49 protein-coding genes (2 of these 49 running past the window's edge) are annotated in these 57195 nt (G+C 73.2%); 30 read left to right on the top strand and 19 right to left on the bottom strand.

Translation table 11 applies throughout. The annotated features are described in order from the left end of the window. Positions 1 to 597, top strand: partial view of a DUF3159 domain-containing protein gene (locus ADK52_RS21460; protein ID WP_030154362.1) — the 3' portion only. Its footprint begins 129 nt before the window's first position; the window shows 597 of its 726 coding nt (coding positions 130-726); its start codon lies off the left edge, out of view; the stop codon is at positions 595 to 597. 73 nt (positions 598 to 670) lie between these two features. Here the strand turns inward: ADK52_RS21460 and ADK52_RS21455 are convergent, their stop codons facing one another. After that, complete coding sequence (locus tag ADK52_RS21455) at positions 671 to 1333, bottom strand: potassium channel family protein (protein ID WP_053691455.1); 663 nt, start codon at positions 1331 to 1333, stop codon at positions 671 to 673. Further along, complete coding sequence (locus ADK52_RS21450; protein WP_030154367.1) at positions 1330 to 1998, bottom strand: potassium channel family protein; 669 nt, start codon at positions 1996 to 1998, stop codon at positions 1330 to 1332. The genes ADK52_RS21455 and ADK52_RS21450 overlap by 4 nt, the downstream gene beginning before the upstream one ends. Positions 1999 to 2207: 209 nt before the next feature. Between ADK52_RS21450 and ADK52_RS21445 the strand changes: the two genes are divergently transcribed. Beyond that, positions 2208 to 4256, top strand: coding sequence for an APC family permease (locus tag ADK52_RS21445; protein WP_053691454.1), 2049 nt, complete (start codon positions 2208 to 2210; stop codon positions 4254 to 4256). Between the two features lie 100 nt (positions 4257 to 4356). Then, a complete protein-coding gene (locus ADK52_RS21440; RefSeq protein WP_053691453.1) occupies positions 4357 to 5688 on the top strand; it encodes a class I SAM-dependent RNA methyltransferase in 1332 nt (443 codons plus the stop codon). A 28-nt stretch (positions 5689 to 5716) separates the two neighbouring features. Here ADK52_RS21440 and ADK52_RS21435 read toward each other — a convergent pair whose 3' ends face one another. The 4 genes from ADK52_RS21435 to ADK52_RS21420 form a co-directional block, all read right to left on the bottom strand. Next, on the bottom strand, positions 5717 to 7930 hold the full coding sequence (locus tag ADK52_RS21435) for a protein kinase domain-containing protein (RefSeq protein ID WP_053691452.1): 2214 nt from the start codon (positions 7928 to 7930) through the stop codon (positions 5717 to 5719). Between the two features lie 5 nt (positions 7931 to 7935). Beyond that, positions 7936 to 8886 carry a serine/threonine protein kinase gene (locus ADK52_RS21430; protein WP_053691451.1) on the bottom strand — a complete coding sequence of 317 codons (951 nt, stop codon included), beginning with the start codon at positions 8884 to 8886 and terminating at the stop codon, positions 7936 to 7938. Between the two features lie 139 nt (positions 8887 to 9025). After that, positions 9026 to 11131: a protein kinase domain-containing protein gene (locus ADK52_RS21425; protein ID WP_053691450.1), complete on the bottom strand. Its 2106-nt coding sequence runs from the start codon at positions 11129 to 11131 to the stop codon at positions 9026 to 9028. A 96-nt stretch (positions 11132 to 11227) separates the two neighbouring features. Beyond that, positions 11228 to 11677 (bottom strand): Lrp/AsnC family transcriptional regulator, encoded by a 450-nt coding sequence (locus ADK52_RS21420; protein WP_030154387.1) that lies wholly within the window; start codon positions 11675 to 11677, stop codon positions 11228 to 11230. Positions 11678 to 11808: 131 nt separating this feature from the next. Here ADK52_RS21420 and ADK52_RS21415 point away from each other — a divergent pair, with 131 nt between their 5' ends. Beyond that, positions 11809 to 12810 carry an asparaginase gene (locus ADK52_RS21415; protein ID WP_053691449.1) on the top strand — a complete coding sequence of 334 codons (1002 nt, stop codon included), beginning with the start codon at positions 11809 to 11811 and terminating at the stop codon, positions 12808 to 12810. A gap of 72 nt (positions 12811 to 12882) precedes the next feature. Here ADK52_RS21415 and meaB read toward each other — a convergent pair whose 3' ends face one another. Genes meaB through ADK52_RS21400 form a run of 3 tightly spaced genes read right to left on the bottom strand, consistent with a single transcriptional unit; the run spans position 12883 to position 17955 of the window. Further along, positions 12883 to 13866, bottom strand: a complete 984-nt coding sequence (gene meaB, locus ADK52_RS21410) for a methylmalonyl Co-A mutase-associated GTPase MeaB (protein WP_053691448.1) — start codon at positions 13864 to 13866, stop codon at positions 12883 to 12885. Positions 13867 to 13876: 10 nt separating this feature from the next. Next, positions 13877 to 16063 (bottom strand): methylmalonyl-CoA mutase, encoded by a 2187-nt coding sequence (scpA, locus tag ADK52_RS21405; RefSeq protein ID WP_053691447.1) that lies wholly within the window; start codon positions 16061 to 16063, stop codon positions 13877 to 13879. Next, positions 16060 to 17955, bottom strand: a complete 1896-nt coding sequence (locus tag ADK52_RS21400; RefSeq protein WP_053691446.1) for a methylmalonyl-CoA mutase family protein — start codon at positions 17953 to 17955, stop codon at positions 16060 to 16062. Before ADK52_RS21400 ends, scpA begins: the two co-directional genes overlap by 4 nt. A gap of 1024 nt (positions 17956 to 18979) precedes the next feature. Here ADK52_RS21400 and ADK52_RS21395 point away from each other — a divergent pair. From ADK52_RS21395 to ADK52_RS21370, 6 genes are all read left to right on the top strand, one after another. Next, on the top strand, positions 18980 to 19918 hold the full coding sequence (locus ADK52_RS21395; protein ID WP_053691445.1) for a TauD/TfdA dioxygenase family protein: 939 nt from the start codon (positions 18980 to 18982) through the stop codon (positions 19916 to 19918). A 100-nt stretch (positions 19919 to 20018) separates the two neighbouring features. Further along, positions 20019 to 20582, top strand: coding sequence for an NADPH-dependent FMN reductase (ssuE, locus tag ADK52_RS21390; RefSeq protein WP_053691444.1), 564 nt, complete (start codon positions 20019 to 20021; stop codon positions 20580 to 20582). Positions 20583 to 20619: 37 nt separating this feature from the next. Further along, positions 20620 to 21651 (top strand): ABC transporter substrate-binding protein, encoded by a 1032-nt coding sequence (locus ADK52_RS21385; protein ID WP_053691443.1) that lies wholly within the window; start codon positions 20620 to 20622, stop codon positions 21649 to 21651. 5 nt (positions 21652 to 21656) lie between these two features. Continuing rightward, on the top strand, positions 21657 to 22511 hold the full coding sequence (locus ADK52_RS21380; protein ID WP_053691442.1) for an ABC transporter ATP-binding protein: 855 nt from the start codon (positions 21657 to 21659) through the stop codon (positions 22509 to 22511). Beyond that, positions 22508 to 23494, top strand: coding sequence for an ABC transporter permease (locus ADK52_RS21375; protein WP_053691441.1), 987 nt, complete (start codon positions 22508 to 22510; stop codon positions 23492 to 23494). The genes ADK52_RS21380 and ADK52_RS21375 overlap by 4 nt, the downstream gene beginning before the upstream one ends. Positions 23495 to 23526: 32 nt before the next feature. Further along, positions 23527 to 24858: an LLM class flavin-dependent oxidoreductase gene (locus tag ADK52_RS21370; protein ID WP_053691440.1), complete on the top strand. Its 1332-nt coding sequence runs from the start codon at positions 23527 to 23529 to the stop codon at positions 24856 to 24858. Positions 24859 to 24921: 63 nt separating this feature from the next. Here the strand turns inward: ADK52_RS21370 and ADK52_RS21365 are convergent, their stop codons facing one another. Further along, positions 24922 to 25842, bottom strand: coding sequence for an NADP-dependent oxidoreductase (locus ADK52_RS21365; protein ID WP_053691515.1), 921 nt, complete (start codon positions 25840 to 25842; stop codon positions 24922 to 24924). Positions 25843 to 25891: 49 nt separating this feature from the next. After that, entirely contained in the window at positions 25892 to 26605 is a 714-nt protein-coding gene (locus tag ADK52_RS21360; protein ID WP_053691439.1) for a DUF2470 domain-containing protein, read from the bottom strand. A gap of 163 nt (positions 26606 to 26768) precedes the next feature. On the opposite strand from ADK52_RS21360, the gene ADK52_RS21355 reads away from it, so the two are divergent. The 4 genes from ADK52_RS21355 to ADK52_RS21340 all read left to right on the top strand — a co-directional run bounded on the left by ADK52_RS21355 (position 26769) and on the right by ADK52_RS21340 (position 29492). Further along, complete coding sequence (locus ADK52_RS21355) at positions 26769 to 27164, top strand: cell division protein SepF (RefSeq protein ID WP_053691438.1); 396 nt, start codon at positions 26769 to 26771, stop codon at positions 27162 to 27164. Positions 27165 to 27231: 67 nt separating this feature from the next. After that, positions 27232 to 28491 (top strand): ATP-binding protein, encoded by a 1260-nt coding sequence (locus tag ADK52_RS21350; protein WP_234344118.1) that lies wholly within the window; start codon positions 27232 to 27234, stop codon positions 28489 to 28491. Beyond that, positions 28488 to 28883, top strand: coding sequence for a nucleotide pyrophosphohydrolase (locus tag ADK52_RS21345; protein WP_053691436.1), 396 nt, complete (start codon positions 28488 to 28490; stop codon positions 28881 to 28883). Before ADK52_RS21350 ends, ADK52_RS21345 begins: the two co-directional genes overlap by 4 nt. A 123-nt stretch (positions 28884 to 29006) precedes the next feature. Continuing rightward, the gene (locus tag ADK52_RS21340; RefSeq protein ID WP_053691435.1) at positions 29007 to 29492 is read left to right on the top strand and encodes a DUF6099 family protein; all 486 of its coding nucleotides are present in this window, start codon (positions 29007 to 29009) and stop codon (positions 29490 to 29492) included. 73 nt (positions 29493 to 29565) lie between these two features. Here ADK52_RS21340 and ADK52_RS43055 read toward each other — a convergent pair whose 3' ends face one another. After that, positions 29566 to 29712, bottom strand: coding sequence for a hypothetical protein (locus ADK52_RS43055; RefSeq protein WP_199828533.1), 147 nt, complete (start codon positions 29710 to 29712; stop codon positions 29566 to 29568). 323 nt (positions 29713 to 30035) lie between these two features. On the opposite strand from ADK52_RS43055, the gene ADK52_RS21330 reads away from it, so the two are divergent. Continuing rightward, complete coding sequence (locus ADK52_RS21330; RefSeq protein ID WP_053691434.1) at positions 30036 to 30959, top strand: LLM class F420-dependent oxidoreductase; 924 nt, start codon at positions 30036 to 30038, stop codon at positions 30957 to 30959. Positions 30960 to 30975: 16 nt separating this feature from the next. Then, positions 30976 to 31911: a homocysteine S-methyltransferase gene (gene mmuM, locus ADK52_RS21325; RefSeq protein ID WP_053691433.1), complete on the top strand. Its 936-nt coding sequence runs from the start codon at positions 30976 to 30978 to the stop codon at positions 31909 to 31911. Here the strand turns inward: mmuM and ADK52_RS43050 are convergent. Next, the gene (locus ADK52_RS43050) at positions 31890 to 32969 is read right to left on the bottom strand and encodes a PASTA domain-containing protein (protein ID WP_199828531.1); all 1080 of its coding nucleotides are present in this window, start codon (positions 32967 to 32969) and stop codon (positions 31890 to 31892) included. The two genes, mmuM and ADK52_RS43050, sit on opposite strands and share 22 nt — an antisense overlap. Positions 32970 to 33184: 215 nt before the next feature. Between ADK52_RS43050 and ADK52_RS21315 the strand changes: the two genes are divergently transcribed. The 5 genes from ADK52_RS21315 to argF all read left to right on the top strand — a co-directional run bounded on the left by ADK52_RS21315 (position 33185) and on the right by argF (position 40384). Beyond that, positions 33185 to 34678: a 3' terminal RNA ribose 2'-O-methyltransferase Hen1 gene (locus tag ADK52_RS21315; protein WP_053691514.1), complete on the top strand. Its 1494-nt coding sequence runs from the start codon at positions 33185 to 33187 to the stop codon at positions 34676 to 34678. After that, positions 34675 to 37269 (top strand): polynucleotide kinase-phosphatase, encoded by a 2595-nt coding sequence (locus tag ADK52_RS21310; protein WP_053691431.1) that lies wholly within the window; start codon positions 34675 to 34677, stop codon positions 37267 to 37269. Before ADK52_RS21315 ends, ADK52_RS21310 begins: the two co-directional genes overlap by 4 nt. A gap of 208 nt (positions 37270 to 37477) precedes the next feature. Further along, positions 37478 to 37945 carry a hypothetical protein gene (locus ADK52_RS21305; protein ID WP_234344117.1) on the top strand — a complete coding sequence of 156 codons (468 nt, stop codon included), beginning with the start codon at positions 37478 to 37480 and terminating at the stop codon, positions 37943 to 37945. A 100-nt stretch (positions 37946 to 38045) separates the two neighbouring features. Continuing rightward, positions 38046 to 39272, top strand: a complete 1227-nt coding sequence (locus ADK52_RS21300) for an arginine deiminase (protein WP_053691429.1) — start codon at positions 38046 to 38048, stop codon at positions 39270 to 39272. A 77-nt stretch (positions 39273 to 39349) separates the two neighbouring features. Beyond that, a complete protein-coding gene (gene argF / locus ADK52_RS21295; protein WP_053691428.1) occupies positions 39350 to 40384 on the top strand; it encodes an ornithine carbamoyltransferase in 1035 nt (344 codons plus the stop codon). Here argF and ADK52_RS21290 read toward each other — a convergent pair whose 3' ends face one another. Further along, positions 40385 to 40819: an ATP-binding protein gene (locus tag ADK52_RS21290; RefSeq protein ID WP_053691427.1), complete on the bottom strand. Its 435-nt coding sequence runs from the start codon at positions 40817 to 40819 to the stop codon at positions 40385 to 40387. Positions 40820 to 41027: 208 nt separating this feature from the next. Between ADK52_RS21290 and ADK52_RS21285 the strand changes: the two genes are divergently transcribed. Continuing rightward, positions 41028 to 41855, top strand: coding sequence for an enoyl-CoA hydratase family protein (locus ADK52_RS21285; protein WP_053691426.1), 828 nt, complete (start codon positions 41028 to 41030; stop codon positions 41853 to 41855). Between the two features lie 4 nt (positions 41856 to 41859). Then, positions 41860 to 44118 (top strand): bifunctional salicylyl-CoA 5-hydroxylase/oxidoreductase, encoded by a 2259-nt coding sequence (locus tag ADK52_RS21280; RefSeq protein WP_078988501.1) that lies wholly within the window; start codon positions 41860 to 41862, stop codon positions 44116 to 44118. A gap of 49 nt (positions 44119 to 44167) precedes the next feature. On the opposite strand, the gene ADK52_RS21275 is transcribed toward ADK52_RS21280, so the two are convergent. The 4 genes from ADK52_RS21275 to ADK52_RS21260 form a co-directional block, all read right to left on the bottom strand. After that, on the bottom strand, positions 44168 to 45007 hold the full coding sequence (locus tag ADK52_RS21275) for a GNAT family N-acetyltransferase (protein WP_053691424.1): 840 nt from the start codon (positions 45005 to 45007) through the stop codon (positions 44168 to 44170). Between the two features lie 41 nt (positions 45008 to 45048). Then, on the bottom strand, positions 45049 to 45426 hold the full coding sequence (locus ADK52_RS42470) for a hypothetical protein (protein ID WP_053691423.1): 378 nt from the start codon (positions 45424 to 45426) through the stop codon (positions 45049 to 45051). 180 nt (positions 45427 to 45606) lie between these two features. Next, the gene (locus ADK52_RS21265) at positions 45607 to 46413 is read right to left on the bottom strand and encodes a PaaX family transcriptional regulator C-terminal domain-containing protein (protein WP_053691422.1); all 807 of its coding nucleotides are present in this window, start codon (positions 46411 to 46413) and stop codon (positions 45607 to 45609) included. A 4-nt stretch (positions 46414 to 46417) separates the two neighbouring features. Further along, positions 46418 to 48037: an AMP-binding protein gene (locus tag ADK52_RS21260; RefSeq protein WP_053691421.1), complete on the bottom strand. Its 1620-nt coding sequence runs from the start codon at positions 48035 to 48037 to the stop codon at positions 46418 to 46420. 139 nt (positions 48038 to 48176) lie between these two features. On the opposite strand from ADK52_RS21260, the gene ADK52_RS21255 reads away from it, so the two are divergent. The 3 genes from ADK52_RS21255 to ADK52_RS43045 all read left to right on the top strand — a co-directional run bounded on the left by ADK52_RS21255 (position 48177) and on the right by ADK52_RS43045 (position 50429). Continuing rightward, complete coding sequence (locus ADK52_RS21255) at positions 48177 to 49328, top strand: acyl-CoA dehydrogenase family protein (protein WP_053691420.1); 1152 nt, start codon at positions 48177 to 48179, stop codon at positions 49326 to 49328. Then, positions 49325 to 49729 (top strand): RidA family protein, encoded by a 405-nt coding sequence (locus ADK52_RS21250; protein WP_053691419.1) that lies wholly within the window; start codon positions 49325 to 49327, stop codon positions 49727 to 49729. Before ADK52_RS21255 ends, ADK52_RS21250 begins: the two co-directional genes overlap by 4 nt. Before the next feature lie 112 nt (positions 49730 to 49841). Further along, positions 49842 to 50429 carry a hypothetical protein gene (locus tag ADK52_RS43045; RefSeq protein WP_199828530.1) on the top strand — a complete coding sequence of 196 codons (588 nt, stop codon included), beginning with the start codon at positions 49842 to 49844 and terminating at the stop codon, positions 50427 to 50429. A 136-nt stretch (positions 50430 to 50565) separates the two neighbouring features. On the opposite strand, the gene ADK52_RS21240 is transcribed toward ADK52_RS43045, so the two are convergent. Next, positions 50566 to 51936 (bottom strand): aminopeptidase P family protein, encoded by a 1371-nt coding sequence (locus tag ADK52_RS21240; protein WP_053691418.1) that lies wholly within the window; start codon positions 51934 to 51936, stop codon positions 50566 to 50568. A gap of 201 nt (positions 51937 to 52137) precedes the next feature. On the opposite strand from ADK52_RS21240, the gene ADK52_RS21235 reads away from it, so the two are divergent. From ADK52_RS21235 to ADK52_RS44555, 4 genes are all read left to right on the top strand, one after another. Continuing rightward, positions 52138 to 54537: a collagenase gene (locus ADK52_RS21235; protein ID WP_053691417.1), complete on the top strand. Its 2400-nt coding sequence runs from the start codon at positions 52138 to 52140 to the stop codon at positions 54535 to 54537. Between the two features lie 100 nt (positions 54538 to 54637). Beyond that, entirely contained in the window at positions 54638 to 55819 is a 1182-nt protein-coding gene (locus tag ADK52_RS21230; RefSeq protein ID WP_053691416.1) for an NAD(P)/FAD-dependent oxidoreductase, read from the top strand. Between the two features lie 154 nt (positions 55820 to 55973). After that, complete coding sequence (locus ADK52_RS21225) at positions 55974 to 56288, top strand: (2Fe-2S)-binding protein (RefSeq protein WP_053691415.1); 315 nt, start codon at positions 55974 to 55976, stop codon at positions 56286 to 56288. After that, a protein-coding gene (locus ADK52_RS44555) for an NAD(P)/FAD-dependent oxidoreductase (protein WP_053691414.1) crosses the window boundary here: on the top strand, positions 56269 to 57195 show its 5' portion. Its footprint extends 477 nt past the window's final position; 927 of the gene's 1404 nt are visible here — the first part of the coding sequence; the start codon lies at positions 56269 to 56271; the stop codon falls past the right edge of the window. Before ADK52_RS21225 ends, ADK52_RS44555 begins: the two co-directional genes overlap by 20 nt.

The raw sequence follows: 57195 nt of genomic DNA, 5'->3' as shown, positions 1-57195 counted from the left end.
CCCGGGCTGCTCTTCGTGATGATCTACACGATCAACAAGGACGTGAAGATGTCCGCCTTCGCGGCGGGCGCGGTCGCGGTCCTGCTCGTGATCGTGCGGCTGCTGCGCAAGGACACCGTCAAGCACGCGTTCAGCGGGGTCTTCGGCGTGGGCGTCGGCGTGGCCTTCGCCCTGTTCACCGGCACCGCCAAGGGCTTCTACCTGCCCGGCATGATCTACGGCGCCGGGCTGGGCGTGGCCTTCACGCTGTCCGCGCTGGTCGGGTTCCCGCTGCTGGGCGTGATCCTGGGGCCGGTGTTCAAGGAGAACCTGTCCTGGCGGACGCGCAACCCCGGGCGCAAGAAGGCGTACACCAAGGCCAGTCTGGCCTGGGGGCTCATCTTCCTGGCCAAGTACGCGATCCTCTTCCCGCTGTACTGGTGGGGGGACGCGACGCAGCTGGGCTGGGTGCTGATCGCCCTGAAGCTGCCGCCGATGGTGCTCGCGGTGTACTTCACGTGGGTGTTCCTGGCGAAGGCGCCGCCGCCGATCGACGTGATCGCGGAGTGGGAGGCCGAGGAGGCCGCGGAGAAGGCCCGCAAGGCCGGGGCCAAGTAGCGCGTGCGGACATGCGGGAGGGGCGGGCAGCCGATCGGCTGCCCGCCCCTCCCGCATGTCGTGCGGGGGTCCGTCAGTGGCGGGCCTGGAGGAGGTCCTCCAGCTGCTCCTCACGGGCCTGGGCGGCCACGAAGAGCAGTTCGTCGCCCGGCTCCAGGGTCTCCTCCGCGTGCGGGGTGAGGACCCGGTTGCCGCGGATGATCGTGACCAGCGAGGTGTCCTCGGGCCAGGTGATCTCGCTGATCTGGGTGCCGGCGACCGAGGAGTCGGCGGGCAGGGTCAGCTCGACGAGGTTGGCGTCGCCGTGGCTGAAGCGGAGCAGCCGCACCAGATCACCGACGCTGACGGCCTCCTCGACCAGGGCCGACATCAGGCGCGGCGTGGAGACCGCGACGTCGACGCCCCAGGACTCGTTGAAGAGCCACTCGTTCTTCGGGTTGTTGACCCGCGCCACGACCCGGGGGACCCCGTACTCGGTCTTGGCCAGCAGGGAGACGACCAGGTTGACCTTGTCGTCGCCCGTGGCCGCGATGACCACGTTGCAGCGCTGCAGCGCGGCCTCGTCGAGCGAGGTGATCTCGCAGGCGTCGGCCAGCAGCCACTCGGCCTGCGGCACGCGCTCCACGGAGATGGCGGTCGGCGCCTTGTCGACGAGGAGCACCTCGTGCCCGTTCTCCAGCAGCTCGCCCGCGATGGAACGGCCCACCGCGCCGGCTCCGGCGATCGCGACCCTCATGCGTGTGCCTCCTCGGGGCCTTCGGCGAAGGACGCCTCGACCTTGTCGATCTCGTCCGTACGCATCATCACGTGGACGAGGTCGCCCTCCTGCAGCACCGTCTGGGACGTGGGCAGCATGGCCTCGCCCAGTCGGGTGAGGAACGCCACGCGGACGCCGGTCTCCTCCTGCAGCTTGCTGACCTTGTGCCCGATCCAGGCGGCGGAGGTGTGCACCTCGGCGAGCTGGACCCCGCCGCTCGGGTCGCGCCACAGCGGCTCGGCCCCGGACGGCAGCAGCCGGCGCAGCATCTGGTCGGCGGTCCACCGCACGGTCGCGACGGTGGGGATGCCCAGGCGCTGGTAGACCTCGGCGCGCTTGGGGTCGTAGATGCGGGCGGCGACGTTCTCGACACCGAACATCTCGCGTGCCACGCGGGCTGCGATGATGTTGGAATTGTCACCACTGCTGACCGCTGCGAAAGCGCCCGCTTCCTCGATTCCGGCCTCGCGCAGCGTGTCCTGGTCGAAGCCGACCCCGGTGACGCGGCGCCCGCCGAATCCGGCTCCCAGCCGGCGGAATGCGGTGGGGTCCTGGTCGACGACAGCGACCGTATGCCCCTGCTGTTCCAAGGTCTGCGCGAGGGCGGAGCCCACTCTTCCGCAGCCCATAATGACGATGTGCACGGCCGTCCTTCCGGCTGTCAGCGCTCGCTGGTTCCCAGCCTCATTGCATGCTCTGGCTTCACAGGGTCTCAGACCACGGCCCAAGCTACACACGGGCGGTCCCCCATGTGACCCTTGCAGCGCACGCGGGGTCTCAATGCGGGTGTCATTGCCCTGTAATACGGGCGGGGGGTTCGTCAGCCGGATTTCGAACGCTTACGATCCTCTGCGTGTCCAAACTGACCGACGTGCCCAAACGGATCCTGATCGGCCGGGCGCTACGCAGCGACCGCCTCGGGGAAACGCTCCTCCCCAAGCGGATCGCCCTACCCGTGTTCGCATCCGACCCGCTCTCCTCGGTGGCATATGCCCCCGGCGAAGTCCTGCTGGTCCTATCCATCGCGGGTGTGTCGGCGTACCACTTCAGCCCCTGGATCGCCGTGGCGGTCGTCGTGCTGATGTTCACCGTGGTCGCCTCGTACCGCCAGAACGTTCACGCGTACCCCAGCGGCGGCGGTGACTACGAGGTCGCCAACACCAACCTCGGGCCGAAGGCCGGACTCACCGTCGCGAGCGCGCTGCTCGTGGACTACGTCCTGACCGTCGCCGTGTCGATCTCCTCCGGAGTCGAGAATCTCGGCTCCGCCGTGGATTTCGTCATCGAGCACAAGGTGCTCTCCGCGGTGATCATGATTCTGCTGCTCACGCTGATGAATCTGCGCGGAGTGAAGGAATCCGGGAAGCTCTTCGCCATTCCGACGTACGTGTTCGTCGGCGCCGTCTTCGTGATGATCGCCTGGGGCGCCTGGCGCGGCCTCGTCGCCGGCGACACCATGCAGGCCCCGACGGCCCACCTGGAGATCAAGGCCGAGCACCAGGGGCTGGCCGGCTTCGCGCTGGTCTTCCTGCTGCTGCGGGCCTTCTCCTCCGGATGTGCCGCCCTGACCGGCGTCGAGGCGATCAGCAACGGCGTCCCCGCCTTCCGCAAGCCCAAGAGCAAGAACGCGGCCACCACCCTCGCCCTCATGGGCGGCCTGGCGGTCACCATGTTCTGCGGGATCATCGGCCTGGCCATGGCCACCGACGTGAAGATGGCCGAGGCGCCCGCCACCAACCTGCTCGACAACGGCGTCCCCGTCGGCCCCGAGTTCGTCCAGCACCCGGTGATCTCCCAGGTGGCCGAGGCCGTCTTCGGCAACGGCAGCTTCCTGTTCATCGTCCTGGCGACCGCCACCGCGCTCGTGCTGTTCCTGGCCGCCAACACCGCGTACAACGGCTTCCCGCTGCTCGGCTCGATCCTCGCGCAGGACCGCTACCTGCCGCGCCAGCTGCACACCCGCGGTGACCGGCTCGCCTTCTCGAACGGCATCGTGCTGCTGGCGGGCGCGGCGATCCTCCTCGTGTGGATCTACGACGCCGACTCCACCAAGCTGATCCAGCTCTACATCGTCGGCGTGTTCGTCTCCTTCACGCTGAGCCAGATCGGCATGGTCCGGCACTGGAACCGCCACCTGCGGACCGAGAAGGACCAGGCCGCGCGCCGCCGGATGCACCGCTCCCGGGCGATCAACACCTTCGGCGCGATCTTCACGGGCCTGGTGCTCGTCGTCGTCCTGGCCACCAAGTTCACGCACGGCGCCTGGGTCGCCCTGCTGGGCATGGTGATCTTCTACGGCACGATGACCGCGATCCGGAAGCACTACGACCGGGTCGCCGCCGAGATCGCCGCCGCCGAGGGCCCCAGCGACGACAGCGTGCGGCCCTCCCGGGTCCACTCCATCGTCCTGGTCTCCAAGGTGCACAAGCCCACGCTGCGCGCCCTGGCCTTCGCCAAGCTGACCCGCTCGGACACCCTGGAAGCGCTCAGCATCAGCGTCGACGCGGCTGAGACGAAGGCGCTGAAGGAGGAGTGGGAACGGCGCGGGATCAACGTACCGCTCAAGATCCTCGACTCCCCGTACCGCGAGATCACCCGCCCGGTGGTCGAGTACGTGAAGGGCCTGCGCAGCGAGAACCCGCGCGACGCCGTCAGCGTGTACATCCCGGAGTACGTCGTCGGCCGCTGGTACGAGCACCTGCTGCACAACCAGAGCGCGCTGCGGCTCAAGGGCCGCCTGCTGTTCACACCCGGCGTGATGGTCACCTCGGTGCCCTACCAGCTGGAGTCCTCGGAGCTCGCGAAGAAGCGGGCGAAGAAGCGGCAGGACTGGAACGCCCCGGGCGCGGTGCGCCGCGGACCGGTGGACACCCCGCGTCCGAAGGACCGCGTGGGGAAGTAGCGCCACCGCTTTCGGTGTGGCGAACGGCCGGACGAGATCCACGTAAACTGGTGGGTCGGTCGTCCGGCCGTTCCCATTTATGTTTTGGAGTCTCCCCACCATGACCGAGCAGAACGAGAAGCAGTCACTGGTCGGGGAGGAGTACGAGGTCGAGGTCGGCCCCGTCGCGCACGGCGGCATCTGCATCGCCCGGACGTCCGATGGCCGCGTCCTCTTCGTCCGCCACACCCTGCCCGGTGAGAAGATCATCGCCCGCGTCACGGAGGGCGAGACGGACTCCCGCTTCCTGCGCGCCGACGCGATCACCGTCCTCGACGCCTCCAAGGACCGGGTCGAGGCCCCGTGCCCGTACGCCGGCCCCGGCAAGTGCGGCGGCTGCGACTGGCAGCACGCCAAGCCGGGCGCCCAGCGCCGGCTCAAGGGCGAGGTCGTCGCCGAGCAGCTGCTGCGGCTCGCCGGGCTCACCCCGGAGGAGGCCGGCTGGGACGGCACGGTCATGCCGGCCGAGGGCGACAAGCTGCCGGCCGGGCAGGTCCCGCAGTGGCGCACCCGCGTCCAGTACGCGATCGGCGAGGACGGGCGCGCGGGCCTGCGCAAGCACCGCTCGCACGACATCGAGCCGGTCGACCACTGCATGATCGCGGCGCCGGGCGTCAGCGAGCTGGGCATCGAGAAGCAGGACTGGCCCCAGATGGCCACGGTCGAGGCGATCGCCGCGACCGGCTCCCAGGACCGGCAGGTCGTCCTGACCCCGCGCCCGGGCGGCCGACTCCCGCTCGTGGAGCTGGACAAGCCGGTCTCGGTCCTGCGGGTCGAGGAGAAGGACGGCGGGGTCCACCGGGTCCACGGCCGCCCCTTCGTACGGGAGCGCGCGGACGGCCGTACGTACCGCGTCGGCATGGGCGGCTTCTGGCAGGTCCACCCGCAGGCCGCCGACACCCTGATCAAGGCCGTCATGCAGGGCCTGATGCCGCGCAAGGGCGAGATGGCCCTCGACCTCTACTGCGGCGTCGGCATCTTCGCGGGGGCCCTGGCCGAACGCCTGGGCGAGACGGGCGCGGTGCTCGGCATCGAGTCCACGAAGCGCGCGGTCGAGGACGCCCGGCACAACCTGGCGGACTTCCCCCGGGTCCGCATCGAGCAGGGCAAGGTCGAGTCGGTCCTCCCGAAGACCGGCATCACGGAGTGCGACCTGGTCGTCCTGGACCCCCCGCGCGCGGGCGCGGGCAAGCAGACGGTCCGCCACGTCGCGGGCCTGAACGCCCGCCGCATCGCGTACGTGGCCTGCGACCCGGCGGCCCTGGCCCGCGACCTCGCCTACTTCAAGGAAGCCGGCTACAAGCCCCGCACCCTCCGAGTCTTCGACCTCTTCCCGATGACGCACCACGTCGAGTGCGTGGCGATCCTGGAGCCGGTTCGCGACGACGCCTGAGCTGCGGGGTCCTGCGTTTTCGGCGGGGTCAGTCGGTGGGGAGGGCCGTCATTCTGCTCTGCTCGCGGACGTGCAGCCGGGTGCCGGACGGGTCGGCGGTGAGGGTGGCCGCCTTGGCCTCGTAGCGCCAGACCGGGCGGCGGGTGCGGAGGTCGAGGGCCCGGACGCCCAAGGCGTCCAGGGTGTAGACGTGGTGCGGCGTGGCCACCGGGGCCACGTCGCGGTGGGGCGTGGACTCCGCGGCGGGCTTCTTCGGGGTGGCCTCGCGCCAGCGTTCCGTTCCGGTGCGGGCGTCCAGGGCGACGATGCCGTGGGTGCCCTCGACGGCGTAGACCACGCCGTCGCGGACCGTCGGGATGCCGTAGCGGCGTTCGCCCACGACCGGGCCCACGTCGCGGCCTTCGCCGAAGGACCAGGCGGGTTTGCCGTCCGAGAGGCGGAGGGCCTGGACTGTGGCGGCGCCGAGGTAGACGTGGTCGTCGTCCGTGGCCGGCTGGTCCGGGGTCGCGCCCCGCGCCTCCAGGGTCGCGGACCAGCGTTCGGTGCCGTTCGCCGCGTCGTGGAGGGAGACCCGCAGGTCGTCGCCGACTTCGGCCCGTTGCCACAGCAGCACCCCGCCGCGTACGGACTTGAGCCGGACCAGGGCCGGCTGCTCCAGCTTGACCTGGTGCGCGGTGGGGCCCGCCGCCGGCACCCGCCACCGCTCCTTGCCGGAGGTCAGGCCCGCGGCCACCACCGACCACTGCTCGGCGCCCGCGGATTTCGCGTGCAGGAACACCGTGTCCCCGCTCACGCCCAGGATCTGGGTCAGGGGGTGGGTCCCGTCGTACGCGGACAGGCGCACGCGTGGTGGCGCCTCTTCGCCGGGTTCGACGTACTGCAGGGGCAGGACGGAGACCGCCACCGCCTTGTCCGGTGCGGTGGCGGTCCCCCGCTTCCCCAGCCCGTAAAGCACCTTGCCGTCGGTGCCGACCCGCCAGCGGTCCGCGTACCCGGCGAAATCCATACTGCTCGCTCCGGTCCGGGCGTCGACGGCCGCGACCGTGATCCCCATGGCCGCGACCAGGTCATCGCCCACGAACAGGGGCTCGGGGAGGGCCAGGGGGATCGCCGCGCCGACCCACCACAGCGGTTCGGGCGGCGGCTGGAGGACGGGGTTCTTCTTCGTCGCCCTGTCCGGTCGGCTGCTGCGCCAGGCCCACCAGCCGCCGCCCGCCGCCAGAGCGGTCCCGGCCGCCACCGCGCCGCCGCTCAGCGCCAGGAACCGGCGCCGCGACATGCCGGTCCGCGCCTCAACGGCGGTCCCGGGCTCCTCGGTGGGCGCCGCGAGCCGGGGCGGCGGCGCCTGCCACACCGCCGCGGCGCGCCGGGCGATGTCCGCGAGGACCGGCTGCGGCAGCCCGTCGGCGAAGTCGGCCGCCCCGCCGGGGGAGAGGAGCTCCGCCAGCTCGTCGGTGCCCGGACGCAGCGAAGGGTCCTTGCTCAGGCAGCGGGCCAGCAGCGGGGCCAGTCCGGCCGGTACGCCGTCGAGGTCGGGTTCCGCGTACCGCACCCGGTAGAGCAGGTCGGCGGCCCGGCCTCCGCCGAACGGGCCGTGCCCGGTGGCCGCGAAGACCAGGACGCCCGCCAGTGCGAACACATCGCCGGCGGGGGTGTGGTCGAGGCCGCCGGCCTGCTCGGGCGACATGAAGGCGGGGGTGCCGGCCGCGGCCCCGGTGCCGGTCAGCCGTTCGTCGCCGAGGACCCGCGCGATGCCGAAGTCGATGACCTTCGGCCCGGCGGCGGTGACCATGACGTTGGAGGGCTTGAGGTCGCGGTGCACCACGTCCGAGCGGTGCAACTGGCCCAGGGCCCGGGCGAGATCGGCGCCCAGCGACCGGATCGACGCCTCCGGCAGCGGACCGCCGAGGCGGACCGCCTCGTCCAGCTGCGGGCCGATCACGTACTCGGTCGCCAGCCACGGTGTCGGCGCCAGCGGGTCGGCGCCGAACACGCGTGCCCCGTACCGGTCGCCGATGACCCGTGCCGCGTCCGACTCCAGCCGGAACCGGGTGCGGAAGGCGGCGTCGGCGGCGATCCGGGTGTGCACGGTCTTGAGCGCGACCGTACGCCCGGCCGCCGAACGGGCCAGGTACACCGTGCCCATGCCGCCGCTGCCGAGCCGGGCCAGCAGCCGGTGCTCACCGAGGTGCACCGGGTCGTCGTGCGTGAGCGGTGCGAGCGGGGACGAAGAGGGAGGCATCGGGGTCAGTGCACTTTCCGGGGTGGCGCGGGTGATGTGAACGGCTGTTGCACCGGGGGGAGTTCCGTGGAGAGAAGCCACGCCGACTGGGCGGCGAGCGCGGCGACGACCCGGCCCGGCAGCACGACCGGCGGAGCGGCGCCGTCCAGGGCGGTCGGGGGCCCGGAAGACGATGGCAGCCGCGGGTCCGGGATGCGCGCCGGCGCGGACAGCCCGCGCAGCAGCTCCCCGGCGGACCGGGGCCGGTCCGCGGGATCGCGTGCCAGGCACGCCCCGACCAAACCGCGCAGCCCGGGCGGCAGTTCGCCCTGCTCGGGCACCGTGTGCCCGGTCGAGGCGTAGGCCAGTACGGACCCCAGCGCGAAGATGTCGCCGCCCGGCCGGGGGGCTTCGCCCGAGGCCTCTTCCGGAGCCAGGCAGCCCGGGTCGAGCCCCGGCAGCCCGGCCGGGCGCACGCCGTCGGGAGCGGCGGCCCGCACGGCGCCGAAGCACGACAGCACCGGCCCGCCGGGGGTGACCAGCACGGCGGCCGGCGACAGCCCGGCGTGCGCCACCCCCTGGGCGTGCGCGGCGGCGAGTGCCTCCGCGAGGACGGCGCCGAGCCCGCGTACGACGTCCTCGGGCAGCGGACCGCCGTGGGCGGCGAGCACCGCCGGCAACGGCAGCATCGGCGTGTACGGGGCCGCGTACCAGGGGAAGCCGGCCGTGCCGCCGACCTCGGCGACGGCGAGGCACCGCGGCAGCCGCAGCCGCCGGGCGCCCTCGGCCTCGACCGCCCACCGGGAGGGATCCGCACCGACCCGCGGCACGCCGACGAGGACCGTGCGCTCCCCGTCGGCGCTCCGCGCGAGGTACCGGCGGTCGGGGACGGAGCGCTCGGCGGATGCGGCGTCGAGACGCGCCAGGGTCGTGAACGGCCCGATCTGCGGGGGGTCGTCCTGCCGTAGGCGTTCCATGTGCGCGGTCTCCAGATTCGGTTGCTCGGCGCGAGGCCCTGAGCCCGAGGCGCGAGGCCCTGAGCCCGGAGGCCCGAGGCCCTGAACCCGAGGCCCGAGGCCCGAGGCCCGAGGCCCTGAGCCCGAGCCTAGGTGATCGTCAGTCCACGACCGGCAGGGCGGTCAGCTTCCCGTCGTTGACGGTGAACAGGCGGTTTCCGGCGCCGGCCATCGCCCAGACCCCGCGCGACTCGGGCGACCAGGTCCAGTACCGCTTGCCGACGAAGGCTGAGTACGCCGAGACGCCCTGCCCCTCACCCTCCACGGCGAAGACCGTACGGGCCTGCACCACCGGGGGGACGTGCGGCAGGGGGCCGTGGACGGCGTTGCCGTACGGGGTGGGCACACCGGTCGCGAGCCGGGCCTGGCTCATCGCCGTGCCGTCCATGGCCCACAGGGACTCGCCGTACCGGACCGGCGGCCCCCAGCCGCCGCCGTCCTCCTTCGGGGGCTCCTTCGCGTCGGTCGGGTCCCAGAGCTCGGTGCCCGTCCGGATGCTCAGCCCCTTCAGCGTCCGGCCGCCGAGGTATACCGCGTCCCCCACGACGAGCGGCTGCACGGCGGAGCGCGCCTGGCTGACGACCTCCCAGACGGGGGCGCCGGATGCGGTGTCGACCGCGAAGACGGTGCCGTACGCGCCGCAGACCACGAGCCGGTCCGGGCCGGCCGCGGCCCGTGCACCGGGCGCGGCCTTCGAGCCGGGCGCCCGCAGGGCGTTCTGCTCCAGCGGCACGGTCCAGCGGACCGTGCGGGTGCCGGTGTCCACGGCGCGCAGCCGCCCGTCCCGGGTCACCAGGTACACGGCCGACGCGTCCGCGGCCAGGATGCGGTGGGCGTCGGCGGGGACCGTCCACAGCCGCTTGGAGGTGGAGGCCTCGAAGCACAGCAGCCCCCCGGCGGGACCGCCGGTGACGAACCGGTTGCCGGGCAGGGCGACCAGCCCGGCCGCGGGGACGGTGCCGGGCAGCCGCCACTTCTCCTTGCCGTCGGCCGTCAGCCGGGCCGCCAGCCCGCCGTCCTTCGCGGCGAAGACGACCACGTCGAGGAGCGGGAGCGGGGTGGTGACCACGCCGCCCACGGGCTGCGCCGCCACCGGCAGCGGCCCCCACAGGGGGTTCGGGGGTGTGCCGGACTGGGTGGAGAGCGGGGACAGGGGCTGCGCGTTGCCGGCCGTGCCCGGTGGGGGCAGCGGCTCGTCGCGCATCAGCAACCAGGCTCCCGCCGCGCCGCCGGTGGCGGCCAGCGCGCCGCCGACGGCCAGGGAGGCGCGCAGTACCCGCCTGCGGGACGGGTCGGCTCCGGGCTCCTGCCCGATCGCCGTGGCGGCCTGCCGTTCGGCCTCGCTGCCGCGGCGCGCGATGTCCTGGGCGAGTGGCCCCGTACGCCAGACGCGGTCCGCTCCGCGCGGCGGAGCGAAGGCGCCCGCGATCTGCTCGGGTGTCGGGCGCCGGTCGGGGTCCTTGGCGAGACAGGGTGCTATCAGCTGCCGCAACTCGTCTGGCACGGCAGTGAGTTCGGGCTCGCCGTGCACCACCTCGTACTGCACGGCAGCCACGTGCGTGCCATCGAACGTACGCTGTCCGGTCGCCGCGTACGCGAGCACCGCGCCCAGCGAGAAGACGTCCGCGGCGGGACCCGCGCGTCGGCCGAGCACCTGCTCGGGGGCGCCGTAGCCGGGGGTGACCGGGACCTGGCCGGTGGTGGTGAGCGTCAGCCCGTGCTCGGGGCGGGCGATGCCGAAGTCGATGACGCGCGGCCCGCCCGAGGTGAGCACGATGTTGGCCGGCTTCAGGTCGCGGTGGACCAGTCCCGCGGCGTGGATCTCGCGCAGGGTGGTGGCGAGGGAGGCGGCGAGCGCGCGGACCGCGTCGGCGCCGAACGGCCCGTACCGGCGGACGGCGTCGTCGAGGGTGGGCCCGGACAGGAACTCGGTCGCGATCCAGGGCCGGTTGCCGTCCTCGCTCATCGCGTCGAGGACGCGGGCGATGCCGGAGCTGGTGACGGCCTGCGCGGTGTGTGCCTCGCGGACGAACCGCCGGGCGAGGTTCGGGTCGTGCGCGAGCTCCGGCAGCAGCACCTTGACCGCCGCCGTCCGACCGCCGTCGTCCCGCCCGAAGTAGACCTTGCCCATGCCGCCTGCGCCGAGGACGCCGAGGAGTCGGTACGGGCCGAGCCGGACCGGGTCTCCGGTGCCGAGGGGTTCCATGGTGTGCTGCTTCCTTCGCTGGGGCCGGTACGCCTGGGGCCGGTGCGCCCGGGGCCGGTGCGCCCGGGGCCGGTGCGCCCGGGGTCGGGCTCAGCGCTAGACGGGCAGGCCGGTCGGTTCCTTGATGCGCTTCATGATGATCTGCGAGTTGACCTCGGTGACGCCGGAGAGGGCGGTCAGCTTCTCGATCCAGAGGCGTTCGTACGCGCGCAGGTCCGCGACGGCGATGCGCAGCAGGCAGCCGGGGCTGCCGAAGAGGCGGTAGGCCTCGATGACGTCGGGGATGTCCTGGAGGGCCGCCTCGAAGGCCTCGACGGCGGCGCGGTCGCGGCGCACCTCGACCGAGACCAGCACCTCGAAGCCGCGGCCGACCGCCTCGGGGGCGATGACCGCGCGGTAGCCCTGGATCACCCCGTCCTGTTCGAGCTGGCGTACGCGCCGCATGCAGGGGGAGGGAGTCAAGCCGACGCGCTGGGCCAGCTCCTGGTTGCTGAGGCGGCCGTCGGCTTGGAGCTCGCGCAAGATTTCGCGGTCAATGGCATCCATGGAGCAATTATCACCCACCGTTTATGAACGGATGGGGCGAAACTGGCAATCGCGTTGCGCATAGATCTCACTATCATTGCCAGCTCAGCACATCTGTACGAGGTATCACCCGTACGCGAGGAAGGGTGGCCATGGGACGGATCGTCGTCATCAGCACCGGCGGCACGATAGCCAGCCGCTGGCAGGGTTCCGGTTTCGCGGCCGACGCCGACGGGCGCGAGGTCATGGCCACCGCGCCGCTGCCCGAGGACATCACCATCGAGGTGGTGGACCTGTTCAGCGTGAACAGCCCCCGGCTGACCACCGCCCACCAGCTCACCCTGCTGCGCACCGTGCACGAGGTGCTCGCCGATCCGGACGTGGACGGCATCGTCGTCACGCACGGCACGGACACCCTGGAGGAGTCGGCGTTCCTCGTCGACCTGCACCACCACGACCCGCGCACCGTCGTCTTCACCGGCGCGCAGCGCCCGATGGGCACGGCCGACGGGGACGGCCCGGGCAACCTCTACGACGCCCTGCTCACCGCGGCGAACACCCGGGGGCTCGGCGTGCTGATCGCCTTCGGCGGGCGGGTGCACGCGGCCCGCGGCACGGTGAAGACCCAGGCGGTGGCGCTGGACGCGTTCGCCGACCCCTCGAAGGAACTGCTCGGGAAGATCGGCTTCGGCAAGGTCACGGTGCTGCGCACCCCGCAGCGCCCGGAGCCGCTGCCGCTGCCGGCGATGCCGGAGGTGCCGCCGCGGGTGGACGTCGTGATGCACCACGCGGACGGGGACCCGGTACTCCTGAACGCCGCGCTCGCGGCGGGCGCCCGGGGCATCGTCCTGATCGGCACCGGCGCGGGGAACGCGACGCCGGAGATCGTGGACGCGGTGGAGGCCGCCGTCGCGCGGGGCGTGCTGGTGGCGCTGACCACCCGGGTCCCCGCCGGACCGGTCACCGAGATCTACACGCACGGCGGCGCCGTGGACCTGGTCGCCGCGGGCGCCGTCCCGACGGGCACCCTCCGCGCCGGCCAGGCCCGCATCGCGGTCCTCTCGGCCCTGCTGGCCACCGAGGACCCGGCGGAGCAGACCCGCGTCCTGGCCCGCGCGCTGGGCACCCAGGACGCGGCCCTGATCGAAGCCTGACCCGCCGCGACCCACCCCGGACGCCGGGATACGCGTACGGCCGCACCCCCGCTGGGGTGCGGCCGCGTGAGGTCAGTTGGCGAACGCCGACAGGATGCGGTCCGCCGCCGAGGTGGGGGTGACGGCGCCCGCGCGGACCGCGGCCTCCAGGGACGGGGCCAGATCGCGTACGGAGGGGTTGGCGCGCAGGCGCTCCAGGAGCTCCTCGCGGACCATCGACCAGGTCCACTCCACCTGCTGATCCGCCCGCTTGGCCGCCAGCCGGCCGCTCGCGTCCAGCAGCCGGCGGTGCTGCTCCAGGCGGTTCCACACCTCGTCCAGGCCCGCCGACTCCCGCGCGCTGCACGTGAGTACGGGCGGGGTCCAGGCCGCGTCGGCCGGGTGCATCAGGCGCAGGGCGCCCGACAGCTCCCGCGCCGCCGCCTTCGCGTCGCGCTCGTGCGGGCCGTCCGCCTTGTTCACCGCGAGGACGTCCGCCAGCTCCAGGACACCCTTCTTGATGCCCTGCAGCTGGTCACCCGTGCGGGCCAGGGAGAGCAGGAGGAAGGAGTCCACCATGCCGGCGACCGTCGTCTCCGACTGGCCCACGCCCACCGTCTCGACGAGGACTACGTCGTAGCCCGCCGCCTCCATGACGATCATGGATTCGCGGGTGGCCTTCGCGACCCCGCCCAGGGTGCCGGCCGAAGGGGAGGGCCGTACGAACGCGGCCGGATCCACCGCCAGGCGTTCCATCCGCGTCTTGTCACCCAGGATCGAGCCGCCCGTACGGGTGGACGAAGGGTCCACCGCCAGGACCGCGACCCGGTGGCCCAGCCCCGTCAGCATCGTGCCGAACGCGTCGATGAACGTGGACTTGCCGACCCCCGGCACCCCGCTGATCCCGATCCGGCGCGCCCGCCCCGTGTGGGGGAGCAGTTCGGTCAACAGCTGCTGCGCCAGGGCGCGGTGAGCGGGCAGGGTGGACTCGACGAGGGTGATGGCGCGGGCGATGAACGCGCGCTTCCCGTCGAGGACCCCTTTCGCGTAGGCCTCGATCTCGATCTTCGGAGGCATCGGCCGCGCCCTACAGCTCGTGGCCCAGATCCGCGGCCAGCCGCGTCACCAGGTCGTGGGCCGCGTCCGGGATCACCGTGCCGGGCGGGAACACCGCCGCCGCGCCCATCTCCAGCAGCGTCGGCACGTCCGCCGGCGGGATCACCCCGCCCACCACGATCATGATGTCCTCGCGCCCCTCCTCCGCCAACTGCTCGCGCAGCGCCGGTACGAGGGTCAGGTGACCGGCCGCCAGCGACGACACGCCCACCACGTGGACGTCCGCCTCGACGGCCTGGCGGGCCACCTCCGCCGGGGTCTGGAACAGCGGGCCGACGTCCACGTCGAAGCCCAGGTCGGCGAAGGCGGTCGCGATCACCTTCTGGCCGCGGTCGTGCCCGTCCTGGCCCATCTTGGCGACCAGGACACGCGGACGGCGGCCCTCCGCCTCCTCGAACCGGTCGACCAGCGCACGCGTGCGCTCCACGTTCGGGGATTCGCCTGCCTCGGTGCGGTACACACCCGAGATCGTACGGATCTGGCTCGCGTGCCGCCCGTACACCTTCTCCAGTGCGTCCGAGATCTCACCCACCGTGGCCTTGGCGCGCGCCGCGTCCACCGCCAGCGCGAGCAGGTTGCCGTCGCCGCGCTCGGCCGCGTTCGTCAGCGCCCGCAGGGTGTCCTGCGTGACCGCCTCGTCGCGCTCCTCGCGCAGCCGGCGCAGCTTCTCGATCTGCTGCGTGCGCACCGAGGAGTTGTCGACCTTGAGCACGTCGATCTGCTCGTCGTTCTCCACCCGGTACTTGTTCACGCCGATCACCGGCTGGCGCCCCGAGTCGATCCGCGCCTGCGTACGGGCCGCGGCCTCCTCCACGCGCAGCTTCGGGATGCCCGCGTCGATGGCCTGTGCCATGCCGCCGGCCGCCTCGACCTCCTGGATGTGCTGCCAGGCCCGGCGCGCCAGGTCGTACGTCAGCTTCTCGACGTACGCGCTGCCGCCCCACGGGTCGATCGACCGGCAGGTGCCCGACTCCTGCTGGAGCAGCAGCTGGGTGTTGCGGGCGATGCGCGCCGAGAAGTCCGTCGGCAGCGCGAGCGCCTCGTCGAGGGCGTTGGTGTGCAGCGACTGGGTGTGCCCCTGGGTCGCCGCCATCGCCTCGATGCACGTACGCGTCACGTTGTTGAACACGTCCTGCGCCGTCAGCGACCAGCCCGAGGTCTGCGAATGCGTGCGCAGCGAGAGCGACTTCGCGTTCTTCGGGTCGAACTGCTTGACCAGCCGCGCCCACAGCAGGCGGGCGGCGCGCAGCTTCGCGACCTCCATGAAGAAGTTCATGCCGATCGCCCAGAAGAACGACAGGCGCGGCGCGAACGCGTCCACGTCCAGCCCGACCGCCTGCCCGGCGCGCAGGTACTCCACGCCGTCGGCGAGGGTGTAGGCGAGCTCCAGGTCCGCCGTGGCCCCGGCCTCCTGGATGTGGTACCCGGAGATCGAGATGGAGTTGTACCGCGGCATGTTCTGCGAGGTGAACGCGAAGATGTCCGAGATGATCCGCATCGAGGGCTTGGGCGGATAGATGTAGGTGTTGCGGACCATGAACTCTTTGAGGATGTCGTTCTGGATGGTCCCGGCGAGCTTGTCGGGCGAGACGCCCTGCTCCTCCGCCGCCACGATGTAGAGGGCGAGGATCGGCAGCACCGCGCCGTTCATCGTCATCGACACCGTCATCTTGTCCAGCGGGATCCCGTCGAACAGCTGCCGCATGTCGTAGATCGAGTCGATCGCCACGCCCGCCATGCCGACGTCACCCGTGACGCGCGGGTGGTCGCTGTCGTACCCGCGGTGCGTGGGCAGGTCGAAGGCGATCGACAGGCCCTTCTGGCCGGCCGCGAGGTTGCGGCGGTAGAAGGCGTTCGACTCCTCGGCCGTGGAGAAGCCCGCGTACTGCCGGATCGTCCAGGGCTGGTTGACGTACATGGTCGGGTACGGGCCGCGCAGGTACGGGGCCATGCCCGGGTAGGTCCGGAGGAAGTCCAGCCCCTCCAGGTCCCGGCCCGTGTACAGCGGCTTCACGCCGATGCCCTCGGGCGTCTCCCACAGCAGGTCGCCGGCGGCGGTCCCGGTGGACTCCTTGACGGCGGCGCGCCACTGGTCCTCGGACCCGGCGGCCGGGCCCGCGCCGTTCAGCGCGAGTTCGGAGAAATCGGGGATGCTCAAGACGCGATTCCCATCCGGTCGAGTACGGAGGACAGCACGGCGACCGCGTCGCAGCCCGCGAAGACGTACTCGTCCACGGCGTCGGCCGAGGTGCCGGGCTTGCCCGCGAGGAACACGGTCGTCGCACCGGCCGCGCGCAGGGCCGCGGCCACCGCCGCCGCCTGCTCCTCGTACAGCGGGTCGCTGGAGCACAGCACGGCCATGCCGTCCGCGCCGCTCGCGGCGTAGGCCGCGGCGGCCGTCGCCGGGTCCACCGACACCGGGTCGTGGACCGGTGCGATGCCGCCCGCCTGGAACAGGTTCGCGGCGAAGGTGGCGCGCGCGGTGTGCGCCGCTGCGGGTCCCAGCGCGGCGAGGAAGATCCGCGGACGGTTCCCCGTCGCGGCCAGGTGCGCGTCGCTGCGGGCGCGCAGCGCCTCGTACGCCTCGTCGCGCCGTACGCGCGGCAGCCCGCCCGTGGGGCCCGCCGGGGCGGGCTCGCGGTCGAGGGGCTTCTCCGAGAGCAGCGGGAACTCGCTGACGCCCGTGATGGGTTCACGGCGCTTGGCGAGCCGCTTGGAGCGCTCGGCCCAGGTGGCGGCCAGCCGGTCGGCGACCAGTCCGGAGCGCAGGGCGGCGGCCAGACCGCCGGCCTTCTCGATCGCCTGGAAGAACTCCCAGGCGGCGTGGGCGAGTTCGTCGGTGAGCTGCTCCACGTAGTACGAGCCGCCGGCCGGGTCGATGACGCGGGCCAGGTGCGACTCCTCCAGCAGGATGGTGGAGGTGTTGCGGGCGATGCGGCGCGCGAAGGCGTCCGGCAGGCCCAGCTCGTGGTCGAAGGGGAGCACGGTCACCGAGTCGGCCCCGCCGACGCCCGCCGCCATGCAGGCGACGGTGGTGCGCAGCATGTTCACCCACGGGTCGCGGCGGGTCATCATCACGGGCGAGGTGACGGCGTGCTGGCGCTGGGCACCCGCGTCGGGGGCCCCGCAGGCCTCGGCGATCCGGGCCCACAGACGGCGCGCGGCGCGGAACTTCGCGATGGTGAGGAACTGGTCGGCGGTCGCGGCGTAGCGGAACTCCAGCTGGCCGAGGGCGGCGTCGACGCCGAGGCCTCCGGCGGTGGGGGCGCCCTCCACAGGGGCTCCCTCGGTGAGTGCGCGCAGGTACGCGACTCCGGTGGCCAGCGACAGGCCGAGCTCCTCGGCGGCCGAGCCGCCGGCCTCGTGGTACGGCAGCGCGTCGACGAGGAGGGTGCGGACGCCGGGCCAGTGCGCGGCGGCCTCCCGGGCGAGGACGACGGCGTCGGTGAGGCCGAGGGCCTCACCCGTACGGGCCTCATGGCCGAGCGGGTCGGCGCCGAGGCTCGCGCGGGCGGCCTCGGGGGCCACCTGCCGCTCGGCGTACAGGCGCAGCAAGGCGCGGGCGGCGTCGGCGTATTCGGCTCCGGCGTCCAGGGAGACGGGAGCCAGGTCGAGGTAGACGCCGTCGAGGGCGCGGGGGAGCGCGTCGACGGGGAGCCCGCCGGGGCCGCCGCCCAGGGACAGCCAGAGGGAGGTGACCCCGTTCTCGAGGTCGGTGAGGACGGCCTCGTTCACCCGTACGGGGTCGTGTCCGACGTACCGCTGACGTACGTCCCAGCCGGCGGCGGCGCCGCCGGCGGGGCTGCCGCCCCGTATGAACGGCGCGAACCCGGGGAAGCCGGTCTCGTCGGCCGTTTCGGGCGCGGTGTACAGCGGGCGGGTGGTGAGCCCGTCTTCGAGCTTCGTGGACAACGCGTCTTCTGCGGCTTCGCCGGATACGTCCTTGCCGGACTTGCGTAGAACGCCCTCTACCAGGCGCTGCCACTGCTCATGCGTCGCGTCAGGGAACTCGGCGGCCAAGGAGAGCCCGTCATCAGGCAGGACCGTCATGGCTCGAATGCTAGGGGGGTGGCCTCGGGAACGACTATAACCACCGGATGTGATCTCCCCCTCTCATGTGAGAGGGGACGGGTCACGAAAGAGCGTCCCGAGCAGCGGCGCGGCGTCCGGGTGGGCGAGGCCGGCGGACTCCGGTACGCCGACTGCGTGGCGGGGCCGGGCCGGTGCGCGCGGTGCCCGGCGGGGGTGAGCCGTACCGCGGCTGCCCGGCGGGGCCGGTGCCGGTCGGGCGGGCGGCTTCGGCCCCGCGGGCGTGCGGCCCGTGGGTGCGTGGCGGTCGCGTTGCGGGGGCGTGAAATCAGGCCACTGTTTTCGGCCGTTCGGGGGGCGATGGGTGGTGCCTACAGGAGCGGTCGAAACGCCAGGTCAGAGGCGGTGCACCGAGGTGGTCGGGGGATCCGCTCAGGGTTTGTTTCGGCGTGTCGGGCGGGGCTTGACCCGTCCTGGAGTCGCTGCCAGGCTCCGAGCCATGTCCGCGTTCGAGCTTCTCGCCCCGCGGTTCCACACCCCCGGCTCCTGTACCGCGCCGGGTGCGTGTCCGGGCCGCTGTCAGGCCCCGCGCCGCGCCTGAGCGCCGCCCCGGGTCCCGCCCGATGACCGTTCGGCCTCCCGCCGGACCGGCCGTCGGTCCCACCGCGACCCGGCACGGCCCGGCTCCCGGCCGACTCCTCCGCGGTCGGCCGGTCAGCCCCGGGCCGTCCGCCCTCCGGCCTCCGGCCGGTTCGTCCCGGCCAACCGGCTAGAAGCCGGAAGCCCGCCCGGCCCCAGGCCAACCAGCCTCCGGCCGCCTGATCGAAGGCCGACGACCCGGCCCCAGGTCGACCCGTTCGGCGGCCGTCTCGCGGTCACCCGACCAGTACCCCCTGTCCCGTGGACCGTCGGCACGCCCTGCCCGCAGGCCGGACCTTCCCCCGGCCGGAGCCCCGTGCCCGTTCCGTACCTGTTCCGTGCCCGTTTCGCGCCGTTCCGCGGCCTTGCGGCCGCCCGCTGTCGCAACCGACCCGAAGGAGTTCCCATGAGCACCGCCACCCGCACCCAGCAGCCCGTCGTCACCCGGATCGGCGGCCGGATCGGCGCCGAGATCGGGGGTGTGCAGCTGGGGGGTGGGCTTCCGGACGAGGTCGTCGCCGAGGTCCGGGCCGCCCTCCTCGCCCACAAGGTCGTCTTCTTCCGCGACCAGGACCACCTCGACGAGGCCGGCCACGAAGCCTTCGCCCGACTGCTCGGCACGCCCGTCGCCCACCCCACCGTGCCCTCCGCCGACGGCCGTTACGCCCTCGGCATCGACTCCCACCACGGCGCCCGCGCCAACCAGTGGCACACCGACGTCACCTTCGTCCCCGCCTACCCCGCCTTCTCCATCCTCCGCGCCGTCACCCTCCCCCCGTACGGCGGCAACACCCTCTGGGCCAACACCGCCGCCGCCTACGCCCACCTCCCCGAGCCGCTCCGCGTCCTCGCCGACGGCCTGCGCGCCGTTCACACCAACGAGTACGACTACGCCGCCCTCAAGCCCGACGCGCTCCCCGAGGCCCTCGCCCAGTACCGCGAGGTGTTCACGTCCACGAAGTTCCGCACCGAGCACCCCGTCGTCCGCGTCCACCCGGAGACCGGCGAACGCACCCTGCTCCTCGGCAACTTCGTCCAGCGGATCGACGGTCTGACCGGTCGGGACTCCCGTGCGCTGGTCGACCTCTTCCAGTCGCACATCGAGAGCCCCGAGAACACCGTCCGCTGGCAGTGGCGGGCCGGCGACGTGGCGATCTGGGACAACCGGGCCACCCAGCACTACGGCGTCGACGACTCCGACGACCACGAGCGCACCCTGCGCCGCGTGACGGTCGACGGCGACGTACCCGTCGGCCCGGACGGGCTCCCGTCCCGCCTGATCAGCCCGGAGACCGTCCCCGACCCGTCCTTCGGCATCCCCTCGGGCGCGTCCGCCACCGCCTGACCCGAGCTGCCTGACCCGGCCCGCCTGACCGGCCTGCCTGACCCGGCCCGCCCGAGCCGAGACCCGCCTGCCCCGCCCGTACGACGCCCCAGGAGGCACCGTGCCCACCCTGCTCGCCCTCACCGGCAGCCCCTCCCCGCACTCCCGTACCGCCGTCGTCGCCGAGCACGTGCTGCGCCGGCTCGCCCACGCCGGGTTCGACACCGCCCACCTCGCCGTACGGGAACTCCCCGCCGCCGACCTCCTCGCCGCCCGCCGCGGCGAGCCCGAGATCCGCCGGGCCCTCGAAGCCGTCGCGGAGGCCGACGGGATCATCGTCGCGACCCCGGTCTACAAGGCCTCGTACACCGGCCTGCTCAAGGCCTTCCTCGATCTGCTCCCGCAGGACGGGCTGGCCGGGAAGACGGTGCTGCCGATCGCCACCGGCGGCAGCCTCGCCCACGTACTGACCCTCGACTACGCCCTGCGCCCGGTGCTGGCCGCGCTCGGAGCCCGGCACGTCACCGCCGGACGGTTCGTCCTGGACTCCTCCGTGGAGCGCGGAGCCGGCCCCGACCGGCTGCGGCCCGAGGCGGAGCTGGACCTCTTCCAGGCCGTCGACGAGTTCGCCGAGGCGCTGAACGCCCCAGCATCCGCCGCCCCCTTCGCGACGACCGCCCCGTAGCGGCCCCGAAACCCCCGATTCCCGACAAGGACGCCCCATGCCCGCAGCCCTCGCCTCCACCTCCACCTCCCGACGCCAGTTCCTCGCCCTGCTCGGCATCTCGGCGGCCGCGGTGAGCTGCGGTACGGCCACCGCCTCCGGCGGATCCGGCAAGCAGGTCACGTCCCTCAAGTACCAGGGCGCCGTCGGCGCCGTCCTGCTCCCCGAACTGGCCGCGGACCTCGGCTACCTGGGCGGCCTGACCCTCGACTGGGTCGGCAACACCATCAGCGGTCCCCAGGACATCCAGTCCGCGGCCACCGGCCAGACCCACTTCGGCGGCGCCTTCAACGGGGCCATCGTCAAACTCGCCGCGAGCAAGGCCCAGATCCAGTCCGTCATCTCCTACTACGGCTCCGACAAGGACACCTACCTCGGCTACTACGTCCTGGAGGACAGCCCGATCCGCTCGCCCCGCGACCTGATCGGCAAGAAGGTCGGCATGAACACCCTGGGCGCCCACGCCCAGGCCCTGCTGGAGATCTACCTGGAGCGCAACGGCCTCTCCAAGGCCGATGCGGCGAAGGTCGAGTCCCTCGTGGTCCCGCCCGTCAACACCGAACAGGCGCTGCGCCAGAAGCAGATCGAGGTCGGGGTGCTCAGCGGCGTCCTGCGGGACAAGGCCCTCGCCACCGGCGGCATCCGCCCGCTGTTCAAGGACTTCGAGCTGCTGGGCGCCTTCAGCGCCGGGTCGTACGTGATGACCCGGCGGTTCATCAAGGAGAACCCCGACACCGTACGGACCTTCACGACCGGTGTCGCCAAGGCCATCGAGTGGTCCCGGACCACCCCGCGCGAGGAGGTCATCGCCCGGATGACCGAGATCGTCAAGAAGCGCGGCCGCAACGAGGACACCTCCACCCTCCAGTACTGGCGCTCGTTCGGGGTGGCCGAGACCGGCGGCCGGATCGCCGACAAGGAGTTCCAGCTGTGGATCGACTGGCTCGGTGAGCGCGGCGAGATCAAGAAGGGCCAGCTGAAGCCGGCCGACCTCTACACGAACGAGTTCAACGACCAGGGGAAGGGCTGAGCGCCATGGCGAAGATCGTGTTCGAGTCCGTGACGAAGACCTTCCCCAGGAAGCAGGCCAAGGGCAGGAGGGCCGGAGGCAGGAAGGCCGGCGCCGACGGCGGCAGCTTCACCGCCCTCGACGGCGTGGACCTGGAGATCGGGGCCGGGGAGTTCGTGGTGGTCGTCGGACCCAGCGGCTGCGGCAAGTCCACCCTCCTCGACCTGCTGGGCGGCCTGACCCGGCCCACCTCCGGCCGGATCCTGCTCGACGGCGAGCCGGTCACCGGACCCGGCCTGGACCGGGGCATCGTCTTCCAGCAGTACGCCCTGCTGCCCTGGCGCACCGCGCTCGGCAACATCGAGTTCGGGCTGGAGGCGACCGGCGTCCCCCGCCGTGAACGCACGGAGCGGGCCCGGGAGTTCCTGGACCTCGTCGGCCTCACCGGCTTCGAGGACCGCCACCCGCACGAGCTGTCCGGGGGGATGCGCCAGCGCGTGGCCATCGCCCGGTCCCTCGCCTACGACCCGGACGTCCTCCTGATGGACGAGCCGTTCGCCGCGCTCGACGCGCAAACCCGTGAATCCCTCCAGGACGAGCTGCGCCGCATCTGGCAGCGCACCGGCAAGACCGTCGTCTTCATCACGCACGGGATCGAGGAAGCCGTGTACCTCGGGCAGCGGGTGGCCGTGATGACCTCCCGCCCCGGCCGGATCAAGGAGGCCGTCCCCGTCTCCTTCGGCGACCGGGCCACCGGCGCCGGCGGGGAGGAGCTGCGCTCCAGCCCGGAATTCGCCCGCTACCGCCACGAGATCTGGACCCTGCTCCACGACGAGGTGGCCCGCGCCCAGCAACTGGAGAAGGAGGAGGCCACCGTATGAGCACCGGAACCGATACGAAGAGCACCGCGGCCGAGGCGGGTCCCGGGAGCGGGGTGCACACGCCCACCCACGCGCCCGCGCCCGTACGGGAACCCGCGGCGGTACGCGAACCCGAGCCGGTACGGGAACCCGCACCGGCCCCGCCCGCCCCTGCGGCCCCCACCGCTGCGGCCCCCGCCCCGGCCCCGGCCCCCGCACAGGCTCCGGCCGCCCTGCGCGCCGTCGCCCGGTGGCTGCGCGCGGCGGCCCTGCGCTCGGCGGCGATCCTCGCCCTGCTCGTGGTCTGGGAGGCGGCGCCCCGGCTCGGACTGGTGGACTCCACCTTCCTCCCGCCGGTCAGCGAGGTCGCCGCGGCCTGGTGGGAACTGGCGGGCAACGGCCAGCTCGCCGAGCACACGCAGGCCAGCCTCGTCCGTTCCTTCGGCGGCTTCGGCATCGCCGTCGTCGTCGCGGTCCCGCTCGGCCTGCTGATCGGCTGGTACCGCCCCGTCGCGGTGCTGCTCGGCCCGCTGCTGGAGGTGTTCCGCAACACCGCGGCCCTCGCGCTGCTGCCGGTGTTCGTCCTGCTGCTCGGCATCGGCGAGACCTCGAAGCTCTCCATCGTCGTCTACGCCTGCGTCTGGCCGATCCTGCTGAACACCATCAGCGCCGTCGGCAACGCCGATCCGACGCTGGTCAGACTCGCCCGGTCCATGGACCTGTCCACGCCGAGGCTGTTCCAGAAGGTGATCCTGCCGGCCTCCGTACCGGCCGTCTTCACCGGCATCCGGCTGGCCGGCGCCGTCTCGATCCTGGTCCTCGTGGCCGCCGAGATGATCGGCGCCAAGGCGGGTCTCGGCTACCTGATCAACGCCTCGCAGTTCAACTTCGCGATCCCGGAGATGTACGCGGGCATCGTCACCATCTCGGCCATCGGCGTCGCCTTCAACCAGCTCCTCATCACCGTCGAACGCCGCCTCAGCCTCTGGCGCGTCCCCGCCTGACACCCGTCTCTCCCACCCCGAGGAACACCATCATGACCGCACGCCGGACCCTCCACCTCAACGCGTTCCTCATGAACGCCGGGCACCACGACGCCGCCTGGCGGCATCCCGACAGCAGTCCCGAGCGGGTCACCGACCTGCGGTACTTCCAGGAGCTGGCGCGGACCGCCGAGCGGGGGCGGCTCGACTCGATCTTCTTCGCCGACGGGCTCGCGCTCTGGGGCAAGGCCCGCTACAACGCCCTCGGCGGGTTCGAGCCGCTCACCCTGCTCTCCGCCATCGCCGCCGTCACCGAGCACATCGGGCTGATCGCCACCGTCTCGACCACCTTCAACGAGCCCTTCCACCTCGCCCGCAAGTTCGCCTCCCTCGACCACATCAGCAACGGCCGCGCCGGATGGAACATCGTCACCTCCGGCACCGTGGACGAGGCCCGCAACTTCGGTCAGGACGAGCACCTCGAACACGGCCTCCGCTACGAACGCGCCCGCGAGTTCCTCGACGTGGCCACCAAGCTCTGGGACAGCTGGGAGGACGACGCGATCGTCCTCGACAAGGAGCGCGGCATCTACGCCGACACCGACAAGCTGCACCCCGCCGCCCACCGCGGTACGTACTTCGGCGTCGCCGGCCCGCTCAACGTGCCCCGCTCGCCGCAGGGCCACCCGCTGCTCGTCCAGGCCGGCTCCTCCGAGGACGGCAAGGAGTTCGCCGCGCAGTACGCCGAGGCCGTCTTCACCGCCCAGCAGACCCTCGCCGACGGGCAGACCTTCTACAAGGACCTCAAGTCGCGCCTCGCGAAGTACGGCCGGGCCGAGTCCGACCTGCTCGTCCTGCCCGGCATCGCCCCGGTCATCGGCTCCACCGAGGCCGAGGCCAAGGCCCTGGAGCAGCAGCTCACCGACCTCCAGGTGCCGGAGTACGGGCTCGCCCAGCTCTCCGGCATGCTCGGCACCGACCTGACCGGCCTGCCCCTCGACGGCCCGCTGCCCGAGCTTCCCGAGGAGCGGGACATCAACGGCAACAAGAGCCGCTTCACGCTCGTCGCCGAACTGGCCCGCCGCGACGGCCTCAGCCTGCGCGACCTGATCGCCCGGCTCGGCGCCGGCCGCGGTCACCGCGTCTTCGCCGGCACGCCCGAGCAGATCGCCGACCAGCTGGAGGAGTGGTTCACCCAGGGCGCCGCCGACGGGTTCAACGTCATGGCGCCCGTACTGCCGACCGGGCTCACCGACTTCGTCGACCACGTCGTGCCGATCCTCCAGCGGCGCGGCCTGTTCCGCACCGAGTACACGGGGGCGACCCTGCGCGAGAACTACGGCCTCGCGCGCCCGGCGAACCGGTACGCGCAGGCCGCCTCGTGAGCGGCCCGGGTACGTGAGCGCGCGGCCGCCGGAGCCTCGTACTCCGGCGGCCTCCGCGCGTCGTCAGACGGTGAGGACGATCTTGCCGCGGGTGCGGCCGGCCGCGCTGAGCTCCCAGGCCTTCGCGGCCTCGGCGAGCGGCAGCGCGTGCTCCACGTTGACCGTGAGCTTGCCCGCGTCGGAGAGTTCCGCCAGGAAGGTCAGGTCGGTCGTGTCGGGGCGCACCCACAGCTGGTGCGCGCCCTTGGCGGCGGCCTCGTAATCGGCGATGGAGACCACCCGGTCACGCTCCTTGACGAGCGACTGGAGGATCTCGACGGCGCCGTCCCCGAAGAAGTCCAGCCCGGCGTCGATGCCTTCGGGGGCGAGTGCGCGGATCCGGTCCGCCAGGCCCTCCCCGTACAGGACGGGTTCGGCGCCGAGCGAGCGCAGGTAGTCGTGGTTGTGCGCGCCGGCGGTGCCGATGACGCGCAGACCGAGCGCGACGGCGATCTGCACGCCGAAGGAGCCGGTGCCGCCCGCTGCGGAATGGATGACGACGGTCTCGCCGGCCTTGAGGCCCGCGCGGGTGAGGGACTGGTACGCGGTGAGGCCGGCCAGCGGGAGGCCCGCGGCCTGCTCGAAGGTCAGGGCACGCGGTTTGCGGGCCAGCGTCCGGACGGGGGCCGCGACGAGTTCGGCGTAGGTGCCGAGCTCGACCCACTCCTTGCGGACGTACCCGTACACCTCGTCGCCGACGGAGTGGTCGAAGGTGTCGGGGCCGACGGCCTCGACGACGCCGGCCACGTCCCAGCCGGGTATGACGGGGTAGCGGACTTCGAGGATCGGGTCGAGGTATCCGGCGGCGAGCTTCCAGTCGACCGGGTTGACGCCGGCGGCCTTGACCCGCACCAGCACCTCGCCGGGGCCGACCTTGGGCTGCGGTACGTCAACGAGCTTGAGGTTCCGGGAAGTTCCGTATGCGTCGTACGTGATTGCCTTCATGATCGTCCCCAACCGGACCCCGGGGGGACCTATTCCCGTGCGGGGCTCCTCACGCGGGCAGGCTGTTGCGGTGCGAGCGCCGCCGGGCCGCGCTGAACAGGGCCTGGATCTGTACCCCGGACTGCTCGACGTCGTCCAGCGGAGAGGGGAACGGCAGCCGTACGTCGTGGTGGCCGCGGTGCAGCTCCAGGCGCAGGGTGATCCCGTACCGGTCCATGGCGAGCGGCAGTACGCGGACGATCGCCGCGGCGGGCAGCGGCCGGACCAGGCGCAGGAGGAGCGTGACGAGCTCGGCGTGGTCGTCGAGGAGGTGCGTGAGCATGCCGGCCTCGAACGGGGCGAGGGGGTCGGGGCAGGCCGCGTCGAGCTCTTCGAGGCCGACGTACGTGCGGCCCTCGCCGGTCTCCAGGACGGCCCGGCCGAACTCCATGCAGGTGGAGCCGGCGCCTTCGTCCGTGTAGGGCGTCAGCAGGCGGCCGGTGATCGTGACGCGGGCGCGCACCCGGTCCCGTACGGGCGTGGGGGCGATGTCGGTGAACTCCAGCCGGATCGACGGCCGGTGCTCGCCTGCGCCGCCGGGTTCGGCGGGGTGCAGGTGCAGCCGGCCCATCGGGTCCGAGCCGTCGAGGTGGCGGATCTCGCTGCTCAGCCCGTCGGTGACCACGGTCATGGAGTGGGCGGCGGCCAGGATCGACCGGACCCGCTCGGCATCGGCGGGCCGGCCGGCGGCCGGGGTGGCGGGGGCAGCACCGGGCATGTGCATGCGGGATCTCTCCATCGTCCTGGGCGAGTGACTTAGGCATGCCTAACCTAACCCATTCCCTTCCACGGGAGTACCCCGTGTCGCTCGTGTCGTTGTTGGGCTGAACGGGTGAAACACGAGAAGATGGGGGGATGCACATGAAGCGCACGGCCGAGGCGGCCCGGTGAGCAGGTACGACGTCACGGACGAACAGTGGGAGGGGCTCGCGCAGGTGGTCCCCCTGCGCAGTCGCAACGAGTGGCCCTCCCGGGTGGACCACCGCACGATCCCCACGGCGCCGGGGGCGTCCGCGGCGGAGCAGCGGCGCTTCGTCGTGATCCGGGTCCAGGTCTTCGCCGATGCGCGGGAGGTGGCCGAGTACCTGATCGCGCAGATCCCGGTGCTGCTCGACCTCACCGGCGCCGACAGCGAAGTGGCCAAGCGGATCCTCGACTTCAGCAGTGGCGTGGTCTTCGGGCTGGGCAGCGGGATGCACCGGGTCGACCGGAACGTCTTCCTGCTGGCGCCCGTCGGGACCGAGGTCGAGGGGATCGCGGCCGCCGCCGTCCCCCGATCGTAGGAAGGTCGCCAGGACGGAACGGTTCGCCGCGCCCACCGGGGGCCCGGCGGCCCGTACCGTCCGGCGCATGGACGCCTCTTTGGACTTGACCGCGCCGGGGGCCGGGGGCCCTGCCCGTGCCGGGTCATCCGCCGCCGTTGCCGACGACGGGCTCCCGCCCGCCGGCGCCGTGCCGGCGGCCCGCGCGCCGCGGCCCGCCGTCGTGCACCATCGGCCCGTCGTCACCGAATTGCGGCTCTCCGCGTTCGGCAGGCACCGCGGCGCCGTCTTCGCGCTGGAGCCCGTGACCTTCCTCGCCGGGCCCAGCGGCAGCGGCAAGTCCCAGGTCCTGGCCGCCCACGAGGCCCTGGCGGGGCTCGGGGCCGGGGCCACCCTGGAGGAGGCGTTCCCCGATCCGCAGGCCCGGATCCCCGACCGGGCCCTGCCCGACGGCCAGGGGCGGCGCGGCTTCCGCATCGGCTGCACCGTCGACGGACCCGCCGGGCCGGTCCGCCTCGACCTCGCCGTACAGGCCGAGCCCACGCTCCGGATCGTCGGCGAACGGCTCGCGGTGGACGGGCAGATCCTTCTCGGCACCGCCCTGCGCGACCCCGGCCGGCGCTCCGTGCAGGCCTCCTGGCTGACCGGCGGGGCCGTCGGCGTCACCCGGGCCCCGCTGCCCGACGACCGGCTCGGCACCGCCCTCCTGCCGCTGCGCGTCGCCGGTTCCACGGCCGGGCAGCGCCAGGTGCTCGCGGCGGCGGAGCAGGTGGTGGTGGCGCTGCGCTCGGTCTTCCCCTGCGACCCGAGCCCCGACCGGATGCGCGCACCCGTCCCGCCGGGCGAGGGCCGGCTGCTCGGCGACTGCGCCAACCTCGCCGACGTGCTGCGCCGGACCCGCCACGAATGCGGCACCCGCCACGCGCTGCTCGCCGCGGCGGCGCGGACCGGCTGCGCGGGCCCGGTGGAGGGGCTGGACGTACGGGATCCCGCGCACGGCCCGGTCACGGCGGTGCTGGACCGGGGCCGCTCCGGGCCCGCCACGGAACTGGGCCGGCTCGGCGCGGGCGAGCTCCGCTTCCTCGCGCTGGCGCTGGTCCTGCTGACCGGCCCGGGGGTGCTCGCCATGGACCCGGCCGCCGAACTGATCTCCGCCCGGCAGGCGCTGACCGTCCTCGCCGACGGCTTCGACCGCGATCTGGACGGGCGGCAGAGCGCCGAGCTGTTGCGGCTGGCCCTGCTGTCCTGCGGCCGCGGCCATGTCCGGCTGCTCGCGGCGGTGGGGGAGGCGGCGGCCGCGGCCGCCCGCGTGACCCCGGGGGTGGCGGTGGTAGACCTGACGCCATGAGCGATGAGCGGGACGTACAGCACGGCGACGAGCCGCGGCCGCACGAGCGGCTGCACCAACTTCAGCGGCGGCTGGCCGAGTTCGCCGCGGCGCGCGGCTGGGAGCCGTACCACACGCCCAAGAACCTGGCCGTGGCGCTGAGTGTGGAAGTGTCCGAACTGGTCGAAATCTTCCAGTGGCTGACCCCGGAACAGTCGGCGAAGGTCATGGAGGAGCCGGAAACCGCGCACCGCGTGGCCGATGAGGTGGCCGACGTGCTGGCGTATCTGCTGCAATTCTGTGAGGTTCTCGGGGTGGATGTGCTGGATGCGCTCGCCGCGAAGATCGAGAGGAACGAGCTCCGCTTCCCGGTGACAGGGCCTCCGACATCGAATTGTCACTCTTCGGAGTGATGGCGTCGTCCACAACCATGTTTGTGTCCACAGATTTCCGAATACCCCTGGCTTTACTGGCCCATTGCCCTCACTCTGGGTAGTGGTGAGGATGGCGGATGTCGTGCGGACGGGGGACGGCATATGGATGCGGTACGGCTCATCGCGGCCGGCCGGCACGCGCTGGCACAGAGCGGGGCGGCGATGGACATCGTGGGCGAGGCCTGGCAGGCCCAGGCGCTCGCCCAGGGGATCGGGAGCTGGCTGGCGGTCACGGGGCCGCCGGAGCTGAGATCGGAGGCGCGGGGACTGGGTGAAGCGGGGGGCAGAGGCTGCGGGGTGCTCGACAGAGCGGCCCTGCGCGGAGAGGGCAGCGCGCCCGACTATCCGCCGAGAGCCGCGCAGCTGACCGGGGTGGCGGATGTCCGCCAGGCTCTCCTGGGACTGCAGGCGCTGCTCGGCGAAGTGGGGATAGCCCTGGTCGGGGTGGCCTGCGCGACGGACGACGAAGGCCTGTACTGGCAGTGCATAGAGTCCATAGACGCGGCCGACGAATCGAGCGACCGGGTCAGGGGCGCCCTGCGCAGGCTGGCGGTCCGCGAACGGGGCTCGGCCTCCGGCGTGGCCTGACGGGGAACGGTGCGAGCGGAATCGGGGTCCCGCCGCGCGCGACGGGACCCGCACGGTCATCCGACCGGCATGGTCAGTACGACCGGTGGGACGGGCGCTCGCTCTCGGGGGTACGGCTGCCCGGGGTCAGCGGCGCGCCGGGGGCGCGGTCCGTGGAGGACTGGAGGTCGGCGTCGAGCTGCGACAGGTCGGCGTTCAGCGCCGCCATCAGCTCTTCCATCTGCTGGAGCAGGCCCTTCGGTGCGCCACCCTGGGCGGCCGCCGCGGGTTCCTGGCGTGCATGGTCGTATGCTGCCTGTCCGGTTTGTCCCGTGTGCTCGGGCACGGACTCGTGGGACATGGCGGCCTCCTCGGCCCTGGCCCTTCCGAGGCGGAAGGGGGCGGTGGACGCATCGGCGGAAGGCCGCCGGCGCGCGGGCCGGGCGGTCCGGCTCCGCCCGAGCCAACGATCCCCATCCGGGCCGGTCACTGGCCCGGCCGGGGGTGGTCCGTCCGGTTGACGGAGATTCACCCTGCAGGGGTGGGCGAGGCAGGATGGGAGTCATGGATCTCCGTATTTTCACCGAGCCCCAGCAGGGCGCGAGCTACGACACCCTCCTGACCGTCGCGAAGGCCACCGAGGACCTGGGCTTCGACGCGTTCTTCCGGTCGGACCACTATCTGAAGATGGGGTCGGCGGACGGCCTGCCGGGGCCCACCGACGCCTGGATCACCCTCGCGGGCCTGGCCCGGGAGACGCGGCGGATCCGGCTCGGCACGCTCATGACGGCCGGTACCTTCCGGCTGCCCGGCGTGCTCGCCATCCAGGTGGCGCAGGTCGACCAGATGTCCGGCGGCCGGATCGAACTGGGCCTGGGCGCGGGCTGGTTCGAGGAGGAGCACAAGGCGTACGGCATCCCGTTCCCGGCGGAGCGGATGGCCCGGCTGGAGGAACAGCTGGCCATCGTCACCGGGCTGTGGGCGACCGAGCCCGGCGCCACCTTCGACTACGCGGGCACCCATTACCAGGTGGAGAAGTCCCCGGCGCTGCCCAAGCCGGCCCAGGCCAAGGTGCCCGTACTCATCGGCGGTCACGGCGCGAAGCGCACCCCGCGCCTCGCCGCCCGGTACGCGGACGAGTTCAACATGCCGTTCGCGTCGATCGCGGACAGCGAGCGGCAGTTCGGCCGGGTGCGCCGGGCCGCGGAGGAGGCCGGGCGGGGGGCCGGCGACATCGTCTACTCCAACGCCCTGGTGGTGTGCGTCGGCAAGGACGACGCCGAGGTCGCCCGCCGGGCCGCCGCCATCGGCCGCGACGTGGACGAGCTCAAGGCCAACGGCCTGGCCGGCTCCCCGGCGGAGGTGGTGGAGAAGATCGGCGCCTACGCGGCCGTCGGCAGCTCCCGCGTCTACCTCCAGCTGCTCGACCTCGACGACCTGGACCACCTGGAGCTGATCTCGGCCCAGGTGCTGTCCCAGCTCGGCTGAGGGAGGCGGAGGAACCGTGCCCCGCGCGTCCGGCCCGCTCGCAGAAGCCCTGGCCCGCAGGGTCGTGCTCCTGGACGGGGGGCTCAGCAATCAGCTCGCCGACCAGGGCTGCGACCTGTCCGGAGGTCTCTGGTCGGGCCGGGTGCTCGCCGAGCGGCCGGACCAGGTGGAGGCCGCGCACACGGCGTACGCGCGGGCCGGGGCCGAGGTGCTGATCACCGCCAGCTACCAGGTCGGGTACGAGGCCTTCGCCGCCCAGGGCCACGACCGGGCCGAGACCACCGCCCTGCTGCACCGCAGCGTCGCGCTGGCCGCCCGGGCGGCCGAGGCCGCCGACCACGAGGTCTGGGTCGCCGCCTCGGTCGGCCCGTACGGGGCGGTGCTCGCGGACGGCTCCGAATACCGCGGGCGGTACGGGCTGAGCGTGCGCGAGCTCGCCGCCTTCCACCGCCCCCGCATCGAGGCGCTGCTCGCGGCGGGCGCCGATGTCCTGGCACTGGAGACCGTCCCGGACGCGGAGGAGGCCGAAGCCCTCCTCGGCGTCCTCGCCGGAACGGGGGCGGCCGCCTGGCTGAGCTACACCGTGGCCGGCGGCCGTACCCGCGCCGGCCAGCCGCTCCCCGAGGCCTTCGCCCTCGCCGCCGAGGCACCGGAGGTCATCGCGGTCGGCGTCAACTGCTGCGACCCGGCGGACGTGCTGCCCGCCCTGGAGGCGGCCGCCTCCGTCACCGCCACACCGCTCCTGGCCTACCCCAACGACGGCTCCGTCTGGGACGCGCCCACCGCCACCTGGCACGCCCCGCCCCACCCCGCCCCCTGGCCCGTCGAGGCCTGGCGCGCCGCGGGCGCCCGCCTGATCGGCGGCTGCTGCCGCATCGGCCCGCCCGACATCGCCGGTCTGGCCGCGGGGATCGAGGGGGACGGGACCGGTCATTGGCGCCAGCGGGGCTGACCGGGACCCTTGCAGGTGTAGGAGACGCCCTTCTTGCTGACGCCGGTCGCCCCGGCCGGGGAGCAGAACGCTCCGGGTGTCACGGTGCCCGCACCCGAGCCACCGCTGTCGGACCCACCCGAGGAGGATGACCCCCCGGAGGAGGACGATCCACCCGTGGACGACGACCCACCAGAGGAGGAAGACCCCCCGGAGGAGGACCCACCAGAGGACGAACCCCCGGACGCCGATCCCCCGGAAGAGGACCCGCCCGATGACGTGCTGCCGGAGCCGCCGTCCTCATGCGTCGGCGCCGGCGCCGGCTCCGGGTGGAGCCGGGTGTTCGGCGCACTCGGGCAGGCGGTCCCGGGGGACGCGAGCTTCAGGGAGGCGGAGGTGGTACCGGGCGCGCTGATCTCCTTGCCCTCCGCGGGCTCCTGGAAGCAGACGACCCAGTCGTCCACGGCGGCCGGCAGGGTGACGTCCGTGTACGCGCTCTGCGGCTCGATCTTCTGGAAGCCGATCGGCCCGAGCGTCTCCGACGCCTTGGCGAAGGCCAGACCGACGACCTTGGGCATCTTCGGATAGGGGATCGGATCCCCGTCCTTCGCGGGGCACGGGACAGCGGTGCGGACCACGCCGAAGTCGAGCGCGGGTATCGCACCGGCCTTCTCGGTGAGCACGCTCTGGAAGCACACCTTCCAGTCGTCCTCGGCCACTTGGGCGGCGTTCCCCTCGGAGGCGTCGTGCGAGAGCACGCCGAATCCGGCGGCGAGCGCCGTGGCCCTCGCCTCCTTGAGGTTCCGGCCGACGAGGGCGGGCGGCTCGGCCCGGCCGGCGCTCGCACTGGGCGGGGCGGACGCCAGAGCGGCCGGCTTGGAGTCGGCCTCGGCCTTCTTCGGCGGGTCGCCCAGGAAGGGCGTGAGGAACCACAGACCGGCGAGAACCGTTGCGACGATCTTCTTGGCCTGCCCCCACCGGCTCGTCCAGGCGAGCGCGATGCCCGCGGGCGGGATCACGACCAACAGAGCGATGATCAGGGCGGGATGCTGCCACCAGCGGCGGACGGGCGCGGGCATGGGTGGGTAGGGCTGCGGCGGGTACACGAGGGGAAGCCCTCCTGGGCGACGGGGCTGCTGCGGCACGGGGGAACGCCGTGTTCCGGGGACCGTACAGCGCCCGCCGCGCGGTTGTCGGGCACTTGCCCGGATCGGGATCCGCGGGGTGGGCGGGGGACGGTGGAGGGGGGAAATCCAGTGGCCCCCGGCGGTGGGCTGCGTCCATGCTGAGCTGCATGTTCTTGACGATCTCCACCACTGGCAGTGCCGAGCACCCGGCTACCGACCTGGGCTTTTTGCTGCACAAGCATCCCGGGAAGGTGCAGGCGTTCTCCACCTCCCACGGCGTTGCCCACGTGTTCTATCCCGAAGCCGCGGACGAACGGTGCACGGCGGCGCTGCTGCTGGAGGTGGATCCCGTCGCGCTCGTGCGGCGGGGCCAGGGCAAGGGGCGGGGCGGGGCGCCCGACGCCGCGCTCGCGCAGTACGTCAACGACCGCCCGTACGCGGCCTCCTCGCTGCTCGCCGTCGCGCTCGGTTCCGTCTTCCGCAGCGCCCTGGCCGCCAAGTGCGCGGCCCGGCCCGAGCTGCCGGAGCAGGTGCGTCCGCTGCGGATCGAGATACCGGCGCTGCCCGCGCGCGGCGGGCCGGAGCTCGTCCACCGGCTCTTCGATCCGCTCGGCTGGGACCTCGTACGGGCCGAACCCGTACCGCTCGACGAGCAGTTCCCGGAGTGGGGGGACTCCCGGTACGTACGGCTCGTCCTGGAGGGCGAGCTGCGGCTCGCCGATGCCCTGCGGCAGCTCTACGTGCTGCTGCCCGTGCTCGACGACGCCAAGCACTACTGGGTCGCGCCCGACGAGGTCGACAAGCTGCTGCGTGCCGGGGACGGCTGGCTCGCCGCTCACCCCGAGAACGGACTCATCAGTGCCCGTTATCTCGCCCGGCACAAAAGGCTGACGCGCGACGCCCTGGAGCGGTTGGAGCTGCTGCGTCTGGCCGAGGCCGACGGCAGTGAGGTGGAGGAGCTCGACAACGCCGTGGAGGAGGCCGACGAAAGGCCGCTGCCGCTCGCCGTGCAGCGCCGTGAGGCGATCCTCGCCGCGCTGCGCGCCGCCGGTGCGGCCCGGGTCCTCGACCTCGGCTGCGGACAGGGCCAGTTGGTGCAGGCCCTCCTCAAGGAGCCGGCCTTCACCGAGATCGTCGGTCTCGACGTGTCCATGCGGGCCCTCGGCATGGCCGCCAAACGGCTGCGCCTGGAGCGGATGGGGGAGCGGCAGAGCAGCCGCGTCCGGTTGCTCCAGGGCTCGCTCGCGTACACCGACAAGCGGCTGGCCGGTTACGACGCGGCCGTGCTCAGCGAGGTCATCGAGCACCTGGACCTGCCGCGGCTGCCCGCCCTGGAGTACGCGGTGTTCGGCGCGGCCCGCCCCCGTACGGTCCTCGTCACCACCCCCAACGTCGAATACAACGTCCGCTGGGAGACCCTGCCCGCCGGGCACGTCCGGCACGGCGACCACCGCTTCGAGTGGAACCGCGAGGAGTTCAGCGGCTGGGCCGCCTCCGTGGCCGGACGCCACGGGTACGAGGTCGCCTTCGTACCCGTCGGCGACGACGACCCCGAGGTGGGGCCGCCCACCCAGATGGCCGTCTTCACCCAGATCCAGACCAACACCGCAACCGCAACCGCAACCGCCACCGACACCGCCAAGGAGGGAGAGGCCGCATGACCAGTACCGGCAACCGCGTACTTCCCGTCACCGACCTGTCCCTCGTCGTCCTCGTCGGGGCCACCGGATCCGGGAAGTCCACCTTCGCCCGCAGGCACTTCAAGCCCACCGAGGTCATCTCCTCCGACTACTGCCGGGGCCTCGTCGCCGACGACGAGAACGACCAGAGCGCGAGCCGGGACGCCTTCGAGGTCCTGCACTACATCGCCGGCAAGCGCCTCGCGGCCGGCCGCCTGACCGTCGTCGACGCCACCAGCGTGCAGGCCGAGGCCCGCCGGCAGCTGGTCCAGCTGGCCCGCGAGCACGACGTACTGCCCATCGCCATCGTCCTCGACATGCCCGAGGAGGTCTGCGCCGAACGCAACGCCACCCGCCCCGACCGGGCCGGGCTGCCCCGCGCCGTCATCCAGCGGCACCGCCGTGACCTGCGCCGCTCGCTGCGCGGACTGGAGCGCGAGGGCTTCCGCAAGGTGCACGTGCTGCGCACTCCGGAGGAGGCCGAGGCCGCCGAGGTGGTGCGGGAGAAGAGGTACAACGACCTCACCCACCTCACCGGCCCCTTCGACATCATCGGTGACATCCACGGCTGTTCCTCCGAACTGGAGACCCTGCTCGCCAAGCTCGGCTACGAGGACGGCGTCCACCCGGAGGGCCGCACCGCCGTGTTCGTCGGCGACCTCGTCGACCGCGGCCCGGACAGCCCCGGCGTCCTGCGCCGGGTGATGGGCATGGTCGGCTCCGGCAACGCCCTGTGCGTGCCCGGGAACCACGAGAACAAGCTCGGCCGTTACCTCAAGGGCTCCAAGGTCCAGCAGACCCACGGGCTCGCCGAGACGATCGAGCAGCTCGGCCGCGAGCCGGAGGAGTTCGTCCAGGAGGTGCGGGAGTTCATCCGCGGCCTCGTCAGCCACTACGTGCTCGACGGCGGCAAGCTGGTGGTCTGCCACGCCGGCCTGCCCGAGAAGTACCACGGGCGCACCTCCGGCCGGGTCCGCTCGCACGCCCTGTACGGGGAGAGCACCGGCGAGACCGACGAGTTCGGCCTGCCCGTGCGCTACCCGTGGGCCGAGGAGTACCGCGGCAAGGCGGTCGTGGTCTACGGTCACACCCCGGTCCCGGACACCTCCTGGATCAACAACACCATCTGCCTGGACACGGGCGCCGTCTTCGGCGGGAAGATGACCGCCCTGCGCTGGCCCGAGCGCGAACTGGTCGACGTACCGGCCGAGAAGGTCTGGTACGAGCCGGTCAGGCCGCTGGCCACCGAGGCGCCGGGCGGCGCTGCACTGGATTCGTCACGGGACGGGCGCCCGCTCGACCTGGGCGACGTGCACGGGCGCCGGATCGTCGAGACCCGGCACCTGGGCAACGTCACCGTGCGCGAGGAGAACGCGGCGGCGGCCCTGGAGGTCATGAGCCGCTTCGCGGTGGACCCGCGGCTCGTCCCGTACCTGCCGCCGACCATGGCGCCCACCGCCACCTCGAACGAGAGCGGCTACCTGGAGCACCCGGCCGAGGCCTTCGCCCAGTACCGCAAGGACGGCATCGCCCAGGTCGTCTGCGAGGAGAAGCACATGGGCTCCCGCGCCACCGTGCTGCTCTGCAAGGACGCGGAGGCGGCCCGTGCGCGCTTCGGCGCCGGGGGTGCCTCCCACGCCGAAGGCGGTGGGGGAGGACTGACCGGTTCCGTCTACACCCGCACCGGGCGGCCCTTCTTCCAGGACCCCGAGGTCACGGAGGAGGTCCTCGCCCGGCTCCGTGGCGCCGTCACCGACGCGGGCCTGTGGGAGGAGCTGGCCACCGACTGGCTGCTGCTGGACGGGGAGCTGCTGCCCTGGTCGCTGAAGTCCACCGGCCTGCTGCGCAACCAGTACGCCGCCGTCGGCGCGGCCTCCCGCGCCGTGTTCCCGGACGCCCTCGGCGCCCTGGCCGCGGCCGCGGAGCGGGGCATCGACACCGGCGGCCTGCTCGCCCGCCAGCGGGACCGGGCCGCCGACGCCGAGCGGTTCACCGACGCCTACCGGCGCTACTGCTGGACCACCGACGGGCTGGACGGGGTACGGTTCGCGCCGTTCCAGCTGCTGGCGGCGGCCGGGCGCTCGCTGGCCGCCGTACCCCACGACGAGCAGCTGTTCTGGCTGGACCGGCTCGTGGCCGCCGACGAGGCGGCCGGCACCGGGCTGCTGCGCCGCACCGGCCGGATCCTGGTCGACACCGCCGACGAGGACTCCGTACGGGCGGGCACCGACTGGTGGCTGGAGCTGACGGCCGCGGGCGGGGAGGGCATGGTGGTCAAGCCGCTCCAGGCGTACGCCCGGGACGGCAAGGGCCGGCTGGTCCAGCCCGGGGTCAAGGTGCGCGGGCGGGAGTACCTGCGGATCATCTACGGCCCGGAGTACACGCGTCCGGAGCAGCTGGAGAAGCTGCGGCAGCGGTTCCTGGGGCACAAGCGCTCGCTGGCCCTGCGTGAGTACGCGCTCGGGCTGGAGGCCCTCGACCGGCTGGCGGGCGAGGAGCCGCTGTGGCGGGTGCACGAGGCGGTGTTCGCGGTGCTCGCCCTCGAATCGGAGCCGGTCGACCCCCGGTTGTGAGCGGGGACGTACGCGGAGCCGTACAGCGGAGCCGTAAAGGTGAGGCCCCTGTACGGCCCCGAATTAGGTCGTATGGGGGAACTTTCCCGCCGAACGCCGGGAAAACCGCCGGCGGGATCGTTCATCCAGGGCAGCGGAATGTCCGCGACCCTGGAAGGACGGAACGTCACCTATGAAGATGACCGCGCGCGGAAGCATTGCGGCACTCATGACCTGTATGGCCGCGGCCGGCGCGGCCACCCCGGCCGTGGCCGACTCGGTGCCGGTGGGTGTCCCCCTGGACGCCGTGAAGACCACACTGGGCGTGGACACCCCGCGCGTGGCCACCGCGGTGCCGGTGCCGGTCGTCGGCGCGCCGGAGGCCCCCCGCTACCACAAGGGCGATCTGCTCCCCAGCCCGATCCTCCCGGTGCTGCCGGTCACCACCGAGCTCGGCAGCACCCTGGTCGGGGCGCCGGTGCCGAACCTGCTCGGCGACCCGAAGACCGACGGCGAGGGCTCGCTGGAGTCCCCGGCCACCGATCTGCTCGCCCGCACCCCCGGTGCGGTCGTCGGCGCCCCGCTGACGATGCCGGACGGCAGCAACTACGGCATCCCGAACGTGACCACCCCCAAGCTGGGCCTGACCGCCCCGGAGCTGATCGGGGCCCCGTCGGCCCTCCTCGGCCTGCGCTGATCCCGCCGGCGCCGCCGGGACCGCGGGGGATGCCGGCTGCGCCGCGTCTCCTGAGCGAACGCCACGTCAAAAAGCCGTCCGGTCTGCGAACGTGTATGCCATGGGATTCCATGTCGACTCCGAGACCGGGCGGCTTCGCCGCGTCATCCTCCACCGGCCCGATCTGGAGCTGAAGCGGCTCACACCGAGCAACAAGGACGCGCTGCTCTTCGACGACGTGCTGTGGGTGCGCCGGGCCCGTCAGGAGCACGACGGTTTCGCGGACGTCCTGCGCGACCGCGGCGTGGAGGTGCACCTCTTCGGCGACCTGCTGTGCGAGGCCCTGGAGATCCCGGAGGCCCGACACCTCGTGCTGGACCGGGTGTTCGACGAGAAGGAGTACGGTCCGCTCGCCACCGACCACTTGCGCGCGGTCTTCGACCAGCTGCCGGTGGCCGGGCTGGCCGAGGCGCTGGTCGGCGGGATGACCAAGCGCGAGTACCTGGAGCGGCACGCGGAGCCGGTGTCGGTCCGCTTCCACGCCATGGAGCTGGACGACTTCCTGCTGGGGCCGCTGCCCAACCACCTGTTCACCCGGGACACCTCCGCCTGGATCTACGACGGGGTGTCCATCAACGCCATGCGCTGGCCGGCCCGGCAGCGGGAGACGGTGCACTTCGAGGCGATCTACAAGCACCACCCGCTCTTCACCTCCTCCGGCGCGTTCCACTACTGGTCGCAGGGACAGGCGGACTACCCCTCGACGATCGAGGGCGGGGACGTGCTCGTCATCGGCAACGGTGCGGTGCTGATCGGGATGAGCGAGCGGACCACGCCGCAGGCGGTGGAGATGCTCGCGCGGGGCCTGTTCGCCGCCGGGTCGGCGACCACCATCGTGGCGCTGGACATGCCGAAGCGGCGGGCCTTCATGCACCTGGACACGGTGATGACGATGGTGGACGGAGATACGTTCACTCAGTACGCGGGCCTCGGCATGTTGCGCTCCTACACGATCGAGCCGGGGGAGGGCCTCCAGGAACTGAAGGTGACCGACCACCCGCCGGAGCACATGCACCGGGCCATCGCCGCCGCGCTCGGGCTGGACTCGATCCGGGTGCTCACCGCGACGCAGGACGTGCACGCGGCGGAGCGCGAGCAGTGGGACGACGGCTGCAACGTGCTGGCCGTGGAGCCGGGGGTGGTGGTGGCGTACGAGCGGAACGTGACGACCAACACCCACCTGCGCAAGGAGGGCATCGAGGTCATCGAGATCCCGGGCAGCGAGCTGGGGCGGGGGCGGGGCGGGCCGCGGTGCATGAGCTGCCCGGTGGAGCGGGATCCGGTCTGAGACCCCTCTGTATATCAATGCAAAGGATCGTATAGACTTCCAGAATCCCCTAGCAGCGCGACCCTTGGAGTGTCCCCATGGCCACCGACCTCGTCGGCCGCAGTTTCCTCAAGGAGCTCGACTTTTCCGCCGCCGAGTTCCGCGGCCTGATCGAGCTCGCGGCCGACCTCAAGGCGGCCAAGAAGGCCGGGGCCGAGCAGCGCCGCCTCCAGGGCAGGAACATCGCGCTGATCTTCGAGAAGACCTCGACGCGCACCCGCTGCGCGTTCGAGGTCGCCGCCGCCGACCAGGGCGCTCACACCACCTACCTCGACCCCGCCAGCTCCCAGATCGGCCACAAGGAGTCGGTCAAGGACACGGCGCGGGTGCTGGGCCGGATGTTCGACGGCATCGAGTACCGGGGTGACAGCCAGGAGGCCGTCGAGGCGCTCGCCGCCCATTCCGGCGTGCCCGTGTTCAACGGCCTCACCGACGACTGGCACCCCACCCAGATGCTGGCCGACGTGCTCACCATGACCGAACACTGCGCCAAGCCGCTGGAGCGCATCGTCTTCGCCTACCTCGGGGACGCCCGCTTCAACATGGGGAACTCGTACCTGGTGACCGGCGCGCTGCTCGGCATGGACGTGCGCATCGTCGCGCCGAAGGCCTACTGGCCGGCCGAGTCCGTGGTGTCGCGGGCGCGCGGGCTCGCGGCGGCCAGCGGGGCCCGGATCACGCTGACGGAGGAGGTCGCCGAGGGTGTGGCCCAGGCCGACTTCGTCGCCACCGACGTGTGGGTCTCCATGGGCGAGCCCAAGGAGGTCTGGGACGAGCGGATCGCCGCCCTGGCCCCGTATGCCGTCACGATGGACGTGCTGCGCGCGACGGGCAACCCCGACGTGAAGTTCCTGCACTGCCTGCCGGCCTTTCACGACCTGGGCACCAAGGTCGGCCGGGAGATCCACGAACGGCACGGGCTGGACTCGCTGGAGGTGACGGAGGAGGTGTTCGAATCCGCGCACTCCGTGGTCTTCGACGAGGCCGAGAACCGGCTGCACACCATCAAGGCCGTGCTTGTCGCGACCCTCGCCGGGCCGGCCGCCGGTCAGGCCGTGCTGCGGCCCGCATAGTCATGCGGGCCGCGCCGCCAGGGTGAACCAGACCGCCTTCCCGTCCGCCGTCGGGCGGTGGCCGCAGGCCGAGCTGAGGGCGCGGATCAGCGGCAGCCCGCGGCCGTGCTCCTGCCACGGGTCGGGGAACAGGTCGTCCGGGCGGGCGCCCGGGGCGCCGGCCGGGCCGAGGGTGCCGGGCGGCCGCGGATCGCCGTCGTGGACCTCGACCTGGCAGCCGTCGGCCAGCAGCTCCACGACCAGCTCGATCGGTTCCTCCCCGGCGGTGTGCTCCACGGCGTTGGCGACCAGCTCCGCGGTCAGCAGCTCCGCCGTGTCGCTGTCGGCGTGCACGACGGGGACGTCGGTGAGCGCCGTGCGGACGAGGGCGCGCGCGAGCGGCACGGCGGCTGTCGTGCGGGGCAGCGGGATGCGCCAGGCGAAGACGTCGGGCATGCGGGACCTCCGTTCCGGGAGCGGGAGAGCGGGAGGGACAAGAGAGCGGGAGAGCAAAAGGGCAAGGGGAACGAGCGGCGGGGCGAGTGCGGAGGGGGAACTTCCACTTTCAACGATACGGAGTGCCGTTTTGATCCCGCGGGGCACCCCTCACCCATGTGTCGCGTTTCTGTGACGGCAGTCACGATGCAGTGATACCGTCGATCGTGTGAGCCCCTTCATCGGTTCCACAGCAGCGACCGAACGGTGGCGCCACCTGCGGGTGACCCGGCAGGACGGCGTGGCCACCGTCACCCTCGACCGCCCCGAGAAACTCAACGCCCTCACCTTCGGCGCCTACGCCGACCTGCGCGACCTGCTCGCCGAGCTCTCCCGCGAGCGGACCGTACGCGCCCTCGTCCTCGGCGGCGAGGGGCGCGGCTTCTGCTCCGGCGGGGACGTAGACGAGATCATCGGCGCCACCCTCGCCATGGACACGGCCCAGCTCCTCGACTTCAACCGGATGACCGGCCAGGTGGTGCGGGCCATCCGGGAATGCCCCTTCCCGGTCATCGCCGCCGTACACGGGGTCGCCGCCGGCGCCGGCGCCGTCCTCGCCCTCGCCGCCGACTTCCGGATCGCCGACCCCACCGCCCGCTTCGCGTTCCTCTTCACCCGCGTCGGCCTCTCCGGCGGGGACATGGGCGCCGCGTACCTGCTGCCCCGCGTCGTCGGCCTCGGCCACGCCACCCGGCTGCTGATGCTCGGCGAACCCGTACGCGCGCCGGAGGCCGAGCGCATCGGCCTGCTCAGCGAGGTCACCGAGGAGGGCAAGGCCGGCCTGCGGGCCGCCGAACTCGCCGCGCACCTCGCCGCAGGCCCGGCCCTCGCGTACGCGCAGACCAAGGCGCTGCTGACCGCCGAACTCGACATGCCGCTGGCCGCGTCGGTCGAGCTCGACGCCAACACCCAGGCCCTGCTGATGAACGGCCGGGACTACGCCGAGTTCCACGCCGCCTTCACCGGGAAGCGGCCTCCGGAGTGGAAGGGCAGGTAGCGCCATGCCGGCAGGCAGCGCAATGCGGGTCGCCGTCGTGGGCGGCGGGCCCGGGGGCCTGTACGCCGCCGCGCTGCTGGCCCGCCAGGGCCACACGGTCGAGGTCTGGGAGCGGGGCGCCCCGGAGGACACCTTCGGCTTCGGGGTGGTGCTCTCCGACGAGACCCTCGGCGGCATCGAACGGGCCGACACCGTGGTCTACGCCGCCCTCGGCGCCGAGTTCGTGCGCTGGGACGACATCGACATCGTGCACCGGGGCCGGCTGCTGACCTCCGGCGGCCACGGCTTCGCCGCCCTCGGCCGGCGCCGGCTGCTGGAGCTGCTCCACGAGCGCTGCGCCGGACTCGGGGTCAGGCTCCGCTTCCGCACCCCGGCGCCGGCCGCCGAGGTCCTGGCGGCCTCGTACGACCTGGTCGTCGCGGCCGACGGGGTACACAGCGCGACCCGGCAGAGCGGCGCCGCGCACTTCCGCCCGACGCTGACCAGCGGGCACTGCCGGTACATCTGGCTCGCCGCCGACTTCGCCTTCGACGCGTTCCGCTTCGAGATCGCGGAGACCGAGCACGGCGTCATGCAGCTGCACGCCTATCCGTACTCCGCGGACGCCTCCACCGTGATCGTGGAGATGCACGAGACGGTGTGGCGGGCCGCCGGCTTCGACCTGTGCGACGAGGCCGAATCGGCCGCCCGCTGCGCCAAGATCTTCGGCGAGGCCCTGCGCGGGCGCCCGCTGCACGGCAACCGCTCGGCGTGGACCGAGTTCCGTACGGTCACCAACGAGCGGTGGTCGCACGGCAACGTGGTCCTGCTCGGCGACGCGGCGCACACCGCGCACTTCTCCATCGGCTCGGGCACCAAGCTGGCGGTGGAGGACGCGCTCGCACTCGCCGAAGCGGTGGCGGCGGAGCCTGACGTACCCGCCGCCCTCGCCGCGTACGAGGCCGCCCGGCGCCCGGCGGTGGCCTCGACCCAGCGGGCCGCCGCCGCCAGCATGCGGTGGTTCGAGGAGATCGCCGGGTACGTGGACCAGCCCGCCCGGCAGTTCGCCTTCAACCTGCTCACCCGCAGCCGCCGGGTGACCCACGACAACCTGCGGCTGCGCGACGAGCGGTTCACCCGGGCCGTGGAGCGGGACTTCGGCTGCCCGGACGAGCGCACCCCGCCGATGTTCACGCCGCTGAAGCTGCGCGGGCTGACCCTGCGCAACCGGGTCGTGGTCTCCCCGATGGACATGTACTCCGCGCAGGACGGCGACGGGATGCCGGGAGACTTCCACCTGGTGCACCTGGGCGCGCGGGCCCTCGGCGGCGCCGCCCTGGTGATGACCGAGATGGTCTGCGTGTCCGCGGAGGGCCGGATCACCCCCGGCTGCACCGGCCTGTACACGGCCGAGCAGGCGGCGGCCTGGACCCGGATCGCGGACTTCGTGCACACCTCCGCCCCCGGCACCGCGCTCGGCGTCCAGCTCGGCCATGCGGGCCGCAAGGGCTCGACGCGGCTGATGTGGGAGGGCATGGACGACCCCCTCCCGGAGGGCAACTGGCCGGTCGTGGCGGCCTCGGCCGCGCCCTACCGGCCGGGCGTCTCTGCTGTCCCGCGCACGCTGACGGCGCAGGACCTGGCGTCGATCCGCTCCGACTTCGCGGCCGCCGCGGTCCGGGCCGCCGGCTGCGGGTTCGACCTGCTGGAACTGCACTGCGCTCACGGCTACCTGCTGTCCGGCTTCCTCTCCCCGCTCACCAACCACCGTACGGACGCCTACGGCGGGCCCCTGGAGAACCGGCTCCGCTTCCCGCTGGAGGTCTTCGACGCGGTCCGCGCCGTCTGGCCCGCCGACCGGCCGATGACCGTCCGCATCTCGGCCACCGACTGGGCCCCCGGCGGCACTTCGGCCCAGGACGCGGTGGACATCGCGGCCGCCTTCGCCGCGCACGGAGCCGACGCCATCGACGTGTCGACCGGCCAGGTGGTGGCGGACGAGCGCCCCGAGTACGGGCGCTCGTACCAGACCCCGTACGCGGACCGGATCCGCAACGCGCTGGGCGTCCCGGTCATCGCCGTCGGCGCCATCTCCTCCTGGGACGACGTGAACTCCCTGCTGCTGGCGGGCCGCGCGGACCTCTGCGCCGTCGGCCGCCCCCACCTCTACGACCCGCACTGGACCCTGCACGCGGCCGCCGACCAGTCCTACGAGGGCCCGGCCGCGCCCTGGCCCGCCCCCTACCGCGCCGGCAGCCGCAAACCCCCGGCCGGGCGCGGCTGAGGGACCCTCATACGGCCCTCATGCGGCCCTCATGCGGCCCTCATGCGGTTCACCGCGCGGCCAGCTCGATGCGGTCTTCCACCGGGGTGTAGCCCAGGCGCCGGTAGACGCCGTTGCTGGTCGGGTTGGCCAGGTCCGTGAAGAGCAGGACCTCCGAGGCGCCGGCCGCGTACGCCGCTTCGCTGACCGCGTGCGTGACCCCGGCCGCGTACCCGCGGCCGCGCAGCTCCGGCGGGGTGTAGACCGGGCCGACGCGGGAGGCCGAGCCGATCACGCGGAAGAACCCGGCCATCGACACCGGTGTGCCGGCGTCCTCCCAGAGCAGCATGCCCCCGTACGAGAGCCGGTCGCGCAGGAAGGCCTCGGAGGGGCTGCCCGGCTTCCCGATCTCCCGCTTGAAGGCCCCGGCCCAGTCCATCAGCAGCGGCAGGTCGGCCGCGGTGGCGGTCCGGGCCCGCCCGGCCGGGGCGGGATCCGGGGCGAGCAGCCCGGCGAGCCGGTACAGCCGGCTCTCCTGGGTGACCTCGCTCGGCCTGCCCCAGGCCGCGGCCAGCGCCTCCGCGTCGCGGCGCCGGGCGTCCAGCGCGTCGACCCCGGCGAGCAGCGGCTCGGCGGCGAGCGCGGCCCCCAGCTCGCGCACGGCCTGTTCGGGCAGGGCCCCGATCAGCAGAGGGCGCGGCGGGGTGCAGAGCAGGGCGCCGGCGACGCCCCCGTCGGCCCCGGTCCACCAGCCGAAGAAGGGCTCGACGGATCCATAGGCGTCCGTGCCGTGCCGCTCCAGCGCGGCGAGCGCGGTCAGCAGGGTGGTGTTGGCCACGGGCTCGGCGGCCACGGCGGGGCCCGCCGCGGCCCGATAGGCCGTCAGGTCATGGGTGAACGTCCACGTCATGGCCCATGATGGCGCCGAATCGTTTTCCCGCGCACACCGTTTTACGAGGGGAGCCAGGACGGCCACCACGGCGGCACGTTGTCGGGCCCGCACAGCCCCGAGTCCCCGCGGTAGCCGGCCAGTGTGCCCTGCGTGGCGAAGTACCAGACGACCACCACCGACAGGACCAGCACCACGGCCGCCACGCCCACCGCCGGGTTCACGCGCCGGGCGAGCAGCCAGACCAGCAGGGCGAGCACCGCGCACCCCGGGACCAGCAGGAGCATCTCGAAGAACAGCTCGAACCTGCCGCCCGCCTCCCAGCCCGCGTCACAGTAGGCGCGGGCGTTGGCGGCCAGGTCGTGCGCGAGGTAGCCGGCGACGGCGCCGCCCAGCGCCGAGGCCACCACGCCCTGCCACCGCACCCGCTTGCCCGCCATGGTGGGCGGCGGCCCGAATCCGGGCGGCGGCGAACCGGGCGGCGGCGAACCTGCCGGCGGAAAACCGGCCGGCGGCGAACCTGCCGGCGGCCGGACCTGCGGTGGGTGCGGGGGCGGGAGCGGCGTCCCGGGAGGAAGATCGTTTCTCGTCACACCCCGGCGTGACGCGCCCCGCACCGCCTACGGTTCCACGAACCCCGCACCGATGTCCCGCAGCCGGGCGTGCAGTTCGGTGAAGACCGCCGCCGCGCGGTCGCCCGGCCAGTCCGCGGGCAGCAGCTCCCGCGGCAGCCCCGGGTCGGCGTACGGGAGGCGCCGCCAGGTGTCCAGGGCGAGCAGGTAGCCGCGGTAGGCCTCCTCCGCGGTGGGGTCCGGGCCCGACTGCAGGGCCCGCAGGACCGGCTCGTGCAGGTCGAGGAACTCCTCGTGCTGCTTGGCGAGCGAGGTCAGGTCCCACCACCGGGCCACCGCCTCGGCGGTCGGGGCGAAGCCGAGGTGGCCGCCGCGGAACAGCTCCACGTACGCCGTCAGGTGCAGCCGGTCCAGGGTGTGACCGGTCTCCTCGTACACGTGGGCCGGCGCGATCCACACCCCCGGTGCCACCGCCCCGAAGCCGAGCCGGGCGAGCCGCGAGCGCAGCAGGTGCCTCTTGTGCCGCTCCTGCTCCGGGACGGAGAACACCGCCAGCAGCCATTCCCCCGCCGGGTGCGCGCCGCGCTCCCCGTAGATCCGCCGGTCGCCGTCGTCCAGCAGCTGCCGGGCCTCCGCGGAGAGCTCGTACCCCGCCGAGCCGTCCGCGGCGCGCGCGGGCAGCAGGAAGCCGCGCCGCTTCAGCCGGGACACCGACGAGCGGACCGACGGGGCGTCCACTCCGGCCGCGCCCAGCAGGCGGACCAGCGCGGACACCGGGACCGGACCTTCGAAGGCCCGCCCGTAGGCGCCGTAGAACGTGACGATCAGGGATCGCGGGGTGTGCTGCTCGGCCACGGGCCTACTCTAGATCGCGCAGCCGGAACCGCTGCAGTTTCCCGGTCGCCGTCCGGGGGAGCGCCGGGAGGAAGACGAAGGCGCGCGGGCACTTGTACGGGGCCAGCTCCGCCCGCACGAACGCGCGCAGATCCTCCTCGCCCAGCGCCGCGCCCGGCCGTGCGACGGCGTACGCCACCACGATCTGCCCGCGTCGCTCGTCCGGGCGGCCCACCACCGCGGCCTCCACCACGTCCGGGTGGCGCAGCAGGGCTTCCTCCACCTCCGGGCCCGCGATGTTGTAGCCCGCCGAGACGATCATGTCGTCGGCCCGGGCGACGTACCGGAAGTACCCCTCCGGATCGCGGACGTAGGTGTCCCCGGTCAGGTTCCAGCCGTCCCGTACGTACTCCTCCTGCCGCGGATCCGCCAGGTACCGGCAGCCCACCGGGCCGCGTACGGCCAGCAGCCCGGGCTCGTTGTCCGCGACCGGGCGGCCGGAGGCGTCCACCACCCGGGCCTGCCAGCCCGGCACCACGCGGCCGGTCGTTCCCGGACGGATGTCCTCGTCGGCCGCCGAGATGAAGATGTGCAGCAGCTCGGTGGCGCCGATGCCGTTGATGATCCGCAGCCCGGTGCGCTCGTACCAGGCCTGCCAGGTGGCCGCCGGGAGGTTCTCGCCCGCCGAGACGCAGCGGCGCAGCGCGGACAGGTCGTAGGTGCCCACGTCGCACGGGCCCAGCTCGTCCAGCATCGTCCGGTACGCGGTGGGCGCGGTGAACAGCACCGTGACCCGGTGCTCGGCGAGGGCGGGCAGCAGCCGGCGCGGGACCGCCTGGTCGAGCAGCAGCGCCGAGGCGCCCGCCCGCAGCGGGAAGACGACCAGGCCACCGAGGCCGAAGGTGAAACCGAGCGGCGGACTGCCCGCGAAGACGTCGTCGGGGCGGGGGCGCAGGACGTTGCGGGAGAAGGTGTCGGCGACGGAGAGCAGATCGCGGTGGAAGTGCATGCAGCCCTTGGGCCGGCCGGTGGTGCCCGAGGTGAAGGCGATCAGGGCCACGTCGTCGGCGGAGGTCTCGACGGCGGGGAAGGGGGCCGGGTGCCGGTCGGCCAGCCGGAGCAGGTCGTCCGCCCCCTCACCGCCGTACGGGGTGATCCGCAGGCCGGGCACCTCGGCCTTGGCCAGGTCGTCCAGCACGCCCACGTGGCACAGCGCGTGCTGCACCCGGGCCATCGCGCAGACCGTGGCCAGCTCCTGCGCCCGCTGCTGGGCGAGTACGGTCACGGCCACCGCGCCCGCCTTCATCACCGCCAGCCAGCACGCGGCGAGCCAGGGGCCGGTGGGGCCGCGCAGGAGCACCCGGTTCCCCGGGACCACGCCGAGGTCGGCCGTGAGCACGTGGGCGATGCGGTCCACGCGCCGCCGCAGCCCGCCGTACGACCACACCTCGCCGGCGGCGCTGCGGAAGGCGGGGCGGTCGGGCCCGAACCGGTCGATGGTGGCGTCGAGCAGCTCGGCGCCGCAGTTGAGCCGGTCCGGGTAGGCCAGTTCGGGGAGCTCGAAGAGGAGCCGCGGCCAGGCGTGCGGCGGCGGCAGATGGTCACGCGCGAAGGTGTCGGCGTGGGCGGAAGGCTTGAGCTCCAAGGCGGGTTCGCCCCCTTGCAACGACAGCGGTTCCCCGGGTGGGGGACCGAAGTGGCGGAGCGGGCCGTGCGGGTGCGCTACGAGCGTATCGTGATGGTGACGGCAGTCAACAGGACGCGATAGAAGCGGGGATGTTCGGATGAACGGATTCGCGCTCGGGGCGGAACAAGAGGAGTGGTGCGGGCAATTGCGCGCGCTGGCGGCGGACCGGCTGCGGCCGCTGGCCGAGAAGGGGGAGCCGGGGCGGGTCAACCGGCCGCTGCTCGCGGCGCTGGGCGAGCTGGGCCTGCTGGAGCGGGTGTTCACCTCGGGGGCGCTGGAGTTGTGCCTGCTGCGCGAATCCCTCGCGTACGGGTGCACGGAGGCGGAGACGGCCCTGGCCCTGCAAGGTCTCGGAGCGCACCCGGTGCTCAGCTCGGGCACGCCGCGGCAGCGGGAGCGCTGGCTGCCGGAGGTGCGGGCCGGACGGGCGGTGGCGGCGTTCGCGCTGAGCGAGCCGGGGGCGGGTTCGGACGCGGCGGCGCTGGCACTGGAGGCCGTACGGGACACGGGTGCGGGCGGCGGCGGAGGCGGGGACGGCGCCGGGGGAGGGTCCGGCTGGCGGCTCAGCGGCGAGAAGTGCTGGATCTCCAACGCCCCCGAGGCGGACTTCTACACGGTGTTCGCCCGCACGGGCGAGGGTCCGGCCGCCAAGGGGGTCACGGCCTTCCTGGTCCCGGCCGACCGCCCCGGGCTGTCGGGCGAGCCCCTGGACATGCTCTCCCCGCATCCGATCGGCCGGCTGTCCTTCGACGGGGTCCGGGTCGGCCCGCAGGACCTGCTCGGCGAGCCCGGCCGGGGCTTCCGGGTGGCGATGGACACCCTGAACCTGTTCCGGCCGAGCGTGGGCGCCTTCGCCGTCGGGATGGCCCGGGCCGCGCTGGACGCGACCCTGGCGTACACGGCGGCGCGGCGCGCGTTCGGCGGGGTGCTGGGCGACCTCCAGGCGGTGGGCCACCGGGTGGCCGAGATGGCCACCCGTACCGAGGCCGCGCGGCTCCTGGTCTACGCGGCGGCGGGAGCGTACGACGCCGGCTCGCCGGACGTCCCGCGCCGGTCGGCGATGGCGAAACTGCTCGCCACGGAGACGGCCCAGTACGTGGTGGACCACGCGGTCCAGCTGCACGGGGCCGTCGCCCTCCAGCGGGGCCACCTGCTGGAGCACCTGTACCGGGAGGTCCGCGCGCCGAGGATCTACGAGGGCGCCAGCGAGGTGCAGCGCACGATCATCGCGAAGGAGCTCTACCGGTGAGCACGGAGCGGATCAATCCGGCGGAGCTCTCCCCGCCGACGGGGTTCTCCCACGCCGTGGCCGCGAGCGGCTCGCGGCTGGTCTTCCTGGCGGGCCAGACCGCGCTCGACGCCGAGGGCAAGGTGGTGGGGGACGCCCTGCCCGAGCAGTTCGAGCGCGCCCTGGGCAACCTCCTGACGGCCCTCGCGGCGGCCGGGGGCGCCCCGGCGGACCTGGCCCGGGTGACCGTGTACACGGTCGACGTGGAGGCGTACCGCGTCCACGCGCCCGAACTCGGCCGTATCTGGCGCCGGCTGGCCGGCCGCGACTACCCGGCCATGGCGGTCATCGGGGTCGTCCGGCTCTGGGACGAGCCCGCGCTGGTCGAACTGGACGGTATCGCCGTACTCGGTACGGCTTGACCTACGTTGTCGGATCGCTGACCTGGTGGTTTTGACAGCGAGCCAGAGAGGGGTGAGGGTGGAAATGACCTTTTTATAAGGAAATATCGTCAATATTCGGAGGTGCATGGTCATGCGCCGTGTCATCACCGCGACGGTTGTGGCGGGAGCCGCAGGCGTCGCGCTCGGCCTGATGCCTGTCGGCGGGGCGTTCGCCGCGGGTCTGCCGCAGACCCAGCAGAACAACTCGGGATGGTGCTCCGACGACTGGCGCGGGGGCAACAACTGGCGTGACTGCTGCGACTCCTCCCGCTGGCACAACTGGAACGACCGCCCCAGCTGGTGCTGGGACAACGACTCGTGGAACAACGGCCGTCACAACAACGCCAACTGGAACGACAACTGGAACAACGGCCGTTGGAACGACAACGGATCCAACCGTGACAACCGCAACGACAACAACTGGAACGGCGGTCACGACAACGGCTGGAGCGACAACGGATCCGGCCGCGGCCACGACGGTGGCGGCGGCGGATACGGCGGCGACGGCGGTGGTGGCGGCAGCGGCGGCCACGACGGTGGTGGCGGCGGCTATGGCGGCGGGGGCGGCGACGGCGGTGGTGGCGGCAACGGCGGCGGAGGCAACGGTGGGGGCGGCGGAGGCAACGGCGGCGGAGGCGGCAACGGTGGGGGCGGCGGTGGCGGTGGCGGCGGTCACTAGCCCCGCGTCAGCGCCCACGTGAGCAGGCCCGGGACCGGGCCCGGGCCCGGGGCTTCCGCGAGGCGGTGGCACCGGGCCCGCCCGTCGTCCGCGGCCCCGCCCGCCTGACAGGAGCCGCTGTAGCGCGGTCGGATGCTCAGCCGGCCAGCAGGTTCCCCATCCACTCCTCGATCCCCGCCACCGTGCGGGGCAGGGCGCCCGACATCAGTCGGGCGCCCGTCGCCGTGATGACCAGGTCGTCCTCGATGCGCACGCCGATGCCCCGCAGCTCCGGCGGCAGGGTCTCGTCGTCCGGCTGCAGGTACAGCCCCGGTTCGACGGTGAGCACCTGACCCTCCTCCAGGACCCCGTCCAGGTAGGTCTCCGCGCGCGCCTTCGCGCAGTCGTGGACGTCCAGTCCCAGCATGTGGCCGCTGCTGCACAGGGTGTACCGCCGGTGCAGGTCCCCCCGGGCGTCCTTCAGGACGCCCCAATCCGCCAGGCCCTCCGCGATCACCCGCATCCCGGCCCGGTGGAAGTCCCGGAAGCTCGCGCCCGGGCGGAGCGCGGCCATGCCCGCTTCCTGCGCCGCCAGCACCAGCTCGTACACCTGCCGCTGGACGGGGGAGAACCGTCCCGACAGCGGGAGGGTGCGCGTGATGTCCGCCGTGTAGAGGCTGTCGGTCTCCACGCCCGCGTCCAGCAGCAGCAGATCGCCCCGGTCCAGCCGGCCGTCGTTGCGGATCCAGTGCAGGACGCACGCGTGCGCGCCCGACGCCGCGATGGTGTCGTACCCGGTGCCGTTGCCCTCCGCCCGGGCGCGCAGGCCGAACACCCCCTCGATCCACCGCTCGCCGCGCGGGTGCGCCAGCGCGCGCGGCAGCGCCCGTACGACGTCCTCGAAGCCGGCGGCGGTGTGGTCGACGGCGAGCTGGAGCTGGCCCACCTCCCAGGCGTCCTTCACGAGCCGCAACTCGGAGAGGGCGGCGGCCAGTTCGGTGTCGGTCGCGGCGTCCCGGCCGGCCGGGACGCCGAGGTCGTCCAGGTGCGCGCAGCGCAGGCCGGTCAGGCGCTCGGCCTCGGCGAGGTCGGGGCGGCGGCCGACCCAGAACTCCCCGTACCGGCGGTCCCGGTAGAACTCCTCGTTGTCGCCCGCGCGCGGGGAGCGGGGGCGCAGGTACAGCACGGGCTCGTGGCCGTGCGGGCCCGAGGGCTCCAGCACCAGGACGTGGCCCACCTGGTCCTCGCCGGTCAGCCCGGTCAGCCAGGCGTAGGCGCTGTGCGGGCGGAAGCGGTGGTCGCAGTCGTTGGAGCGGACCTTCAGCTCGCCGGCCGGGATGATCAGCCGCTCGCCCGGGAAGCGCGCCGAGAGGCGCTCGCGCCGGGCCGGGGTGACCGCGTACGCGGACACCCGCGCGGCGTCGGGGAGGGGGGACGGCGCCCAGTCGGCGGCCATGAAGCGGGACAACTCCGGTGATACCGGCAGGTCGTGGCTGCCGATGTTGAGGCGGGAGGGGGTGTCGGCCATCGGGGCTCCCTCAAGAAGATGCGAACTGGTGGGCGCACAGGTCTTGTCAGTGCAATTTCACATTACTATGTTACAGCTCACACCGCGGCACGTTAATCCCCGTCAAACGCCGCGTGACGCAGGGCAGTTCACGCATTCCACGCATCACGCACCACCTCGCGCACCACTTCCCCCACCTCCTCTCCCCACCAGGAGCCCTTGGTGTCCCAGCACAGAGCTGTGCGTACGTCCCTCCTCTCCGCCGCGGTCGCGGTGACGCTCCTCGCCTCCGCCGGCCAGGCCGTGTCCCAGACCGCGGACCGGGCCCCCGCGGCCGCCCCCGCCCCGGCCGCCGTGCCCGGCACCTTCGCCTCCGGAGCGCCCGGCGCGAACCCGTTCGACGAGGTCGAGCACCGCGCCTCGCCCAAGGAGGCCGCGCCGGCGACGGCCCAGGCCCCCGGCGGGACCGCCGCCGACGGCCGCGTCCCCGGAGCCGCCCCGGCCGCCGTCCCGGCCGCGCACCTCACCGAGCGCGGCGAGAAGAGCCACGAGCGCGCCGCCGTCCAGGCCGCGCCCACCGCGCGGAGCGTCGCCGCCGGCGTCCCCTGCACCCTCGACGGGATCACGGGCCTCAGCCCCGAGCAGTTCGCCGACTTCCTGGCCGACCCGGCCGTCACGGCCGACGGCTGTATGCGCGGGCTGATCTGGACCTGGGACGCCCGCCTCGCGCCCGTCATGGACGACGCGCACGTCCAGGCCGTCTCCCGCCGGATATCCGGCCTGGCCGCCGCCCACGACGGCCGTAACTCCTCGCACCTGGAGGAGATGTTCACGTACCTGCACGCGGCCATCTACCACGACTTCTCGCGCGAGGAGATCGACCTCACCGACGCCGCGACCGCCGACGCGATGAGCCGGGCCGTCACCGACTTCGGCAACGCCGCGCGCACCTTCGACGCCACGGCCTCCAACGCCCGGACCCTGCGCGAGGCCCTCTACGCCACCGGCCCCGGCATGCGCCAGACCCAGCTCGGACTGATCAAGAAGGTCCTGGCCACCCTGGACGCCTCGCACCCCGCCACCAGCGGCGACGCGAACTGGGGCGGCGCGGCCCTCGCCGCCCTCACCGTCAACTACCTCGGCGTGTACCCGGGCAACCAGGACGCCGCCTTCCACGCCGCGGCCAAGGCCGACCCCGCCTACCGGGCCGCCTTCAAGGCCTTCGCCGGATACACCCACCTCAAGGGCACCACCAACGCGTGGGTGGTCCGCGACGCGCTCGGCGAATACGGCCGCTTCGGCCAGATCGAGGGCCTCCAGGACCAGACCGCCGCCGACCTCGGCGCCCTGCTGGAGCCGGTCAAGGCCGCGTGGGGCGCCGGCAGCGAGCCCTGGGCCAAGATCGTCTCCTGGCTGAACACCTACAACGCGTGCAAGCAGTACGGGGTGTGCAAGGAGGACATCGAGAAGATGCTCTTCCCGAACACGTACACCTACGACAACGGCGCCATCAAGGTCCGCACGGCCCTCGACCGGGCCGCCGTCGACCAGCTCTACTACGCGAGCAAGCAGGTCAAGACGCAGTTCCACCGCGTCATCGGGACCGACCAGCCGCTGGCCGGCGATCCGAACACCACGCTGAACATCGTGCTGTACGCCTCCCGCGCCGACTACGTGACCTACCAGACGATGCTGTACGGCTACGGCACCGAGAACGGCGGCATGTACATCGAGAACGGCGCCACGTTCTACACCTACCAGCGGCGCGTCCCGCAGGACTCCTCCCTCACCCTCGAGGAGCTCTTCCGCCACGAGTACACGCACTACCTCAACGGCCGGTTCGCCGTCCCCGGGTTCTTCGGCGAGGGCCCCTGGTACGAGGGCGACCGTACGACCGCCATGGACGAGGGCACCGCCGAATTCTTCGACGGCGCCACCCGCGACAACGGCATCGCCGTCCGCAAGTCCCTGGTCAAGGGCATCATCAACGACACCGCCGGCGGCGGCCCGCGGATGACCGTCGAGCAGCTGCTCAACGCGACATACGACGGCGACGGCTTCCGCTTCTACAACTACGCGGGCACCTTCTTCGAGTTCCTGTGGACCGAGAAGCCCTCGCTGCTGCGCGAGATGTACACCCACCTGCGGGCCAACGACGTGGCCGGGTACGACGCCTGGCGCCACCGGATGGGCGCGGACTCCTACCTCCAGCGCGACTACAACCGCTTCCTGGACGCGCAGATCGCCAAGGTCGACCAGCTATACGTGCCGAACACCAGCTTCACGCCCAACGGCCAACTGCGCGACGCGGCGCTGGGATCCGTAAAGTCGTCCTTCGCGACGGCCACCTACAACACCCCGGACTGCGTGGAGAACGGGGACCCGGGCAAGCGCCGGTTCACCTGTACCGGCCGGATCAGCGCGAACCTGAAGAACTGGCGCAGCGACGACCAGAACTTCAAGGACATGTCGGAGACGGTGGACTACTTCATCCTCGACCGGGCGGGCGCGGCCTCCAACAACCTGGCCGACATGAACTGCTCCTTCGGCCCCGTGGAGATCTGGAGCGACCACAAGGCGGGGACGTCGAGCTACAGCTGCGAGGGCCCGCTGCGCAGCTGATCCGGCGCCGGCGGCCGGTCCGGTTCCGAACGGGGGGCGGACCGGCCGCCGGACCTGAGTGACCCTAGGCGCCTACTAAAGAATGTGACATATTACTGCCGTGCCCAAGAGACATCCCCTGGACGTCGTGATCATCGGCGCCGGCGTCGTCGGAGCCGCGATCGCGTACTACGCGGCCCGCTCCGGACTCTCCGTGGCCGTCGTCGACCGCGGCTCCGTCGCGGGCGGCACGACGGGAGCCGGGGAAGGCAACCTGCTCGTCTCCGACAAGGAGGCGGGCCCGGAGCTCGACCTGGCCCTGCTGTCGGCCGGCCTGTGGCGCGAACTCGAGGCCGTCCTCCCGCGGGAGATCGAGTACGAGGCCAAGGGCGGCCTGGTCGTCGCCCCGGACGAGGCTTCGCTCAAGGCACTGCGGGACTTCGCCGAAGGCCAGCGCGCCGCCGGGGTCGAAGCCGTCGAGGCGGGGCCCCGCGACCTCCGCGAACTGGAGCCCCATCTGGCCCCGGGCCAGGTCGGCGGCTTCCTCTACCCGCAGGACGCCCAGGTCCAGCCGGCCCAGGCGGCGGCGCGACTGCTGGCCGCGTCGGGGGCTTCGGTGCACCTCGGCGAGGAGGTGACGGGGATCCTCACGGGGCCCGGGGGCGTCCGCGGGGTCCGCACGCGCGGTGGTGAACTCCTCGCCCCCGCGGTGGTGAACGCGGCGGGGACCTGGGGCGGGCACATCGCCGAACTGGCCGGGGTGTCCCTCCCGGTGCTTCCGCGCCGCGGGTTCGTCCTGGTGACGGAGCCGCTGCCGAGGGTGGTCCGGCACAAGGTCTACGCCGCGGACTACATCGCCGACGTGGCCAGCGGCTCGGCGGCGCTCCAGTCCTCGGCGGTGGTGGAGGGGACGCCCGCGGGGCCGGTGCTGATCGGGGCCACCCGGGAACGGGTGGGCTTCGACCGCAGCCTGTCGGTGGAGGCCCTGCGCCGCCTCGCCGCGCAGGCGGCCGCGCTCTTCCCCGTCCTGGCGGACGCCCGGGTGCTCCGCACCTACCACGGCTTCCGCCCGTACCTCCCCGACCACCTCCCGGCGATCGGCCCGGACCCCCGGCTCCCGGGCCTCCTGCACGCCTGCGGCCACGAAGGAGCCGGCATCGGCCTCGCCCCCGCCACGGGCGTCCTGATCACCGCCGCCCTGACGGGTGCGGAACCCCCGCTCGCCCCGGCCCCGTTCCACCCGGCCCGCTTCGACGAGGACCACTTCGACGAGGCCCGCTTCGACCAGGACCCACCTCGATGACCGTCCGCGACCTCGGTGCGGGCGCCCGCCGCGCGGGGCCTTCCCCCTGCCCCGCCCTCCCCTCCCGGCCCCGCCGGCAGGGGAGGGAGGAGGCTCCGCGCGGCGGAATCCCGCGCCCACCCGCCGCACACACCGCGCCCAAGGAGAACCGCCGATGAGCCGGACCCCCCGCACCCTCGTCGGCGGAACCCCCTCGGCCACGTACGTCCTGCGCTTCGACGGCCGCGAGCTCACGGCCCAGGCGGGCCAGAGCATCGCCGCCGTGCTCTGGGGCGCCGGGATCCTCGCCTGGCGGACCACCCGCCACGGCGGCGCCCCGCGCGGGGCGTTCTGCGGGATCGGCAGCTGCTACGACTGCCTCGTCACCGTCAACGGCCGCCCCAACCAGCGCGCCTGCCTCGTCCCCGCCCGCCCCGGGGACACCGTCACCACCCAGGAGGGAACCGGCCATGCCGAGCCCGGCGTCTGACCCCGCCCCGCCCGACCTCGCGATCGTCGGCGCGGGCCCCGCCGGGCTGGCCGCCGCCGTCACGGCCGCCGGCCTCGGGCTCCGGGTCGCCCTCCTCGACGCGGGGGAGCGCCCCGGCGGCCAGTACTACCGCCACCCCGCTCCGGGGCTCGGGGCGGACCGTCCCGAAGCCCTGCACCACGGGTGGGCCGCCTTCGCCTCGCGCGAAGCCGCCCTGCGCGCCCACGTGTCGGCCGGCCGGATCACGTACCTGCCGGCCCACCACGTCTGGACCGTGGTCCCGGACGGCGGCCCCGGCTGGACCCTGCACGCCGTCGCCGGTCCCGAGGAGGCGGCCGCCACCCTGCACGCCCGGGCCGTGCTCCTGGCCACCGGGTCGTACGAGCGGCAACTTCCCTTCCCCGGCTGGACCCTGCCCGGGGTGGTCGGGGCCGGCGGGGCCCAGGCCATGCTCAAGAGCGGGCTCGTACTGCCGGGCAAGCGCGTCGTCGTCGCCGGGAGCGGCCCGCTGCTCCTCGCCGTCGCCGGTTCGCTCGCGGCCGCCGGGGCCCGGGTGCCGGCCGTGGTCGAGGCCGCCGCGTACACCGCGTACGCCGGCCACCTCCCCGCCCTGCTCCGCAACCCCGGCAAGCTCGCCGAGGCCGCCACGTACGGCAGCGCCCTCCTGCGCCGCCACATCCGCCTCCTGGCCCGGCACGCCGTGACCGAGGCCCACGGCACCGACCGGGTCGAGGCCGTCACCGTGGCCCGCCTGGACCGGGACTGGCGGCCCGTGCCCGGCACCGCCTTCCGGATCCCCTGCGACGCCCTCGCCGTCGGCCACGGGCTCGTGCCCCAACTGGAGCTGGCGACCGGCCTCGGCTGCGCCACCCGCGTCGCTCCCGACGGCACCGTCGCCCTGGAGCTG

The sequence above is a fragment of the Streptomyces sp. WM6372 genome, assembly GCF_001279655.1.
In the GTDB taxonomy this organism is placed as follows: Bacteria; Actinomycetota; Actinomycetes; order Streptomycetales; family Streptomycetaceae; genus Streptomyces.
Note: the sequence above shows the minus strand (reverse complement) of the source record. Positions and strands in the feature narration are given on the sequence as shown.

Bases quoted from the DNA above. Each gene is read 5' to 3' on its own strand.
- ADK52_RS21365 (WP_053691515.1), bottom strand. From the start codon at position 25,842: ATGAAGGCAATCACGTACGACGCATACGGAACTTCCCGGAACCTCAAG.
- ADK52_RS21280 (WP_078988501.1), top strand. From the start codon at position 41,860: ATGCCGGCAGGCAGCGCAATGCGGGTCGCCGTCGTGGGCGGCGGGCCC.
- argF (WP_053691428.1), top strand. From the start codon at position 39,350: ATGGCCACCGACCTCGTCGGCCGCAGTTTCCTCAAGGAGCTCGACTTT.
- ADK52_RS21330 (WP_053691434.1), top strand. From the start codon at position 30,036: ATGGATCTCCGTATTTTCACCGAGCCCCAGCAGGGCGCGAGCTACGAC.
- ADK52_RS21415 (WP_053691449.1), top strand. From the start codon at position 11,809: ATGGGACGGATCGTCGTCATCAGCACCGGCGGCACGATAGCCAGCCGC.
- ADK52_RS21315 (WP_053691514.1), top strand. From the start codon at position 33,185: ATGTTCTTGACGATCTCCACCACTGGCAGTGCCGAGCACCCGGCTACC.
- ADK52_RS21310 (WP_053691431.1), top strand. From the start codon at position 34,675: ATGACCAGTACCGGCAACCGCGTACTTCCCGTCACCGACCTGTCCCTC.
- ADK52_RS21305 (WP_234344117.1), top strand. From the start codon at position 37,478: ATGACCTGTATGGCCGCGGCCGGCGCGGCCACCCCGGCCGTGGCCGAC.
- ADK52_RS21290 (WP_053691427.1), bottom strand. From the start codon at position 40,819: ATGCCCGACGTCTTCGCCTGGCGCATCCCGCTGCCCCGCACGACAGCC.
- ADK52_RS43055 (WP_199828533.1), bottom strand. From the start codon at position 29,712: ATGGAAGAGCTGATGGCGGCGCTGAACGCCGACCTGTCGCAGCTCGAC.
- ADK52_RS21240 (WP_053691418.1), bottom strand. From the start codon at position 51,936: ATGGCCGACACCCCCTCCCGCCTCAACATCGGCAGCCACGACCTGCCG.
- ADK52_RS21350 (WP_234344118.1), top strand. From the start codon at position 27,232: ATGGACGCCTCTTTGGACTTGACCGCGCCGGGGGCCGGGGGCCCTGCC.
- ADK52_RS21255 (WP_053691420.1), top strand. From the start codon at position 48,177: ATGAACGGATTCGCGCTCGGGGCGGAACAAGAGGAGTGGTGCGGGCAA.
- ADK52_RS21385 (WP_053691443.1), top strand. From the start codon at position 20,620: ATGCCCGCAGCCCTCGCCTCCACCTCCACCTCCCGACGCCAGTTCCTC.
- ADK52_RS21380 (WP_053691442.1), top strand. From the start codon at position 21,657: ATGGCGAAGATCGTGTTCGAGTCCGTGACGAAGACCTTCCCCAGGAAG.
- ADK52_RS21455 (WP_053691455.1), bottom strand. From the start codon at position 1,333: ATGAGGGTCGCGATCGCCGGAGCCGGCGCGGTGGGCCGTTCCATCGCG.
- ADK52_RS21340 (WP_053691435.1), top strand. From the start codon at position 29,007: ATGGATGCGGTACGGCTCATCGCGGCCGGCCGGCACGCGCTGGCACAG.
- ADK52_RS21420 (WP_030154387.1), bottom strand. From the start codon at position 11,677: ATGGATGCCATTGACCGCGAAATCTTGCGCGAGCTCCAAGCCGACGGC.
- ADK52_RS42470 (WP_053691423.1), bottom strand. From the start codon at position 45,426: ATGGCGGGCAAGCGGGTGCGGTGGCAGGGCGTGGTGGCCTCGGCGCTG.
- ADK52_RS21440 (WP_053691453.1), top strand. From the start codon at position 4,357: ATGACCGAGCAGAACGAGAAGCAGTCACTGGTCGGGGAGGAGTACGAG.
- meaB (WP_053691448.1), bottom strand. From the start codon at position 13,866: ATGCCTCCGAAGATCGAGATCGAGGCCTACGCGAAAGGGGTCCTCGAC.
- ADK52_RS21395 (WP_053691445.1), top strand. From the start codon at position 18,980: ATGAGCACCGCCACCCGCACCCAGCAGCCCGTCGTCACCCGGATCGGC.
- ADK52_RS21345 (WP_053691436.1), top strand. From the start codon at position 28,488: ATGAGCGATGAGCGGGACGTACAGCACGGCGACGAGCCGCGGCCGCAC.
- ADK52_RS43050 (WP_199828531.1), bottom strand. From the start codon at position 32,969: ATGCCCGCGCCCGTCCGCCGCTGGTGGCAGCATCCCGCCCTGATCATC.
- ADK52_RS21400 (WP_053691446.1), bottom strand. From the start codon at position 17,955: ATGACGGTCCTGCCTGATGACGGGCTCTCCTTGGCCGCCGAGTTCCCT.
- ADK52_RS21435 (WP_053691452.1), bottom strand. From the start codon at position 7,930: ATGCCTCCCTCTTCGTCCCCGCTCGCACCGCTCACGCACGACGACCCG.
- ADK52_RS21300 (WP_053691429.1), top strand. From the start codon at position 38,046: ATGGGATTCCATGTCGACTCCGAGACCGGGCGGCTTCGCCGCGTCATC.
- ADK52_RS21375 (WP_053691441.1), top strand. From the start codon at position 22,508: ATGAGCACCGGAACCGATACGAAGAGCACCGCGGCCGAGGCGGGTCCC.
- ADK52_RS21360 (WP_053691439.1), bottom strand. From the start codon at position 26,605: ATGCACATGCCCGGTGCTGCCCCCGCCACCCCGGCCGCCGGCCGGCCC.
- ADK52_RS21370 (WP_053691440.1), top strand. From the start codon at position 23,527: ATGACCGCACGCCGGACCCTCCACCTCAACGCGTTCCTCATGAACGCC.
- ADK52_RS21425 (WP_053691450.1), bottom strand. From the start codon at position 11,131: ATGGAACCCCTCGGCACCGGAGACCCGGTCCGGCTCGGCCCGTACCGA.
- ADK52_RS21430 (WP_053691451.1), bottom strand. From the start codon at position 8,886: ATGGAACGCCTACGGCAGGACGACCCCCCGCAGATCGGGCCGTTCACG.
- ADK52_RS43045 (WP_199828530.1), top strand. From the start codon at position 49,842: ATGCGCCGTGTCATCACCGCGACGGTTGTGGCGGGAGCCGCAGGCGTC.
- ADK52_RS21225 (WP_053691415.1), top strand. From the start codon at position 55,974: ATGAGCCGGACCCCCCGCACCCTCGTCGGCGGAACCCCCTCGGCCACG.
- ADK52_RS21275 (WP_053691424.1), bottom strand. From the start codon at position 45,007: ATGACGTGGACGTTCACCCATGACCTGACGGCCTATCGGGCCGCGGCG.